50 protein-coding genes, 1 tRNA gene and 1 pseudogene (2 of these 52 only partly in view) are annotated in these 57,386 nt (G+C 69.3%); 13 read left to right on the forward strand and 39 right to left on the reverse strand.

Annotated features, from left to right (window positions below; all coding sequences use genetic code 11):
* A protein-coding gene (locus OHT76_RS17125) for an immune inhibitor A domain-containing protein (RefSeq protein ID WP_328871705.1) crosses the window boundary here: on the reverse strand, positions 1–1,550 show its 5' portion. 808 nt of this gene lie to the left of the window's left edge; 1,550 of the gene's 2,358 nt are visible here — the first part of the coding sequence; its start codon is at positions 1,548–1,550; its stop codon lies beyond the left edge, outside the window.
* A 401-nt stretch (positions 1,551–1,951) separates the two neighbouring features.
* Here OHT76_RS17125 and OHT76_RS17130 point away from each other — a divergent pair, with 401 nt between their 5' ends.
* Positions 1,952–2,212 (forward strand): hypothetical protein, encoded by a 261-nt coding sequence (locus tag OHT76_RS17130; protein ID WP_328871706.1) that lies wholly within the window; start codon positions 1,952–1,954, stop codon positions 2,210–2,212.
* 2 nt (positions 2,213–2,214) lie between these two features.
* Here the strand turns inward: OHT76_RS17130 and OHT76_RS17135 are convergent, their stop codons facing one another.
* Together OHT76_RS17135 and OHT76_RS17140 are read right to left on the reverse strand one after the other, a co-directional pair.
* A complete protein-coding gene (locus tag OHT76_RS17135) occupies positions 2,215–2,856 on the reverse strand; it encodes an RDD family protein (protein ID WP_328871707.1) in 642 nt (213 codons plus the stop codon).
* Between the two features lie 89 nt (positions 2,857–2,945).
* On the reverse strand, positions 2,946–4,643 hold the full coding sequence (locus OHT76_RS17140; protein WP_328871708.1) for an RDD family protein: 1,698 nt from the start codon (positions 4,641–4,643) through the stop codon (positions 2,946–2,948).
* 210 nt (positions 4,644–4,853) lie between these two features.
* Here OHT76_RS17140 and OHT76_RS17145 point away from each other — a divergent pair, with 210 nt between their 5' ends.
* Complete coding sequence (locus OHT76_RS17145; protein ID WP_328871709.1) at positions 4,854–5,330, forward strand: SsgA family sporulation/cell division regulator; 477 nt, start codon at positions 4,854–4,856, stop codon at positions 5,328–5,330.
* Between the two features lie 13 nt (positions 5,331–5,343).
* Here the strand turns inward: OHT76_RS17145 and OHT76_RS17150 are convergent, their stop codons facing one another.
* A complete protein-coding gene (locus OHT76_RS17150; protein ID WP_328871710.1) occupies positions 5,344–6,714 on the reverse strand; it encodes an FAD-binding oxidoreductase in 1,371 nt (456 codons plus the stop codon).
* 98 nt (positions 6,715–6,812) lie between these two features.
* On the opposite strand from OHT76_RS17150, the gene OHT76_RS17155 reads away from it, so the two are divergent.
* On the forward strand, positions 6,813–8,216 hold the full coding sequence (locus OHT76_RS17155) for a tetratricopeptide repeat protein (RefSeq protein ID WP_328871711.1): 1,404 nt from the start codon (positions 6,813–6,815) through the stop codon (positions 8,214–8,216).
* On the opposite strand, the gene hppD is transcribed toward OHT76_RS17155, so the two are convergent.
* Complete coding sequence (hppD, locus tag OHT76_RS17160) at positions 8,213–9,358, reverse strand: 4-hydroxyphenylpyruvate dioxygenase (RefSeq protein ID WP_328871712.1); 1,146 nt, start codon at positions 9,356–9,358, stop codon at positions 8,213–8,215. The two genes, OHT76_RS17155 and hppD, sit on opposite strands and share 4 nt — an antisense overlap.
* A 124-nt stretch (positions 9,359–9,482) precedes the next feature.
* On the opposite strand from hppD, the gene OHT76_RS17165 reads away from it, so the two are divergent.
* The 5 genes from OHT76_RS17165 to OHT76_RS17185 are packed head-to-tail and all read left to right on the forward strand — an operon-like array spanning position 9,483 to position 13,670.
* On the forward strand, positions 9,483–9,965 hold the full coding sequence (locus OHT76_RS17165; protein ID WP_328871713.1) for an Lrp/AsnC family transcriptional regulator: 483 nt from the start codon (positions 9,483–9,485) through the stop codon (positions 9,963–9,965).
* A gap of 19 nt (positions 9,966–9,984) precedes the next feature.
* On the forward strand, positions 9,985–10,632 hold the full coding sequence (locus OHT76_RS17170) for an ABC transporter permease (RefSeq protein ID WP_328876549.1): 648 nt from the start codon (positions 9,985–9,987) through the stop codon (positions 10,630–10,632).
* Complete coding sequence (locus tag OHT76_RS17175; RefSeq protein ID WP_328871714.1) at positions 10,625–11,863, forward strand: betaine/proline/choline family ABC transporter ATP-binding protein; 1,239 nt, start codon at positions 10,625–10,627, stop codon at positions 11,861–11,863. The genes OHT76_RS17170 and OHT76_RS17175 overlap by 8 nt, the downstream gene beginning before the upstream one ends.
* On the forward strand, positions 11,860–12,714 hold the full coding sequence (locus OHT76_RS17180; RefSeq protein ID WP_328871715.1) for an ABC transporter permease: 855 nt from the start codon (positions 11,860–11,862) through the stop codon (positions 12,712–12,714). The genes OHT76_RS17175 and OHT76_RS17180 overlap by 4 nt, the downstream gene beginning before the upstream one ends.
* Positions 12,711–13,670, forward strand: coding sequence for a glycine betaine ABC transporter substrate-binding protein (locus OHT76_RS17185; protein ID WP_328871716.1), 960 nt, complete (start codon positions 12,711–12,713; stop codon positions 13,668–13,670). Before OHT76_RS17180 ends, OHT76_RS17185 begins: the two co-directional genes overlap by 4 nt.
* A gap of 3 nt (positions 13,671–13,673) precedes the next feature.
* Here OHT76_RS17185 and OHT76_RS17190 read toward each other — a convergent pair whose 3' ends face one another.
* The 4 genes from OHT76_RS17190 to OHT76_RS17205 form a co-directional block, all read right to left on the reverse strand.
* A complete protein-coding gene (locus OHT76_RS17190; protein WP_328871717.1) occupies positions 13,674–14,465 on the reverse strand; it encodes a YlbL family protein in 792 nt (263 codons plus the stop codon).
* A 47-nt stretch (positions 14,466–14,512) separates the two neighbouring features.
* Entirely contained in the window at positions 14,513–15,154 is a 642-nt protein-coding gene (locus OHT76_RS17195) for an IclR family transcriptional regulator (RefSeq protein ID WP_093721413.1), read from the reverse strand.
* Between the two features lie 293 nt (positions 15,155–15,447).
* On the reverse strand, positions 15,448–17,244 hold the full coding sequence (locus tag OHT76_RS17200) for a DEAD/DEAH box helicase (protein ID WP_328871718.1): 1,797 nt from the start codon (positions 17,242–17,244) through the stop codon (positions 15,448–15,450).
* Positions 17,245–17,350: 106 nt separating this feature from the next.
* The gene (locus OHT76_RS17205) at positions 17,351–18,784 is read right to left on the reverse strand and encodes an MFS transporter (RefSeq protein WP_328871719.1); all 1,434 of its coding nucleotides are present in this window, start codon (positions 18,782–18,784) and stop codon (positions 17,351–17,353) included.
* A 202-nt stretch (positions 18,785–18,986) separates the two neighbouring features.
* Between OHT76_RS17205 and OHT76_RS17210 the strand changes: the two genes are divergently transcribed.
* Positions 18,987–19,061: transfer RNA gene (locus tag OHT76_RS17210), tRNA-Cys, on the forward strand.
* A 33-nt stretch (positions 19,062–19,094) separates the two neighbouring features.
* Here OHT76_RS17210 and OHT76_RS17215 read toward each other — a convergent pair.
* The 11 genes from OHT76_RS17215 to OHT76_RS17265 form a co-directional block, all read right to left on the reverse strand.
* Positions 19,095–19,565 (reverse strand): GNAT family N-acetyltransferase, encoded by a 471-nt coding sequence (locus OHT76_RS17215; RefSeq protein ID WP_328871720.1) that lies wholly within the window; start codon positions 19,563–19,565, stop codon positions 19,095–19,097.
* A complete protein-coding gene (locus OHT76_RS17220; protein ID WP_328871721.1) occupies positions 19,562–20,062 on the reverse strand; it encodes an SUKH-4 family immunity protein in 501 nt (166 codons plus the stop codon). The genes OHT76_RS17215 and OHT76_RS17220 overlap by 4 nt, the downstream gene beginning before the upstream one ends.
* A 71-nt stretch (positions 20,063–20,133) precedes the next feature.
* Positions 20,134–22,446, reverse strand: coding sequence for a xanthine dehydrogenase family protein molybdopterin-binding subunit (locus OHT76_RS17225; protein WP_328871722.1), 2,313 nt, complete (start codon positions 22,444–22,446; stop codon positions 20,134–20,136).
* A complete protein-coding gene (locus OHT76_RS17230) occupies positions 22,443–23,876 on the reverse strand; it encodes a 2Fe-2S iron-sulfur cluster-binding protein (RefSeq protein ID WP_328871723.1) in 1,434 nt (477 codons plus the stop codon). Before OHT76_RS17230 ends, OHT76_RS17225 begins: the two co-directional genes overlap by 4 nt.
* The gene (locus OHT76_RS17235; RefSeq protein ID WP_328871724.1) at positions 23,873–24,766 is read right to left on the reverse strand and encodes an FAD binding domain-containing protein; all 894 of its coding nucleotides are present in this window, start codon (positions 24,764–24,766) and stop codon (positions 23,873–23,875) included. The genes OHT76_RS17230 and OHT76_RS17235 overlap by 4 nt, the downstream gene beginning before the upstream one ends.
* Before the next feature lie 225 nt (positions 24,767–24,991).
* A complete protein-coding gene (locus tag OHT76_RS17240; RefSeq protein ID WP_443049796.1) occupies positions 24,992–26,647 on the reverse strand; it encodes a beta-N-acetylhexosaminidase in 1,656 nt (551 codons plus the stop codon).
* A 1-nt stretch (position 26,648) separates the two neighbouring features.
* Positions 26,649–27,494, reverse strand: coding sequence for a carbohydrate ABC transporter permease (locus OHT76_RS17245; protein WP_328871725.1), 846 nt, complete (start codon positions 27,492–27,494; stop codon positions 26,649–26,651).
* Positions 27,491–28,381 carry a carbohydrate ABC transporter permease gene (locus OHT76_RS17250; protein ID WP_328871726.1) on the reverse strand — a complete coding sequence of 297 codons (891 nt, stop codon included), beginning with the start codon at positions 28,379–28,381 and terminating at the stop codon, positions 27,491–27,493. Before OHT76_RS17250 ends, OHT76_RS17245 begins: the two co-directional genes overlap by 4 nt.
* Positions 28,378–29,670, reverse strand: a complete 1,293-nt coding sequence (locus OHT76_RS17255) for an extracellular solute-binding protein (RefSeq protein ID WP_328871727.1) — start codon at positions 29,668–29,670, stop codon at positions 28,378–28,380. The genes OHT76_RS17250 and OHT76_RS17255 overlap by 4 nt, the downstream gene beginning before the upstream one ends.
* Positions 29,671–29,857: 187 nt before the next feature.
* Complete coding sequence (locus OHT76_RS17260; RefSeq protein WP_315885607.1) at positions 29,858–30,160, reverse strand: DUF3039 domain-containing protein; 303 nt, start codon at positions 30,158–30,160, stop codon at positions 29,858–29,860.
* 29 nt (positions 30,161–30,189) lie between these two features.
* On the reverse strand, positions 30,190–30,762 hold the full coding sequence (locus OHT76_RS17265) for a YqgE/AlgH family protein (RefSeq protein ID WP_328871728.1): 573 nt from the start codon (positions 30,760–30,762) through the stop codon (positions 30,190–30,192).
* A gap of 251 nt (positions 30,763–31,013) precedes the next feature.
* Between OHT76_RS17265 and murA the strand changes: the two genes are divergently transcribed.
* Entirely contained in the window at positions 31,014–32,354 is a 1,341-nt protein-coding gene (gene murA, locus OHT76_RS17270) for a UDP-N-acetylglucosamine 1-carboxyvinyltransferase (protein WP_328871729.1), read from the forward strand.
* A gap of 137 nt (positions 32,355–32,491) precedes the next feature.
* Here murA and OHT76_RS17275 read toward each other — a convergent pair whose 3' ends face one another.
* From OHT76_RS17275 to OHT76_RS17300, 6 genes are all read right to left on the reverse strand, one after another.
* The gene (locus tag OHT76_RS17275) at positions 32,492–32,773 is read right to left on the reverse strand and encodes an HU family DNA-binding protein (RefSeq protein WP_328871730.1); all 282 of its coding nucleotides are present in this window, start codon (positions 32,771–32,773) and stop codon (positions 32,492–32,494) included.
* 320 nt (positions 32,774–33,093) lie between these two features.
* On the reverse strand, positions 33,094–34,527 hold the full coding sequence (locus OHT76_RS17280) for an NAD-dependent malic enzyme (protein ID WP_328871731.1): 1,434 nt from the start codon (positions 34,525–34,527) through the stop codon (positions 33,094–33,096).
* Positions 34,528–34,893: 366 nt separating this feature from the next.
* Entirely contained in the window at positions 34,894–37,191 is a 2,298-nt protein-coding gene (locus OHT76_RS17285; RefSeq protein WP_328871732.1) for a HelD family protein, read from the reverse strand.
* Between the two features lie 83 nt (positions 37,192–37,274).
* Positions 37,275–38,099, reverse strand: coding sequence for an anti-sigma factor family protein (locus OHT76_RS17290; protein ID WP_443049797.1), 825 nt, complete (start codon positions 38,097–38,099; stop codon positions 37,275–37,277).
* Entirely contained in the window at positions 38,099–38,683 is a 585-nt protein-coding gene (locus OHT76_RS17295; RefSeq protein WP_078598885.1) for a sigma-70 family RNA polymerase sigma factor, read from the reverse strand. Before OHT76_RS17295 ends, OHT76_RS17290 begins: the two co-directional genes overlap by 1 nt.
* A 267-nt stretch (positions 38,684–38,950) precedes the next feature.
* Entirely contained in the window at positions 38,951–39,553 is a 603-nt protein-coding gene (locus tag OHT76_RS17300) for a CGNR zinc finger domain-containing protein (protein WP_328871734.1), read from the reverse strand.
* A 164-nt stretch (positions 39,554–39,717) separates the two neighbouring features.
* Between OHT76_RS17300 and OHT76_RS17305 the strand changes: the two genes are divergently transcribed.
* Complete coding sequence (locus OHT76_RS17305) at positions 39,718–40,215, forward strand: anthrone oxygenase family protein (protein WP_328871735.1); 498 nt, start codon at positions 39,718–39,720, stop codon at positions 40,213–40,215.
* Positions 40,216–40,238: 23 nt separating this feature from the next.
* Here the strand turns inward: OHT76_RS17305 and OHT76_RS17310 are convergent, their stop codons facing one another.
* The 3 genes from OHT76_RS17310 to OHT76_RS17320 all read right to left on the reverse strand — a co-directional run bounded on the left by OHT76_RS17310 (position 40,239) and on the right by OHT76_RS17320 (position 43,916).
* Complete coding sequence (locus OHT76_RS17310; protein WP_328871736.1) at positions 40,239–41,399, reverse strand: uroporphyrinogen-III synthase; 1,161 nt, start codon at positions 41,397–41,399, stop codon at positions 40,239–40,241.
* 122 nt (positions 41,400–41,521) lie between these two features.
* On the reverse strand, positions 41,522–42,904 hold the full coding sequence (locus OHT76_RS17315) for a nitrate/nitrite transporter (protein WP_328871737.1): 1,383 nt from the start codon (positions 42,902–42,904) through the stop codon (positions 41,522–41,524).
* Between the two features lie 166 nt (positions 42,905–43,070).
* Positions 43,071–43,916, reverse strand: coding sequence for a hypothetical protein (locus OHT76_RS17320; RefSeq protein WP_328871738.1), 846 nt, complete (start codon positions 43,914–43,916; stop codon positions 43,071–43,073).
* Positions 43,917–44,035: 119 nt separating this feature from the next.
* Here OHT76_RS17320 and OHT76_RS17325 point away from each other — a divergent pair, with 119 nt between their 5' ends.
* On the forward strand, positions 44,036–44,647 hold the full coding sequence (locus OHT76_RS17325) for a hypothetical protein (RefSeq protein WP_328871739.1): 612 nt from the start codon (positions 44,036–44,038) through the stop codon (positions 44,645–44,647).
* A 196-nt stretch (positions 44,648–44,843) separates the two neighbouring features.
* Entirely contained in the window at positions 44,844–45,275 is a 432-nt protein-coding gene (locus tag OHT76_RS17330) for a hypothetical protein (RefSeq protein WP_328871740.1), read from the forward strand.
* Here OHT76_RS17330 and OHT76_RS17335 read toward each other — a convergent pair.
* From OHT76_RS17335 to OHT76_RS17380, 10 genes and pseudogenes are all read right to left on the reverse strand, one after another.
* Positions 45,258–45,848 (reverse strand): hypothetical protein, encoded by a 591-nt coding sequence (locus OHT76_RS17335; protein WP_328871741.1) that lies wholly within the window; start codon positions 45,846–45,848, stop codon positions 45,258–45,260. The genes OHT76_RS17330 and OHT76_RS17335 overlap by 18 nt on opposite strands.
* Positions 45,849–45,856: 8 nt before the next feature.
* A complete protein-coding gene (locus OHT76_RS17340) occupies positions 45,857–47,248 on the reverse strand; it encodes a WXG100 family type VII secretion target (protein ID WP_328871742.1) in 1,392 nt (463 codons plus the stop codon).
* Positions 47,245–47,547 carry a hypothetical protein gene (locus tag OHT76_RS17345; protein ID WP_328871743.1) on the reverse strand — a complete coding sequence of 101 codons (303 nt, stop codon included), beginning with the start codon at positions 47,545–47,547 and terminating at the stop codon, positions 47,245–47,247. Before OHT76_RS17345 ends, OHT76_RS17340 begins: the two co-directional genes overlap by 4 nt.
* Positions 47,544–48,134 carry a hypothetical protein gene (locus OHT76_RS17350; protein WP_328871744.1) on the reverse strand — a complete coding sequence of 197 codons (591 nt, stop codon included), beginning with the start codon at positions 48,132–48,134 and terminating at the stop codon, positions 47,544–47,546. The genes OHT76_RS17345 and OHT76_RS17350 overlap by 4 nt, the downstream gene beginning before the upstream one ends.
* An 87-nt stretch (positions 48,135–48,221) precedes the next feature.
* Entirely contained in the window at positions 48,222–48,950 is a 729-nt protein-coding gene (locus tag OHT76_RS17355) for a class I SAM-dependent methyltransferase (RefSeq protein WP_328871745.1), read from the reverse strand.
* Between the two features lie 79 nt (positions 48,951–49,029).
* Entirely contained in the window at positions 49,030–49,434 is a 405-nt protein-coding gene (locus tag OHT76_RS17360) for a type II toxin-antitoxin system VapC family toxin (RefSeq protein WP_328871746.1), read from the reverse strand.
* 6 nt (positions 49,435–49,440) lie between these two features.
* Positions 49,441–49,638, reverse strand: coding sequence for a hypothetical protein (locus OHT76_RS17365; protein WP_328871747.1), 198 nt, complete (start codon positions 49,636–49,638; stop codon positions 49,441–49,443).
* Between the two features lie 993 nt (positions 49,639–50,631).
* Positions 50,632–51,833, reverse strand: a pseudogene (locus OHT76_RS17370) (ISAzo13 family transposase); the annotation flags it as partial.
* 76 nt (positions 51,834–51,909) lie between these two features.
* On the reverse strand, positions 51,910–52,767 hold the full coding sequence (locus OHT76_RS17375) for a hypothetical protein (RefSeq protein WP_328871748.1): 858 nt from the start codon (positions 52,765–52,767) through the stop codon (positions 51,910–51,912).
* On the reverse strand, positions 52,764–57,386 hold the 3' portion of the coding sequence (locus tag OHT76_RS17380; protein WP_443049798.1) for a polymorphic toxin-type HINT domain-containing protein. It continues 2,526 nt past the right edge of the window; only the last 4,623 of its 7,149 coding nucleotides appear in the window; its start codon lies off the right edge, out of view — the gene reads right to left on this strand; it ends in the stop codon at positions 52,764–52,766. The genes OHT76_RS17375 and OHT76_RS17380 overlap by 4 nt, the downstream gene beginning before the upstream one ends.

The following is a 57,386-nucleotide window of genomic DNA, read 5'->3' on the forward strand; positions in this document are numbered from 1 at the left end:
GTGCCGTCGAGGGCGGTCCAGTTGGCGCCGCCGTCGGTGGAGACCTCGGTGTAGAGGTAGTCGTAGCCCGACTCGATGGCGTACCAGCCGTCGAAGCCCAGCGTCGCCGAGGACTTGCCGGTGAGGTCGACGGAACGGGTCAGCGTGTTCTTGAGGTTGTCGCCGCTGCCGCTCCACCACTGGCTCGCGCCCTCGGCCGGGGCGACGATCTCGGTGGTGACCGCCTTCTTGGGCAGCTCGACGATGAGCGCCTGCTTGTTCTTGGTGTTGTACTCGGCGACGCCCAGCTTGTGCTTCGACTTGGTCGCGGCCTTCGCCGTCGCGTAGTCGAGCCAGCCCAGCTGGAGCTTGTCCCAGGCGGTCATGTCACCGGGCAGATCGCCGATGGCCTCCTTGCCGGTGCCGAGCCAGGAGCCGGAGGACATCAGGGTCCAGAAGCCGGTGGAGTTCTCGCCGCCGCCGGAGGTGTCGTAGTGGTCCGGCAGACCGAGGTCGTGGCCGTACTCGTGGGCGAAGACGCCGAGTCCGCCGTTCTCCGGCTGGACCGTGTAGTCGCCGACCCAGATGCCGGTGTCACCGATCTGCGCGCCGCCGAGCCGGTTGTTGTCGGGGCCGGTGGCGCCGGCGTCGGTGCCGAAGGCGTACCAGCGGTGGGCCCAGATAGCGTCCTCGCCCTGTGCGCCGCCGCCCGCGGACTCGTCCTCACCGGCGTGCACGACCTGGAAGTGGTCGATGTAGCCGTCGGACTCGTTGAAGTCGCCGTCGCCGTCGAAGTCGTAGCGGTCCCACTGGTCGAACTGCTTGACGTCCGCCTGGATCTCGGCGTCGGTCCGCCCCGCTGCCTTCTGCTGGGCGACCCAGGCCGTCACACCGTCGCTGACGATGTTCCAGACGCTCGGGCAGTTGGTCTCACCGCACTTGTTGTTGCCGTAACGGGCCTCGTTGTAGGGGACCTTGACCCAGTCGGAGACCTCGCCCTCGATGGAGTAGCGGCCCGAGGACTGCTTCTCGTAGTACTTCTTCATCGACTCGACACCCTTGCCGGTGCCGAAGTAGAGGTCCTCGAAGTGCTTCTGGTTGTAGTCCGCCTGCCAGGCCGTGCTGTTGTCCTGGGCGCGGTCCGGCTCGGCTATCTGGTTGTGGGCCGGGCCGGGGGTGCCGCCGAAGTCGGGCATGGTCTGGTCGCCGAACTCGACCAGGATCGTGAAGATCTTGTCGGTCTTCTCGCGACCGAGCTCGACGTACTTGCTGTCGCCCTTCTTGCTCTTGAGCTCGACGACCTGGGAGCCCTCGCGCTCCTTCACGTTGGCCTTGCCGGATATGACCTGGTTCAGGGCCTCTTCGCGCTGGGCTTCCTGGGTCTGGCTCAGCGGGCCGTCGAGGTTGTGCTCGTGCTCTTCGTGCACCGGCGCCGGGTCGTGCCGGTCGATGGCGGGGCTCTTGGCCGTGTCGTCGGCCTGGGCCATGGTGAACGTCGAGAACGTGGCGGTGGCCGCCGCGAACGCGACAGCCGTCGCGGCCGCTCTGAACGTCCAGGGTCTGCTGGTCACTTGAGATCCTCCCCCGCGTTCGAGCGCGCACGACGGGAGGGTTCCTGGTCATGGAAAATTCGCGCGCGCGTGATCAACGCGTGTAGTCAAGTGACGACATTTGACTAGAGGTTCACCAGAAAAGACAGACCTTGACTTGAGCAGGTCAACTGCACTATGCGGAGTGGAGGTCCGCTTTACGGACGCCTGGAGCTCGCTCGACAGGCGCGCGACGCCGTCCACTTGGTGGACGCCATGACTCCGTGCGCCCCCCATGCACCGGTACTGTTGGTTAGGTCACGCTTACGCTTCGTTCCGCTCGGGCATGCAGGCGATTAGAGTCGATTGGCGGAACGCCCGGAAGCTGGCGGAATGCCAGGCCGACACCCCCGTGCACCCCCGATTCCGAGGACACGATCACCATGCCTCGTCCGACCGCCGCCCAGCTCGCCTACGGTTCGTGCACCGTGATCTTCTCGACCCTCGCCATGCTGCTGCTGTCACAGACGAGTTCGGGTGCGGGGATCGCGCTCATCGCCCTCGCGGCACTCGTCCTCGGACTGCTGGTCGCGCTGATCGTGCCGACGCCGAAGGCGCGCGTGATCGCGATCCGCAAGCCAGCCCCCGCCGTCACGGAAGACGCGCCCGTCCCGGCCCCGGTTCCCGAGCGCGCCGCGTCCTGACGCTAGCGGGTGCTGACCACCACCGTCTTGGCCGCCTTGTCGTGCAGGCCCTGCTTGTAGGGCTTGTCGAAGAAGCTCCAGCCCCCACAGATGGCGGTCCAGACACAGGCGCAGCAGAAGGCGAACGGGATCCACAGCACCAAGGACCGCACCAGCGCGGTCTGTACGGAGGGCGTGGAGCCGTTGTCCAGGTTGGCCACCCGCATGCCCAGCCACTTCTTGCCGAGCGTCTGGCCGGACCTGGAGATCATGAAGGTGTCGTAGCCGATGTAGAGCAGGGCGGCGATGAGCGACTGCCCGAGGGACTTGCCGTAGTCGACGTCGTCGGCGTTCACGTCCAGCTCGTTGACCCGGAACGCCCAGGTGAGCAGCCACACGACGACGGCCACCATCACCATGTCGATGATCCGCGCCAGCGTGCGCTTGCCGCTGTCGGCGAGCGGGGGCATGCCCGCGAGCGGGTCGGAGGGGTAACCGCCGCCGCCGTAGGGGTCACCGCCGTAGGGGCCGCCGCCCTGATGCGGAGGCGGCTGGCCGTAGGGCGAGCCGTCGCCCGCACCGGTGTCCCCGGACGGGGGCTGCTTCCTGAACGGGTCGTCTTCCGGCGGCTGCTGACCGGAGCCGGGGGGCGGTTCACTGCTCATGGCCCGAGTCGACCGCGAACCCTCCGCGCGCGCATCCGGCGAGCGGCCGTCCGGGGTACGGAATCAACCGGGCAATTCGCCGTATCCGGTCATCCCGCTACGAACGTACCCGCGGCCTTGTCGTGCCAGCACTGGCGCCACGGCTTGTCGAACAGACACCACAGGACGCCGACGACACCGATGACGAGCAGACCCGGGACGCTGTAGACGAGCCAGCGGCGCAGGGCTCCGCCGAAGGACGGCGGCTCGTGCGCCTCGATGTCCCGTACTTCGATGCCGAGCAGCTTCTTGCCCAGGGTGCGGCCCCACTTGGCGGTGGGCAGCGCCTCGTAGAGCGCGCCGAAGAGCAGCAGGACGGCCAGCACGATGCCGAGATACGCCGAGGTCGTGCCGTCCAGCAGCCAGACGGTGACGGTCTCTCCGGAGAGCTTGGCCGCGTCGATCTTCTCGTCGACGTGGTCCATCGCCTTGATGCCGAGCGGTACGGCGGCCACGGCGGTGACGCCCGAGAGGACGACGGTGTCCACCAGCCGCGCGGCCAGCCGCCTGCCGAGGGAGGCGGGCCGTGCGGAGGCCTGGCGCCGGGCGGCGGCCTGGAAGACGTCCTCCACCGGCGGCTTCCAGGGCGCGACGGGCTGGTCCTCGCCGGGCGCTCCGGCGAGCCGGTGCACCTGCTGGGCCCAGGACGGCTGACCGCCACCGGGGCCGGTGGTCACGGGGGCGGCGGCGCCCTGCGGCTGCGCGCCGGGCTGAGCCGCCGACTGAGGCCCGGACTGCTGAGGGACCGTCGGGGACGCCTGCGGGCCGGAGAGGGCCGTGGGGGCGGCGACTTGGGCCTGCTGCCCCTGCGCGGCGGCGGCCCGCTCGGCAGCGGCCTTGCCCGCGCCGAAGCCGCGGCCCTGCGGGGCGGGCGACGCGGTACCGCCGGCGGCGGGGAAGGCGGCGCCGAAACCACCGGCGTCCGCGCCACCCGCACCGGTCGGCGGACCGAAACCCGCCGCGCCCGTACCGCCGGCCCCGGCAGCCCCCTGGCCGCTCGCCGCATCGGCCGTGCGCCCCTGCTGTGCCCCGGGCGCTCCGTCCTGGCGACCCGTGCGCGGGGACAGCGCGCGGAAGGTCATGGTGCCCTCGTCGGCGGCGGGGGCCCCGGAGTCGCGGGTGCGCCCTGCGGCGGACGCCCCGGAGTCAGGGGTGCCCTGTGCGGCGGGGCCGGGAGTCGGGCGGCGGAAGACGAAGGTGTTGCCGGACGCCGCGCCCTCGGCCGGGCCGTACGCCGCCCCCTCCGCCCTGCCGGACGCCGCGCTCGCCGCCGTACCGGACGCCGCAGCCCCCGCCCTGCCGGACGCCGCGCCCTCCGCCGGAGGGATCGTCGTCGTGCCGTCCGTGCTCGGGGTCGTGCCGTCGGCCGGGGCCGGGGTGCGGGGGTCGGGGACGCCGCCCCAGGAGACGCGGCGGTCCTGGTCGCCGCCGAAGCCGGACTGGTGGGAGCGGTCGGCGCCCCATGCCGTGGCGGGCTCGGGGCGGCTGCCGTGCTGGGACTGGCCCTGGGCCGGGGCGGGTTCGTCGGCCGGGTCCTCGTCGAAGAAGTGCGGACCCGTCTCCTCGACCGGAGCCGGGGTCGTGCCGGGCGGCGGGGCGAGCGGTTCGCCGTCCGTGGGCGCCGGACGGCTGGTGCCCGGTACCCACGCGGCACCGTTCCAGTACCGGACATATCCAGGAATGGACGGGTCCGGGTAATACCCTTCGCGGGGCCTGTCGTCACCGGGGGCCGGGGTTGGGGCGCTCATGTCCGTCGTCCGGTATCTGCTCGAGGGTCATCTGGGGGCCTCCACATCTATCAGACGCGGGCAACCCCCACCGCCAGTCCCGCGGTACCCACCCCTTTCCGGGCAACAGAAAAAACTTCTCCGAACCCGCGTAATGCTCCTGGCCCGCCCCTCTCTCCACTCGTACGGGCCCACCCGAGGACCCGACCGAGAGAGAGGACACCGGACGTCATGCACCCCACCGTGGTGGAGCGGGAGCTGGAGCTCAAGCTCGTCCTGTCGCCCGAGCGCAGCATCCCCGTCCCGGCCCTGCTGAGCTACCGCAGCGACGACCCCTACGCCGTCCACATCACCTTCCACATCAACTCCGAGCACCCCGTCAACTGGACCTTCGCCCGCGAACTCCTCGTGGAGGGGGTGTTCCGCCCGTGCGGCCACGGGGACGTACGGGTGTGGCCGACGAAGGTCGAGGGCCGCAGCGTCGTGCTGATGGCGCTGAGTTCACCCGACGGGGACGCCCTGCTGGAGGCCCCGGCCGCGCAGGTGTCGGCCTGGCTGGAGCGGACGCTTCGGGTGGTCCCCCCGGGCTCTGAGGCCGAGCAGCTCGGCATCGACGACGGCCTGGCCGAGCTGCTCGCCCCGACGCCGGCCGACGATCTGTGGCTGCGCGACCCCTGGCCGTCGGACGAGTCCATGGACGGGGAGTGAGCCCTGAGGAGTGTCAGAAGAGCTTCCCCGGGTTCAGGATGCCCAGCGGGTCGAAGACCTGCTTGATCCCGCGCTGCATCTCCACGCCCACCGGGCCGATCTCGCGCGCCAGCCACTCCTTCTTCAGTACGCCGACGCCGTGCTCGCCGGTGATGGTGCCGCCGAGTTCCAGGCCGAGGGCCATGATCTCGTCGAAGGACTCGCGGGCGCGCCGGGACTCGTCGGGGTCCTGCGCGTCGAAGCAGACGGTGGGGTGGGTGTTGCCGTCACCCGCGTGGGCGACGACGCCGATGGTCAGCTGGTACTTCTCGGCGATCCGGTCGACGCCTTCGAGCATGTCGCCGAGCCGGGAGCGCGGCACGCACACATCGTCGATCATCGTCACGCCCCGGACCGCCTCCAGCGCGGTCAGGGACAACCGCCTTGCCTGGAGCAGCAGTTCGGACTCGGCCGCGTCCTCGGCGGGGACGACCTGGCTGGCACCGGCGGCCTCGCACAGCGCGCCGACCGCGGCGAGGTCGGGGGCGGGGTCCGGGGTGTCGAAGGCGGCGAGCAGCAACGCCTCCGTGGTCTCCGGGAGTCCCATGTGCGCCATGTCGTTCACGGCCTTGACGGTCGTACGGTCCATCAGTTCGAGGAGGGACGGAACGTGCCCGCCTGCCATGATCCGGCACACCGCGTCGCAGGCGGCGCCCGCGGAGGCGAACTCGGCGGCCAGCACCAGCTGCTGCGGCGGCTGCGGCTTCAGCGCCAGGATCGCCCGTACGACGATGCCGAGCGAGCCCTCGGAGCCGACGAACAGGCGGGTCATGTCGTACCCGGCGACGCCCTTCGCCGTACGGCGTCCGGTGGTCATGAGCCGGCCGTCGGCCAGGACGACGTCGAGGCCGAGGACGTACTCGGCCGTCACCCCGTACTTCACACAGCACAGGCCGCCCGAGGCCGTGCCGATGTTGCCGCCGATCGTGCACTGCTCCCAGCTGGAGGGGTCCGGCGGGTAGTAGAGGCCGTGTTCGCCGACCGCGCGGGACAGGGCGGCGTTGACGACGCCGGGTTCCACGACGGCGATGCGGTCGACCGGGTTGATCTCCAGGATCCGGTCCATCTTGGTCAGGGAGAGCACGATGCAGCCGTCGGAGGCGTTGGCCGCGCCGGACAGGCCGGTGCGGGCGCCCTGTGGGACGACCGGTACGCGCAGCTCGGTGGCGGTGCGCATGACGTGCTGGACCTGCTCGACCGTGCGCGGCAGGACGACCACCGCCGGGGCGCCCGCCGGGCAGAAGCTGGCCATGTCGTTGGCGTAGGAGGCCGTGATGTCGGGGTCGGTGAGGACCGCCTCGGCGGGCAGACCGGTGAGCAGACGGTTGACGAGGTCGTGGCTCATGATCACAGCCTGACACCGGGGGCCATCGGTGTGAACCCCGCCAGCGGGGGGCTTTCGGTACGGGAATGTGGTCGTCGTACTGGCGCACAGTGAGCGCCATGGAGAACGAGCAGGAGGAGCGGCGTCCCTGGGTCCGCCGCCGGGTGCTGGTCGGTTCGGTCGTGGGGTGTGCCGTACTCGGCGGGGTTCTGGTGCTGCTGCCGTGGGGTCCTGCCGACGGTGAGCCGCCCGCGCCGACGCCGGGTGCGCAGGCGCTGACCGCGGTCACCACGGGCGTACCGGCCGCGCTGCCCGACCTGGCGGTGCTGATCGGTGAGCGCGAGAGCCATCTGCGGAAGCACCCGAAGGACGCCGAGTCCTGGGCGGTGCTCGGGGCGGCCTATGTGGAGCAGGGGCGGCGGACCGCGGACGCGGGGTACTACCCGAAGGCCGAGCGGGTGCTGCGGACCTCGCTGAAGGTGCGGGCGAAAGGCAATGTCGAGGCGCTCAGCGGGATGGCCGCGCTGGCGGGCGCCCGCCGGGACTTCCGTGCCGCGCGGAAGTGGGGCGAGGCCGCGCTGAGGCTGGAACCGAAGCGGTGGACGACGTATCCGCTGCTGATCGACGCGTACACGGGCCTCGGCGATCACAAGGCGGCGAAGAAGTCCCTGGACCGGCTGCTGGAGCTGCGCTCCGGGCCCGCCGTGATGGCCAGGGCCGCGGCCGTCTACCGGGACCACGGCTGGCGCGAGGACGCGGCGGCTTCCCTCTCCGACGCGGCGGCGGCCGCCGAGGCGCCTGCCGAGCGGGCGGCGTATCTGGAGCGGGGCGGGCAGCTGGCCTGGGAGCGTGGCGACCGGGAGGCGGCCCTGCGCCACTTCCAGGAGGCGGTACGTCTCGACCCCGACCAGCGGGCCGCGTTCGCCGGGCAGGGCCGGGCGCTGGCGGCCCTGGGCCGCACGACGGAGGCGCTGAACGCCTACCGGGTGGCCCTCGCCAAGCAGCCGCTGCCCCAATACGCCCTGGAGCTCGGTGAGTTGTACCAGTCGCTGGGCCTCGGGCAGGCAGCCCGGGTGCAGTACGACGTCCTGCACGACCGGGTGCGCGCCGCCCGCGCGGGCGGCGCCGACGAGGAGCTGCTGCTCGGCCGGTTCGAGGCGGACCACGGGGACCCGGAGTCGGCGGTACGGCGGTTGCGGGCCGAGTGGAAGCGGCAGCCCGGGATCGCGGTGGCGGACGCACTGGGGTGGGCGTTGCACCGGGCCGGGGAGGACGAGGAGGCGCTGCGGTTCGCGAAGATCGCGACCGACAAGGCCAAGGGCGGCGGGGTGCGCAGCGCGCTGTACGCGTACCACCGGGGCATGATCGAGCGGGACCTGGAGCTGGCCGGTCCCGCCCGTCGGCATCTTCAGGAGGCGCTGCGGATCAATCCGTACTTCTCCACGCTGCATGTCTCACGGGCTCGCCAGGCCCTGGAGGAGCTGGGCGAGCCCGCGGACGAGCCGCTGCCGGAGGGTGACTAGAGGTTGCCGCGCTTCTCCTGCTCGCGCTCGATCGCCTCGAAGAGGGCCTTGAAGTTGCCCTTGCCGAAGCCCATCGAGCCGTGGCGTTCGATGATCTCGAAGAAGACCGTCGGGCGGTCCTGGACCGGCTTGGTGAAGATCTGCAGCAGATAGCCGTCCTCGTCGCGGTCGGCGAGGATCTTCAGCTCGCGCAGGGTCTCCACGGGCACGCGGGTGTCGCCGACCCACTCGCCGAGGGTGTCGTAGTACGAGTCCGGGGTGTCGAGGAACTGGACGCCGGCCGCGCGCATGGTGCGGACGGTCGCGACGATGTCGTTGGTGTTCAGCGCGATGTGCTGGACGCCGGCGCCGCCGTAGAACTCCAGGTATTCGTCGATCTGGGACTTCTTCTTGGCGATGGCGGGCTCGTTGATCGGGAACTTGACCTTGAGCGTGCCGTCGGCCACCACCTTCGACATCAGCGCGCTGTACTCGGTGGCGATGTCGTCGCCCACGAACTCCTTCATGTTCGTGAAGCCCATGACCTTGTTGTAGAAGCCGACCCACTCGTTCATGCGGCCGAGCTCGACGTTGCCGACGCAGTGGTCGATCGCCTGGAAGGTGCGCTGGGCGGGCGGCTCGACGAGCGGGGCGACGGCGACATAGCCGGGCAGGTAGGGGCCGTCGTAGCCGGTGCGCTCGACGAGGGTGTGGCGGGTCTCGCCGTAGGTGGCGATGGCGGCGAGGACGACGGTGCCGTGCTCGTCCTTCAGCTCGTAGGGCTCGGTGACGGAGCGGGCGCCGTGCTCGATCGCGTAGGCGTAGGCGGCGCGGGCGTCCGGGACCTCGATGGACAGGTCGATGACGCCGTCGCCGTGCTCGGCCACGTGCTGGGCGAGGAAGCGGCCCCAGTCGGTGGCGGGCTTGATCACCGAGGTGAGGACGAAGCGGGCGGAGCCGTTGGTGAGGACGTAGCTCGCGGTCTCGCGGGTGCCGTTCTCCGGTCCGGAGTAGGCGACCAGCTTCATGCCGAAGGCGGTGGAGTAGTAGTGCGCCGCCTGCTTGGCGTTGCCCACGGCGAAGACGACCGCGTCCATTCCCTTGACCGGGAAGGGGTCGGCCTGCCGGGCGGTGTCGGGAGTGTGGTCTGTGGTCTGCGTCATAGCGGCAGCCTGGCCGCGCCTCGCAAGGTGCGCAATAGTTTGCGTATTCGCTGGGCAATGTGCGCAGTGATACGCCCGTACCGGCGGGCTTTCTGTACAGGATGACCAGTGCCGGGAGGGCCCCATGGGGATCGATCATCTGGACGGGCGCATCATCGTGCTGCTCGCGCGGGAGCCGCGGCTCGGGGTGCTGGAGATGTCCCGGCGGCTGGGAGTGGCCCGCGGGACCGTGCAGGCGCGGCTCGACCGGCTTCAGTCGAACGGAGTCATCCGCGGCTTCGGTCCGCAGGTCGACCCGGCGGCGCTCGGCTATCCGGTCACCGCTTTCGCCACCCTCCAGATCCGGCAGGGCCAAGGGCCCGATGTGCGGGCGCACTTGGCGACCGTGCCGGAGGTGCTGGAGCTGCACACGACCACGGGTAGCGGGGACATGCTGTGCCGGCTCGTGGCCCGCTCGAACGCCGATCTGCAGCGGGTCATCGACCGGGTTGTCGGTTTTGATGGGATCGTCCGGGCCTCTACCGCCATCGTGATGGAGAACCCCGTTCCGCTGCGGATCATCCCGTTGGTGGAGCAGGCGGCGGAGGACCACCGGGCGGGACCGTAGCCGACCTGGGGTGAGCGATGTGAACTTCTGGGAGTACCTGGGCACCCGCCACCAGCAGTTGCTCACGGACGCCTACCAGCACGCGAGCGCCGTCTTCCAGTGCATGGTCGTCGCGACCGTGCTGGGCGTGTTGATCGGTGTCGTCACCTACCGGAGCGACTGGGCCGGGAACCTCGCCACGACGACCACCTCGGCCATCCTGACCATTCCGTCGCTCGCCATGATCGGTCTGCTCATCCCGATCGTGGGCCTGGGTGTCCCGCCCACGGTGATCGCGCTGACGCTGTACGGGCTGCTGCCGATCGTGCGCAACGCGATCGTCGGTCTGCGCGGGGTCGACCCGACGCTGGTGGACGCGGCCAAGGGCATCGGGATGTCCCGGGTGATGCGGCTGGTCCGGATCGAACTGCCGCTGGCCTGGCCGCCGATCCTGACCGGCATCCGGGTCTCGACGCAGATGCTGATGGGCATCGCGGCGATCGCGGCCTACGCCTCCGGGCCCGGCCTGGGCAATGTGATCTTCCGCGGCCTCGCCTCGCTGGGCAGCAAGAACGCGATCAACCAGGTGCTCGCGGGCACGCTCGGGATCATCATCCTGGCGCTGCTGTTCGACGCCGCGTACGTCCTGATCGGGCGGCTGACCATTCCCAGGGGGATCCGTGCCTGAGTCCAGTACGTCCGGCGCCTCCATCGAGCTGGAGAACCTCACCAAGCGGTATCCGGGGAGTCCCAGCCCCGCCGTCGACAACGTCAACATGGAGATCCAGGCGGGCGAGATCGTCATCTTCGTCGGCCCGTCGGGGTGCGGAAAGTCCACGACGCTCAAGATGATCAACAGGCTGATCGAACCGACCGGTGGCCGGATCCGCATCGGCGGCGAGGACGTCACCACCATCGACCCGGTGAAGCTGCGCCGCAAGGTCGGTTACGCGATCCAGTCGGCCGGGCTCTTCCCGCACATGACGGTCGCGCAGAACATCTCGCTCGTACCGAAGATGGTCGGCTGGCCGAAGGGGCGGATCAAGAGCCGGGTGGAGGAGCTGCTCGACCTGGTCGGGCTCGACCCCGGCGAGTTCCACGGCCGCTATCCGCGCCAGTTGTCCGGCGGTCAGCAGCAGCGGGTGGGCGTGGCGCGGGCGCTGGCCGCCGATCCGCCGGTGTTGCTGATGGACGAACCGTTCGGCGCGGTCGACCCGATCACCCGGGACCATCTCCAGGACGAGTTGATCAGGTTGCAGCACGAGCTGCACAAGACGATCGTCTTCGTCACCCATGACTTCGACGAGGCGATCAAGCTCGGTGACCGGATCGCCGTGCTGCGCGAACGCTCGCACATCGCTCAGTTCGACACCCCGGAGGCGATCCTCACCAACCCGGCCGACGACTTCGTCTCGGGGTTCGTCGGCGCCGGGGCGGCGCTGAAGCGACTGAACCTGACCCGCGTACGGGATGTGGAGATCAGGGACTATCCGACGGTCAACGTCGACGACCCGCTCCAGGAGTTCTTCAACAAGCTCCGCTCCAGCGGCACCAACGAGATCCTGCTGCTCGACAAGCGCCGCCGCCCCTACAAGTGGCTGCGCCGCGGCGACCTGATGCGCGCCAAGGGCTCCCTCGCCCGCGCGGGCACGCTGGTGCACGACACGGTCACCCGGGACGCCACCCTGCGCGACGCCCTGGAGGCGGTGCTCACCGACAACGCGGGGCGGGTCGCGGTCACCGGACGGCGCGGTGAGTACGACGGGGTCGTCGACATGGAGACGCTCATGAACTCCGTGCACGAACTGCTGGAGGCGGACCGTCTTGAGGCGATCGAGCACCAGCACGAGCTGGAGGAGGCACGGGCCACCCAGACGCACGCCGAGCAGGAGGGCGACGGAGGGGAGGCGAAGGCGTGACGACTTCCCCCGATCAGGAACGCCCTGAGGGCGAGCACGAGGTCAAGGGGCTCGCCTTCCGTGACGAGGGCGAGGCCGAGCAGGAGGCGCCCCCGCCGCCGGCGGTCACCCGGCGCCGGGTGAGCTGGCAGAAGCTGACCTTCCTGCCGGCCCTGCTGGTGGCGCTGCTGCTGGCGACCTGGCTGTGGTTCCAGCAGGCCGACCTGGACTCGATCTCCGAGAACGCGCTGTCGAACGGGCAGGTGTCGAAGGCGCTGTGGCAGCACATCGAACTGACGGTGATCTCGACCTTCTTCGTGCTGATCATCGCGATCCCGCTGGGCATCCTGCTGACCCGCAAGGCCTTCCGCAAGGCGACCCCGGTGGCGATGGCCGTCGCCAACATGGGCCAGGCGACCCCCGCGATCGGCCTGCTCGCCCTGCTGGTGATCTGGCTCGGCACCGGGACGAAGGCGGCCCTGATCGGCATCATCATCTACGCCGTCCTGCCGGTGCTGTCGAACACGATCGCGGGCCTGAAGGCGAACGACCCCACGCTGCTGGAGGCGGCGCGGGGCATCGGCATGTCGCCGCTGGGGGTGCTCTCCCGCGTGGAGCTGCCGTTGGCGGTGCCCCTGATTCTGGCGGGTGTGCGGACGGCCCTCGTCCTGAACGTCGGTACGGCGACCCTTGCGACCTTCGGTGGCGGCGGCGGCCTGGGCGTACTGATCACGACCGGGATCACCACCCAGCGCATGCCGGTACTGATGCTCGGCTCGATCCTCACGGTGGCGCTGGCGTTGCTGGTGGACTGGCTGGCCTCACTGGCGGAACTGCTGCTGCGGCCGCGGGGGTTGGAGGTGGGGACATGAGAAGGGTCGCCTGTCTGCTGCTGACCGGGGCGCTGGTGTCCGCCTGCGGTCTGACCAGCGGTTCGCCGATGGTGGACGACGTCGTGCCCGGCACCATCGGCCAGGGCGAGCCGCTGGAAGGTGCCGAGCTGACGGTGACGTCGAAGGAGTTCACCGAGCAGCTCATCCTCGGCGCGATCATGGGCATCGCCTTCGAGGCGGCCGGCGCGGAGGTGCTCGACCGCACGGGGATCCAGGGGTCGATCGGGGCGCGGGAGGCGGTCAGCTCCGGGGACGCGGACGGGATGTACGAGTACACGGGCACCGCCTGGATCACGTACCAGGGCAACAGCGAGCCCATCGACAACCCCCGTAAGCAGTGGGAGGCGGTGCGCGACGCCGACCTCGAGAACGGACTGACATGGCTTGAACCCTCAGCCCTGAACAACACCTACGCGCTGGCGATGAACCAGTCCAACTTCAAGAAGTACGGCACCAAGACGCTGTCCGACGTGGCCGAACTGGCGGAGCGGGACCCCGGAGCGGTGACCCTGTGCGTGGAGAGCGAGTTCGCCAACCGCGCGGACGGGCTGCCGGGCATGGAGAAGGAGTACGGGATGAGCATCCCGGCCGGGAACATCACCCAGATGGACACCGGGATCATCTACACCCAGGCGGCGAAGGGCAGTTGCACCTATGGGGAGGTCTTCACGACCGACGGTCGCATCAGGTCCATGAACCTCGAGGTCATGGCGGACGACAAGAAGTTCTTCCCCAACTACAACGCGGCACCCGTGATCAACTCCGGGACGCTGAAGGAGTATCCGGCGATCGCGGAGATCCTGGCCCCGGTGACGGCCAAGCTGAACAACACGGTGGCGCAGGAACTGAACGCCAAAGTGGATGTGGACGGGGAGGACCCGCACGAGGTGGCGCTGGACTGGATGAAAGAGGAGGGGTTCGTCAAGGAGGGGTGAGCACTAGCAGCTCGCTACCTTGCCCGTCCCCTTCTCCAGGGCGACCAGGGAGTCGACCGCGCCCTGGAGGGTGGTGACCGGGATGAGGCGGAGGCCCTTGGGGAGGTCCGACTTGGCGTCCGAGCACTCGGCCTTGGGGACGAGGAACACGGTCGCGCCGTCCCGACGGGCGGCCTGGGTCTTCAGGGCGACCCCGCCTACGGCGCCGACCTTGCCGTCGGCGTCGATGGTTCCCGTACCGGCGATATTGCGGCCGCCCGTGAGCTCGCCGCCGCTGCCGTCGCCGTCCAGCTTTTCTACGATGCCGAGGGAGAAGAGCAGGCCGGCGCTGGGGCCGCCGACGTCGGCGAGTTCCAGATCGACCTTGACCTTTCTGGCGTCGAGGTCGAGGTAGTTCAGGGCGGCCTCGGTGGCGTCGTCCTGGGACTCCCGCATCTGCTCGGTGTTGTACTCCTCGATCTCGTCGGTGCTCTTGTCGCTGGGGTAGACCGAGTCACGGGGCATGACCGCACTGTCGGTGCGGAACCAGGAGTCGAGGACATCCGCGAGCGACACGCTGACGTCGGGGCCGGTGGCCTCGATGGTCGTCATCCGCAGCTGCCCACTGGTCTTACGGGTGGCCGCCCCGGAGATCGTGATCACCGGCTCCCCCTTGTTCTCCCCGAGCACATTCGCCGTCAGTCCGGGCTGCGTGAGCGAGAACGGCAGCGGCGCGAAAACGGCCGTGGCCAGCAGCCCGACGACGGGCAGAGCACAGACGGCGAGGGCCTGGGGGCGAGAGAGACGAGAGAGCACGGGGTCAATCTAACGTGACGGATGACGCGGTCCGGCTCCGGCCGACGTCAGCGCAGCGCCTCCGCCACCTCCCGGGCCGCGTCCACCACCCGCGGTCCCACCCGTTCCGGCACCGCGTCCGCCAGCATCACGACTCCGACGCTGCCCTCGACCCCGGTCACCCCCAGCAGCGGCGCCGCGGCTCCGCTCGCCCCCGCCTCCAGCTCACCGTGGGTCAGCGTGTACCCGGGCTCCTCCAACGGCTGGCGCCGGGCCGCGAGGATCGCCTTGCCCGCCGCCCCGCGCTCCAGCGGATGCCGGAAGCCCGCCCGGTACGCCACGTGATAGTCCGTCCACGTCGGCTCCACCACCGCCACGGCCAGCGCCTCCGCGCCGTCCACCAGCGTGAGATGCGCCGTCGCCCCTATGTCCTCGGCCAGCGATCGCAGTGCCGGCAGCGCGGCCTCCCGTACCAGCGGATGCACCTGGCGGCCGAGCCGCAGCACACCGAGCCCCACCCGGGCCCTGCCGCCGAGGTCACGACGTACCAGCGCATGCTGCTCCAGCGTGGCGAGCAACCGGTACACAACGGTCCGGTTCACACCCAGTTTGTTGGAAAGCTCGGTGACGGTCAGCCCATGGTCCGTGTCGGCCAGCAGCTTGAGGACGCGCAGTCCCCGGTCGAGCGTCTGAGAGGTCTCCGCGGTCACGACGCCCACTCCTTAGTGGTGAGGTCGGCAGCCCCCTCGCGGCGGATGCGTCACCGAGTCCCGTCAGTGACGCGCTTCAGAGGCCGCCGATCGGCCGGCGGCCCGGCAATCTCCGGACCGCGTCGCTTCACGGCTGCGCTCCGCGGCGGCGCTGCCACGGGGCGTGTGCGTAGCGGGACAGTAGCGAAGCAGGTTCGCTGAGCGGAAGGCTCCGTCCAGAATCCGGTCACCGACCGGTACGGCCTGCTTCCGTTTGTCCTGTTACGTACGTCACGCGGCCCCGAGTGGGCAGGTCAACGCATACGCGTCGCCCACTCCTGCACCTTCGCAATGCGCTGCCGCAGCTGCCCGGCCGTCGCTTCCGCGCTCGGCGGTCCTCCGCACACGCGGCGCAGCTCGGTGTGGATCACCCCGTGCGGCTTGCCGCTCTGGTGGACGTATGCGCTGACCATCGTGTTGAGCTGCTTGCGCAGCTCCATCATCTCCTTGTGCGAGACGACGGGCCGCCGCTCGGCGGGCAGTTCGAGCAGGTCGGCCTCGGAGTCCGGCTTCTTGCGGCTGTGCGCGATCTGCCGGGCCTGCCGCTTCTGGAGCAGCAACTGCACCTGGTCGGGCTCGAGCAGTCCCGGAATCCCGAGGTAGTCCTGCTCCTCCTCGCTCCCGGGGTGCGCCTGCATACCGAACTCGGCGCCGTCGTACAGCACCCGGTCGAAGACGGCCTCGGACTCCAGCGCCTCGAAGGAGAACTGCTCGCCGGTGTCTGCGTCTTCTTCGTCCCGCTCCTTGTTCGCCTCCTCCATCTCCTTCTCGGACTCGGCGTAGGGGTCCTCCTCGCCCTCCTTCTTGGGCTTGTCGAGGGCGTGGTCGCGTTCCACCTCCATCTCGTTGGCGAAGGTGAGGAGGTCGGGGACGGTCGGGAGGAAGACGGAGGCGGTCTCGCCGCGCCGACGCGACCGTACGAAACGGCCGACGGCCTGCGCGAAGAAGAGCGGCGTGGAGATGGTCGTGGCGTACACCCCGACCGCGAGTCTGGGGACGTCGACGCCTTCCGACACCATGCGCACCGCGACCATCCACCGGTCGTTGCTGCCGCTGAAGTCGTCGATCCGCTTGGACGCACCGGCGTCGTCGGACAGTACGAGGGTCGCCTTCGTACCCGTGATCTCGCGGATGAGCTTGGCGTAGGCGCGGGCGGAGTCCTGGTCGGAGGCGATGACGAGGGCGCCCGCGTCCGGGATGCCCTTGCGGACCTCGGTGAGCCGCTGGTCGGCGGCGCGCAGCACGCTCGGCATCCACTCGCCACGCGGATCGAGCGCGGTACGCCAGGCCTGCGAGACGGCGTCCTTGGTCATCGGCTCCCCGAGGCGGGCCGCGATCTCGTCACCGGCCTTCGTCCGCCAGCGCATATTGCCGCTGTAGGAAAGGAAGATGACGGGCCGCACGACCCCGTCCGACAGGGCAGACCCGTAGCCGTACGTGTAGTCGGCGGCCGAGCGCCGGATGCCCGCGTTGTCCTCCTCGTACGTCACGAAGGGGATCGGGTTGGTGTCGGACCTGAAGGGCGTACCGGTGAGCGCGAGCCGGCGGGTGGCGGGCTCGAAGGCCTCGAGGCAGGCCTCGCCCCAGGACTTGGAGTCACCGGCGTGGTGGATCTCGTCGAGGATGACGAGGGTCTTGCGCTGCTCGACGCGGTTGCGGTGCAGCATGGGCCGCACGCCGACACCCGCGTAGGTCACGGCGACGCCGTGGTAGTCCTTGCCGAGCGGGCCCGCGCTGTACTCGGGGTCGAGTTTGATCCCTATCCGCGCGGCCGCCTCCGCCCACTGCTTCTTCAGATGCTCGGTCGGCGCGACCACGGTCACCTGCTGCACGACATGGTGGTGCAGCAGCCAGGAGGCGAGGGTGAGGGCGAAGGTCGTCTTGCCCGCGCCCGGGGTCGCGACCGCGAGAAAGTCACGCGGCTGCTCCTGGATGTACTTCTCCATCGCCCCCTGCTGCCAGGCACGCAGCTTGCTGGCGGTACCCCACGGGGCACGCCCGGGGAAGGCCGGGGAAAGGTGGTGGGAGGAGGAAGCGGCGGTGGTAGTCACGGTCTCCGTGGGGGTCGGGCTACGTATGACAACCGGGCCACCCTACCGGCGCCGGGGTCGGGTCAACGCGCGGACGAGGCCCGGTAACCCTTGGGTGGGATCCACATCACAGCTGCCGCAGCCGTGTCGTCACCCACACCCCCGCCAGCGCCACCGCCGCCATCGGCAGGAACACCGCCGTGAAGGCCGCCGGATGCGAACCGGAGGCCTCGGCGACCGTGTGCCCCGCCGTGCCGCCGCCGAGGGCCGCGAAGGCGGCGCCGCCCACGGAGAGCAGCACGACGTTGGACAGGGCGTCGGAGATCTGCAGGGAGGCGGAGTTGGTGCCGGCCTCCTCGGGGGCGGACAGCTTCAGCAGGAGCACGCTGGCGGAGGAGATCACCAGGCCCATCCCGAAGCAGCCGAACGACCAGGCGACGGCAAGGGTCCACACCGGCACGGAGTCGATCAGCACGCTCGGCGCGGCGGCGATGGCGGCGGCCACCAGCACCATCCCGAACGTGGTCAGCCGCTCCCGGTACGGCTCCAGGCGCGGCCGGGACTGCAGCCAGGAGCCCGCCGCCCAGGTCCCGCCGCCGGCCGCGAGGGAGAACCCGGCCAGCGTCGGCGAGAGCCCCCGCTGGGTGACCAGCATCAGCGGTACGAAGGACTCGGCGGCGATGAAGGAGCCCGCGGCGATTCCGCGCAACAGCACGACGGACGGCAGGCCTCGGGCGGCGCGGTAGGTGCCGCGCGGGAGGAGGCCGAGGACCGCCGGGACGAGCAGGGCGGCGCCGATCACGCCGGGCAGCAGCGAGAGCGGGCGCAGGTCCTGGGCGGCGTACTGGAGGAGGCCCGCGCCGAGGGAGATGCCGAGGGCGAGCCGGATGCGGCGACGGTCGAAGGAGGGGTCCGTGCCGGGCACCGGGCCCGAGGCCCGCCGCTTTATCTGCGGCAGCGCGAGCGCGAGCGGGAACACGACGAGCACCGGGATGCCGAGGAACACCCAGCGCCAGCCGAGCTGCTCGGTCACCACTCCGGAGGCCAGCGGCCCGACTATCGACGGCACGACCCAGCTGGCGGCGAACGCGGCCACGATGGCGGGGCGCAGCCGATCGGGATAAGCCCGCCCGATCACCACGTACAACCCCACGATCACCAGCCCGCCACCGAGCCCTTGCACGGCCCGCCCGAGCACGAACGCCCACATCGCGGTGGCCGTCCCCGCCAGCAACAACCCGGCGGCGAACGCCCCGATCCCGGCGGTCACCGGCCCGACCGGCCCCCGCCGGTCCGCCCACTGCCCGGCGAGCACCATCCCGAACAGGGAGGTGGTGAAGAACCCGGAGAAGGCGAAGGCATACACCGCCACCCCGTCCAGCTCCCGGGCCGCGACCGGCATCGCCGTCCCCACGGCCGTCGCCTCAAAGGCGATCAGCAGCACGACGGACACGATCCCGATACTGAGCGCCCGGTAGGAACGGCTCAGCACGGTCTCGACGGACTCGGGGGCTTCAGCGGTCTTCGCGACATCGGTGTCACGCGGATCAAGGGCGGCCATGCCCGCCAGCGTAAGGTCCAAGCGCCTCTCTGACTCCTGTCAGGAGTCCCTCCGGCCGTGAGACCTTGGTCGTACGACCCCCTTCATGAACGCGGCATGGCAGTCCCATTGCAGCGACCCGTTTCCCCTTGAGCCCTTCCCCCACGGCCGCCTACGGTCGGACCACCGAACACGGCAGCAAGCAAAGACCGAGTTCGAACACGGCCGTGTGCCCGAGCGGTTCAGGGGCTCGCCTGCAAAGCGAGTTACGCGGGTTCGAATCCCGCCACGGCCTCCATCAGCCCGCGTCCTCGGGCATCTCCTGATGGCATCAGCGCGCCAGGCGTGCATGCAGCAGTCGCGGGGAGTTCTCGAAGCCTTGGCGGGCGTATGCCGGGATGGCGCGAGGTGAGGAGTGGACCGTGACTCGCTCCAGGCCGAGGGATTCTGCCGCTGCCAGGGTCTCGGTTATCAGGCGGCCGCCCAGGCCTGTGTCTCGGGCGCCCGGGCTGACGTAGACGCATTGCAGGTCGCCGGAGGCTCGGTGCAGCAACTGCGGGGTCGGTACGCGGGGGACGACCGCCAGCCAGGCCATGCCGATGACCTCCGAGTCGCGGATCAGGACCATGCAGCGGTGGGAGGCGGAGTTCTCGGCCGCCCAGGCCACGAAGTGACGGATGAAGTCCGGGCGTTCGAGCGTCGTCGATGTGTCGCCGTTCTCCACCATCCACTGCCAGCGAAGGCCCGCGACCGCCTCCAGGTCGGACGGTTCGGCCCGGCGGATCGTGATGTTCTCGGTCATGCGCGCAGTGTGTCCCGGTGCAGCAGCCAGAGGGTGAAGGCGAGCGTGGCGACGTCGGCATCGAGGGAGTACGGCCGGCCCCCGGGAGCCGTCCATGTCAGGAGCTCGCCCGTTTCGCCGTTCAGGAGAAGGGTGTTGCCGTCGTCCAAGTGGCCCAGGAGTATCAGGCGGTCCGCCTCCGGGGGCAGGTCCAAGGCGGCTGCCTCGTCCGCGTACGCCTCCGTCAGCGTCGGCAGCACGGCGTCCAAGTCCAGGCGGAACAGGGCGTGTTCCTCCGGCAGCCCCGTCTCGCGCAGGAAGCGGCGGGTCGGTTCGTGGGTGAGCGTCGCCGGGAAGTCGACGTCCTCGAAGCGCATCACCTTGCTGCGGCCGAACTCCTCGGCCAGCAGCCGAGGCAGCATCCGCCGGTCCGGCTCAGGTCCCGCGACCAGTGCCAACGTGCTGATCAGACGCCCGCCTCGGAGCAGCGGATCCGGCCTGGTGATCGTCGCGTTCATGGTGTCCCCCCGTACCTGTCCCAACACCTCGGAACACTACGCCGCACCACTGACAACGCCCGCTCAGCGCCTCACGTGCCGCCCGTCACAACCGCCGCCTGCGGACGGATCGGCAGGCGGTTCACCGGACGGCCCGTCGCGGCGCGTACGGCCGAGGCGATGGCCGCGGGCGACGCGACCACCGGCGCCGCGCTGACCGCCTTCGCGCCGAACGGCGCGACCACGTCCCGCTCCTCGACCAGCTTCACGATCTTGATGTCCGGGGCGTCCAGAGCCGTCGGCAGGGCGTACCCCGTCAGATCGGGGTGGCGGATCGAGCCGCGTGCCGTGCGCAGGTTCTCCGTGAGCGCTATGCCAACGCCTTGCGTGACGCCCGCCTCGATACGGGCCGCCAGCTGGGCCGGGTTGAGGATCCGGCCGACGTCCTGGGCGAGCGCCAGCTCCACCACGCGTACCGAACCGAGCTCGATGTCGACATCCACGACCGCGCGGATCGCACAGAACGCCATGCCCACGAAGGCATCGCCCTGACCGGCCTCGTCCAGCGGCTCGGTGGGGTGCGGACGGCACTGTGCGGTCGCCCACAGCTCCTTGCCGTCCATCGCCTCGGTGACGGTGGTCGACAGGACGCCGTCGTACGACGTGATCTTGCCGTCGGTGATCTGGAGGAGCTCGGTGGACATGCCGAACTTGTGCGCCAGGGGCTGGAGGAGCTGGGTGCGGACCATCTTCGCCGCGCGCTCCACCGCGCCGCCCGACACCCAGGTGTGCCGTCCGCGGCAGCCCGCGCCCGCAGGAGGCTGGTCGGTGTCGACCGGGGCCACATGAACCTCGTCGATACCGAGGGTCTCCTGGACGATCTGGCGGGCCAGCGTGGTGAAGCCCTGGCCGGTCTCCACCGCCGCGCACAGGACCGTGGCGACCCCGTCCTGGACCTTGACCGTCGCCGTGGAGACCTCGTCCGCGCCCTCCGCGCCCAGCATGTGCACCATGCCGAGCCCGTAGCCCACGCCCCGGCGCACCGCGCCCGGTTCGCCCGCGCCCTCGGGTCCGCCGGGCAGCAGCCACTCGTCCTCGGGGGTGTCCTTCGGCAGCGCGGGCAGCGGAAAGTCCCGTACCGCCTGGAGGAGTTCGGCGACCGGCGCCGGACAGGTCACCGTCTGGCCGGTGGGCAGGACGTCGCCCGTGGCGAGCGCATTCTGCAGGCGCAGCTCCGCCGGGTCGACGCCGAGCTTCTTGGCGAGCTTGTCCATCTGCGCCTCGTAGGCGGCGGCCACCTGCATGGCGCCCTCGCCGCGTACATGGCCGGAGGGCGGGTTGTTGGTGCGCACCGCCCAGCCCTCGATGAAGGCATTGGGGACGACGTACGGCCCGCAGGCGAAGGCCACGGCGGCCGCCAGCGCCTCCGAGGAGGTGTCCGCGTACGCGCCCGCGTCCAGCAGGATCTGCGCCTCGACCTTCACCAACCTGCCGTCGGTGTCCGCGTGATGGCGGTACCTGAGCAGCGTGGGATGCCGGTGCGCGTGGCCGAGGAATGACTCCTCGCGCGTGGCGGTCAGTTTCACCGGGCAGCCGGTCTTGAGCGCCAGCAGGCCGAGCGGGAGTTGGAAGCCCTGGTCCTCGCGGTCGGCCGTGGCGCCGGGGACACCGGTGACGACGACCTTCACGCGGTCCGGGGCGAGGCCGAAGCAGGCGGCGGCGGTGTCGCGGTCGGTGTGCGGGTCGGTGGAGGCCAGGTACAGCTCCACCCCGCCGTCCGGGCGCGGCACCGCGAGACCGGCCTCGGCGCCGATGGGTGCCGGGTCCTGGCGGCCGATGCGGTACAGGCCCTCCACGACGATCTCGCCGGCCGCGTCCGGGTCGCCGTGGCGCAGCGGGATGTGCCGGATCAGATTGCCGTCGGGGTGCAGCGGCTCGGCCTCGAAGGCGTGCTCGGGGTCGGTGACCGGGTCGAGTACTTCGTACTCGACGATGACGGCCGCCGCGGCCATGCGGGCGGTGTCGGGGTGGTCGGCGGCGACGGCGGCGATGGGCTCGCCGTGGTGGCGTACGACCTCGGAGGCGAAGACCGGCCGGTCGGCCTTGCCGCGGCCGTGCACCGGGGTGCCGGGGACGTCCTCGTGGGTGACGACGGCGTGCACGCCGGGCATCTCGCGCGCGTGGGTGGTGTCGATCGACACGATGCGCGCGTGCGCGTGCGGGGAGCGCAGCACGGCCGCCCACAGCAGGCCCTCGGCCCACAGGTCGGCCGCGTAGGGGAAGGTGCCCTCGGTCTTGGCCTGGGCGTCGGCGGCCGGGAGGGAGGCGCCGAGGCCGTGCGGGATCGGTTCGGGGGCGGGGGCTGCCTCCGCGGGAGTGGGCGCGGTGGCGGCTTCGTTGCTCACGCCTGGCCTCCGTCCTGTCCGTACGCCTGGTCGTGCGGGTCGAGTGCCGACGGATGTACGCCGCCTGCGCCCGGGCCCGCCTGGTGCGGGATACGTGCCTCGTCCTGGTCCGTCTCAGCGTCGGCGGCGTTGTGCGCCTCGCGTTCGGCGACGACCTCCTGGACCGCGTCGACGACGCCTCGGTAGCCGGAGCAGCGGCACAGGTTGCCGCACAGTGCCTGGCGGGTCTCCAGCTCGGTCGGGGCGGGGTTGCCCTCCAGCAGGTCGTGCACGGTCATCGCCATGCCGGGCACGCAGAAGCCGCACTGCACGGCGCCGCACCGGGCGAGCGCGCGCTGGACGTCGGAGGGCTGTCCGTCGACGGCGAGCCCCTCGACGGTACGGACCTCGCTGCCGGCGGCGGTCACGGCGGGCACCAGGCAGGAGGCGACGAGCCGCCCGTCGACCTGGACGTTGCAGGCCCCGCACTCACCCTGCGAGCAGCCGTCCTTGGCACCGGCGAGCCCGAGCCGTTCCCGCAGCACGTAGAGCAGCGACTCGCCGATCCAGGCGTCGGTGACGGGCCGGTCGGCGCCGTTGACCCTCAGCACGAAGGAGGCGAGGGGGTGTTCCTCACCGGGCAGCGAGGACTTGGCCGGTTCTACGGCGCTCTCGGCCCCGTTCTCGCCGTCCTCGGCCTCCTGGGCCCCCTCGTCGGCCCCGTCCGCCTCACGGGCCTCCGGGGCGTCCTGTGAGGCCTCCGGAGCGTCCTGCGGGACCTCGGGCTCCGGCGGTTCGGGTACGGCCGTATCGGCGTCGCGTGTGTCGAGGGGCACGTGCGCGTGCGGCGCGCCTTGCTCGGCGGTGTGCTCAGCCTGTTCGGCGGCCTGTCGTGCCCACGGCTCGCCGATCGCCTGGGTCGCCCAGGGCGCGGGCGCGCCGCCGGGCAGGGTGGCCGGCGGGGTGCCGCCCCACTGCTCGACCAGCGACGAAGTAGTGAACTCGCCCGATTCGTCCGGAAGGTCCCCGCCCGCGACGGGGATCGACCACTGACCGGTGACGTCATGGCCGGGCGCGCTCTCGGCGGCCGAGGCGTCTTCGAAGGCCCACTGGCCGGTGGCGGCGGGGTTGTACCTGAACCGGTCGTTCCCGGCCTCCTCGGTCCCGGCGTTCGCGTCGGGCCACTGGACACCGCCCGCAGGGATCGACCAGGTGCCGGTGGCCGCCGGGTCGGTGCCCGCGGTGGTGGCGGGCGTGACCGTTATGGGCGGCGGCACATAGCCGTGGCCGGGCGCGGCCAGCGGGCTGTCGGCGGAGGCCAGCAGGGCGTCGACGCCGCCCTCGGGAAGCTTCACGAAGGCGGTGGCACCGTCGTCGTAGTCGCCCTGGGGCAGCGGATCCCAGCGGCTCGCGCCCTGCGGGGCGCCCTCTGAGTGCTGGTCGTCGGTCACGACAGCGCCCTCCCCAGTGCTCGTCGGGCCAGCGCGGCGACGGTGCGCCGCAGATGCAGTACGGCGGGCGGAAGCGGGTCCACGGAGCCGTCCTCGGCCGGCACCGGGTCGGGGATGCAGGCCGCGGCGACGTATTCCCCGAAGGCGGTCAGCGCCTCCGGGACGATGGCGCGGTCGTTGTCCCAGTCGATGAGCTGCGCCACCCACTGCTCGGCCTCCAGGGGCCTGAGCGGCATCGGCGCTATGGCGCCCACGGCGCACCGCACCCCCCGCCGCGCGGGGTCGAGGACCAGGGCGACGGACGCCATGGAGCGCCCGGGGCCGGTCCGCCCGGTCGCCTTGAGGAAGACCTGGGGGGCGTGCAGCAGCGGCACGCGCACGAAGCCGATGAGTTCGCCGGCCCGCAGCATTTCCATGCCGGCCAGCAGATGCGACACCGGGATCTCCCGGCGGGCTCCGCCCGGGCCCGCGATGATCAGCGTCGCCTCCAGGGCGGCCAGCACCGGCAGCGCGTCGCCGGTGGGGGCGGCGGTGGCGATGTTGCCGCCCAGGGTGCCGGCGTTGCGGATCTGCGGCGGGCCCGCGGCGCGCGCGGACGCGGCGAGCGCCGGGATCAGGGCCGCGAAGTCGGGGCGGCCCATGCGCGCGTGGGTGAGGCCGGCGCCGAGCAGGGCGTGGCCGTCCTGGTACTGCCAGCCGCGGATCTCGCTGATCTTGCCGAGGCCGACCAGCGCGGCGGGCCTGAGCTGTCCGGAGTTGACGGAGGCCATCAGATCGGTGCCGCCGGCCACGGGAACGGTGGCCGGCACGGCGGCGAGCGCCGCCACGGCCTCGTCCAGTGTCGTGGGCAGCGTGACGGCCTGCCCCGCCTGCGGTGCGTGCGTGGTCAAACCGGCTGCCCCTTCCCGCTGCCCCACCTGGTCCCACCTGTTGCTGCCGTACGGTACGTGCTGACAGGGCGGACGTGGCAACTCTGGCACATCTTCGCAGGACCCGAACGCGGGGGTCCGCTAGGAGGCATTCGCCCGTTTCACCAGGGAGATGGTCAGTTTTCGTACGGCATCACCGGTGCGCGCGAATTGCCTCTCTTCGGTGACCCTGCCGGGATTTTTCCATTACCTGTTCGGGGGCGGTCCTTCGAGGGGGCGGCCGAGCACTCCGGGACGCCGCTGCCAGGGACGCGGTCCGGTGGGCGGGCGGTAGGCGACGCCGAGGGCATCGAGGCGGGCGTAGTGGGCCGTCATCCGCCGCTCGAAGTCGGCGAAGTCCCGCTCCCCCGGCGCCGGGAGGGCGCTCCAGGCGACCTCCGCGAAGGCCGTGAGCCGGGGGAACGCCTGGTAGTCCACGCGCGCGTGGTCCTCCATCACCTCGGTCCACACATTGGCCTGCGTACCGAGCACATGCCGGGCCTCCTGCGAGGTCAGCGCGGCGGGAACGGGCTCGAACCGGTAGACGTCCTCCAGGGTGCGGACGTAGCCGATGGGGACCGGCTCGTCGGCGCCCGCGTCCTGGCGGTGGTCCAAGTACACGTACTGCTCGGGGCACATGACGACATCGTGTCCCGCGCGCGCGGCGGCGATTCCGCCCTCGTATCCGCGCCACGACGACACCGCCGCACCCTTCGCCAGCCCGCCCTCCAGGATCTCGTCCCAGCCGATGAGCCTGCGCCCGCGCGCGGAGAGCCAGTTGTCGAAGTGCCCGATGAACCAGGCCTGGAGTTCGTCCTCGTCGGCCAGTCCGAGTTCCTTGATACGGGCCTGGGCGGTGGGTGACTGCCGCCACTGGTCCTTGAGGCATTCGTCACCGCCGACGTGAACGAACTCCGAGGGGAACAGGTCGAGGAGTTCCTCGAACACCCCCTCGTAGAAGCGCAGGGTGTTGTCAGTGGGGGCGAGTACGTTGGGAGAGATTCCCCAGGTGTCCCAGACGGTCAGGGAAGTGCCCCCTTCAATGGATGCAGCGATGACGTCGGTGTTGCCGAGTTCCGGGTACGCGGCGATGGCGGCCTGCGAGTGGCCGGGTACGTCGATTTCCGGGACGACGGTGATATGCCGCTCGGCGGCGTAGGCGACGATCTCGCGGATGTCGTCCTGGGTGTAGTAGCCCCCGTGCGGCTTCTCCTCCCACAGTGGCGAGGCCCGGTGGCCGAATTTCGTACGCGCCCGCCAGGATCCGACCTCGGTCAGCCGGGGGTACTTCTTGATCTCGACGCGCCAGCCCTGGTCGTCGGTCAAGTGGAAGTGGAGGACGTTGAGTTTGTGCGCCGCCATCAGGTCGAGGTAGCGCAGGACCACGTCCTTGGGCATGAAGTGCCGGGCTACGTCGAGCATGAGGCCGCGCCAGGGGAAACGGGGCGCGTCCGCGATCTCGACTTCGGGCAGCTCCCACTCGGTGCGCCCGAGATGCGCCCGCCGGAAGGCGTCGGGGCCGAGCAGCTGCCGCAGCGTCTGCGCGCCATGGAAGGCACCGGCCGGGTCACCGCTCTTGATCAGCGCGCGGTCGTCGAGGACGGTGATGCGATACGACCCGGGCGGGAGCGTGTGGTCGTGGCGCAGCTCTATCGAGTTCAGCGCGGCCCGTCCGGGCGGCCCGGGTTCGCCCTGGCCAAGCGGCAGTCCGGTGGCCGCCTGCAAGGTCGTACGCAGCCAGCGTTCCGCGCTGCCCACCCCCGGTCCCGCAGTGAGCGTCGTGTCCTCGTCGAGCGTGAAGACGCGCTCTCTGTACGCGTTGACGCTCAGGGGCGCCGGAATCAGATCCGTCAGTGAAGTCACGTCAGTCCTTTACCGCTCCGCCCAGCCCCGAGACCAGCCGTCGCTGTACGAGTACGAAGAAGATCAGCACCGGAATCGTCATCACCGTCGACGCGGCCATCACGCCGCCCCAGTCCGGCTCGTCCGGCTTGTAGAAGACCAGCAGTGCCATCGGCAGCGTCGACTGCGAAGTGTCGCTGATGATGAACGACTTGGCGAACAGGAAGTCGTTCCAGGCCGAGATGAAGGAAAACACGCTCGTGGCCACCAACCCCGGCAGTACGAGCGGGAAAAGGATCTGCCACAGGAATCGCGCCCGGCTCGCCCCGTCGAGGTACGCGGCCTCCTCCAAAGCCTCCGGGACGGCCTTCACAAACCCCCGCAGCATCCAGATCGCGAAGGGCAGCGAGAAGGCGATGTGCGGCAGGATCAGCGAGCCCAGCGTGTTCAGCTGCCCGGCGTCCCGCATGAGGAAGAACAAGGGGATCGTGAGGGCCTCGACGGGCACCATCTGGGCCACCAGAAACATGATCAGCAAGGTGGTCCGGAAGCGGAACCGGAATCGGGTCACCGCGGTCGCCGCGAGAAACGCGATCAGCGCCGAGGCGATCACGACGGTGCCCGCCACGACAAGGCTGTTGAGGAAGTAGCGGCCGAATTCCTGCTGCTCGAACACGCGCCGGAAGGAATCCAGTGAGGGCGCCGTCGTCCAGGGCCGCGCCTCGGTCGACTCGATCTCGCCGGCCGGTTTGAAGGCGCTGAGCACCATCCAGTAGAGCGGGAAGGCGACGACGGCCGCGATCAGCAGCGCGGTCGCTTCCGCGGCGAATCGCCACGGCCGGGCCACAAGGCCCCGAAGAAGATTCACAGCTCCTCCCCCTGCCGGCGCAGCAGCCGCAGGTACCCCAGCGTCACGACGAGCAGGATCAGCAGCATCACGATCCCGATCGCCGAGCCGAGGCTGTACTGCGAGGACGCGAACGCCTGCTGGTAGGCGTACACATTGAGCACCAGGTTCTGGCCCGCGATGCCGCCGCCGTTGGTCATGACGTAGATCTGCGTGAAGACCTTGAAGTCCCAGATGACCGACTGGATGGTCACGACGACCAGGATCGGCCGCAGGATCGGCGCGAGCACCGACCGCCAGATCCGCCACTGCGAGGCCCCGTCCAGCGAGGCGGCCTCCAGTACCTCGCTCGGCACGGCGCGTATCCCGGCGTACACGGTGACCATCACGAACGGGAAGGAGCACCACACCACTTCGAGCAGTACGAGGAAGAAGGCGCTGAGACGGCCGTACGTCCAGGAGTGGTCGCCGAGCCCCAACACCTGGTTCACGGGCCCGAAGTCGGCATCGAAGAGAAACAGCCACACGGTGGACCCGGTGACGGCGGGAGTGGCCCAGGCCCCGAGCGCCGCCAGCATCAACGCCAGCCGCGGAACGGCACGCACGCGCGTGAGGAGCACGGCGAGCGCGCATCCGACGGCGAGGGTCGACACGACACAGGCGGCGGCGAAGAGGACGGTCGCCAGCAGCACCTCCCAGAACTGGGAGTCCCCGAAGAGTTCGGCGTAGTTCCCGAACCCTTCGAAGGTGGTCGGCTCCCCTCCACTGACCTGGGCCTGGGTGTAGTGGAAGAGGGAGATGAGGCCGAGCTGGTAGATGGGGTAGGCGAGCAGCCCGCCGAGGACGAGAAGGGCCGGGGCGAGATAGAGCCAAGGGGTCCAGGTCTTGCGGTCGGTCACTGAGGTCACCCGACGGAGCCGAACGCGTCGTTCATCTTCGCCGCCGCATCCTTCGAGGCAGCTCCTACCGACTTCTTACCGCTCACGATCTCCTGGAACATCGTCGGCAGCACCAGCGACGAGTCGATCTGCGACCACGCGGGCGACGCCGGGACGAACTTCGTGCCCGAACTCAGCGTCTCGACAAAGGGCTTCACGTACGGCTCCTTCGCGGCGACCTCCTGCCGTACGTCCGAGAAGGTCGGCAGGAACCCCATCGCGTCGAACATCGAGGCCTGCGTCTTCTTCGACGCGAGCTGCTTCATCAGATCGACCGCGAGCGTGCGGTGCGAGGTGCTCTTCAGTACGCCGATGTTGTTGCCGCCCGCGAAGGCGGGAGCGACGGAACCCGCCTCCACCCCGGGCAGCGGAACGACCGCGTACTTCCCGCGCACCTTCCCGGCCTCCACCGCCGCATGGCTGAAGTCCCCGCCGATCGCCATCCCCGCCTTGCCGGAGGCGAACGCGGTCACCGTGTCGTTGCCGCCCATGCCCGCGCAGGTCGCGGCGGGGCAGTTGTCGTCGCCGAAGAGGGACGTGTACGCCTTGATGCCCTTCTGCGCGGCCGCACTGTCGATGGCGGAGGCGTACGAGCCGCCCTTGCCGGTCGCGAGTTCACCGCCGTTGGCCCAGACGAACGGCATCGCGCCGTACGTATAGGCACCGCCGACCGCGAGGCCGTACAGCTCCGGCTTCGCGGCCCGTATCTCCTTCGCCGTGGAGATCAGCTCGGCCTGCGTCCTGGGGACTTCGAGGCCGAGTTCGTCGAAGACGTCTGTTCGGTAGTACAGCGCGCGCACACCGACGAAGTACGGCGCGCCGTAGACCTTGCCGTCCACCGTGACCGACTGCTTCGCGGTCGGGTCGGTGTCCTTGGCCTCCTCCCACGCACCGAACTCCTCGGTGACGTCAAGGAGTCCGCCGTCCTTCACATAACCCGCGGTGTCGGTGTTGCCGTACTCGATGACGTCGGGCGCGCTCTTGGGGTCGTTGAAGGCGGCCTTGATGCGCTGGGCGCGGGTCTCGACGGGGATGTATTCGACAGTGACCTTCGTGTCCTCGTGGGCCTTCTCGAAGGCGGCGAGGACTGAGTCGACGACCTTCTCCTTGGGCTTGTTGCTGACCTCCTGGAAGAGCCAGACCCGGAGCGTGCCGGTCTTCTCGTCCTTGTCGGAGGAGGAGTTGTCGGACGTCTGGGGGGCGCAGGCGGTGGCGGCCATGACAGCGAGGAGCACGGCCAGACGGGCGGGGAGCTTCATGGAGCAATCCTCCGGGGCGTTGCAACATATGCAATGACTGTTTTGCTCTGCACAACAACAACCGGAGGCTATGGACTACATGAACATGTCCACAAGAGGTCTCAACCACTTCGTGACAACGCGAAGGCCCCCGTGACGCGCATCGGCGCGCCCCGGGGGCCTTCGGAACTTCGGTCGACAGGCCGGACTACTTCTTCTTGTCGCCGCCCTTGCCCTTGTCGTCGCCGCCGGCGCCCATGGACTCGTAAATCTCCTTGCACATGGGACACACGGGGTACTTCTTGGGATCGCGGCCGGGCACCCAGACCTTGCCACACAGCGCCACGACGGGGGTCCCGTCGAGGGCGCTCGCCATGATCTTGTCCTTCTGGACGTAGTGGGCGAAGCGCTCGTGATCGCCGTCGCCGTGGGACACCTGTGGCGTCGGCTCTACGAGGGTCCCCGTACCAGTCCCGCGCTGCGGCTGGGTCTCAGGCTCAAGAGTGCTCATAACAACCAGAGTACTGAAGCTCACATGCGTCAGTTGAGCGAAGGGTCGTCCGGATACGTGGCCACCATCGCGAGCTCGTTGCGCTGGCGGCGCAGGACCTCGCGCCAGAGTCTTTCCGGGGCCGGGGACGACACATCACCGGGCTCCGACTCCACGACGTACCAGGCGCCCTCCACCAGCTCGTCCTCCAGCTGACCGGGCCCCCAGCCGGCGTATCCGGCGAAGATCCGCAGCGAGCCGAGGGCCGAGGCGAGCAGCTCGGGCGGGGCCTCCAGGTCCACCAGCCCGATCGCGCCGTGCACCCGGCGCCAGCCCAGCGGTGCGACCTCGCCGCTCGCCCCGCCGGGGATGACGGCGACACCGAGGGCCGAGTCGAGGGAGACCGGGCCGCCCTGGAAGACGACACCGGGTTCACCGGCCAGCTCGCCCCAGCCCTCCAGGATGTCGCCCACGTCCACCGGGGTCGGACGGTTGAGGACGACACCGAGCGAGCCCTCCTCGTCGTGGTCGAGGAGCAGCACCACCGCGCGGTCGAAGTTCGGGTCCGCCAGGGCGGGCGTTGCCACGAGCAACCGCCCTGTGAGCGAGGACACCTCGGTCATGCCAGACATGATCCCGCATCTTCCCTTCGTGTGGGGAGGCAATCCCGGTAAGGGAGTGAACGCAGCTCAGGGCGGAATCGAGCGCCCCCGGCGCACACCGCTCCCGGTGACCCCTCGTGCCCGGCGGCGAACCGTTCGTGTTGTGACACAGCTATGACGTATCTGGGCGGTACTTGGGCTTACTGAAGGGGGGCCCGCGGCGATTACCCTGTTTCCTCGGCCCCTGCCCCACTCACCGGAACGCGAGATACATGACCGTCAACGACGATGTCCTCCTTGTCCACGGCGGAACCCCGCTGGAGGGCGAGATCCGTGTCCGCGGTGCGAAGAACCTCGTGCCGAAGGCTATGGTCGCCGCTCTGCTGGGCAGTGGGCCGAGTCGGCTGCGCAACGTTCCGGACATCCGTGACGTGCGGGTCGTACGCGGGCTGCTGCAACTGCACGGAGTGACCGTCCGTCCGGGCGAGGAGCCCGGCGAACTGGTGATGGACCCGTCGCACGTGGAGAGCGCGAACGTCGCTGACATCGATGCCCACGCGGGTTCTTCGCGCATCCCGATCCTCCTGTGCGGTCCGCTGCTGCACCGCCTCGGTCACGCCTTCATCCCGGGCCTCGGCGGCTGCGACATCGGCGGCCGACCCATCGACTTCCACTTCGAGGTGCTGCGGCAGTTCGGCGCGACGATCGAGAAGCGGGCGGACGGCCAGTACCTGGAGGCGCCGACGCGACTGCGCGGCACGAAGATCCGGCTGCCGTACCCGTCCGTCGGCGCGACCGAGCAGGTGCTGCTGACGGCCGTCCTCGCGGAGGGCGTGACCGAGCTCTCGAACGCGGCCGTCGAGCCGGAGATCGAGGACCTGATCTGCGTCCTGCAGAAGATGGGCGCCATCATCGCGATGGACACCGACCGCACGATCCGTGTCACCGGTGTCGACAAGCTCGGCGGCTACACCCACCGCGCCCTGCCGGACCGTCTGGAGGCCGCCTCCTGGGCGTCCGCGGCGCTCGCCACCGAGGGCAACATCTACGTCCGTGGCGCCCAGCAGCGCTCGATGATGACGTTCCTGAACACCTACCGGAAGGTGGGCGGCGCCTTCGAGATCGACGACGAGGGCATCCGCTTCTGGCACCCCGGCGGCCAGTTGAAGTCCATCGCACTGGAGACGGACGTACACCCCGGCTTCCAGACGGACTGGCAGCAGCCGCTGGTAGTGGCCCTCACCCAGGCCACAGGGCTGTCCATCATCCACGAGACGGTCTACGAGTCCCGCCTCGGCTTCACCTCCGCGCTGAACCAGATGGGCGCCCACATCCAGCTCTACCGCGAGTGCCTCGGCGGCTCGAACTGCCGCTTCGGCCAGCGCAACTTCCTGCACTCGGCGGTCGTCAGCGGCCCCACCCGGCTCCAGGGCGCCGACCTGGTCATCCCCGACCTCCGCGGCGGCTTCTCGTACCTCATCGCCGCACTGGCGGCCCAGGGCACGTCCCGAGTCCACGGCATCGACCTCATCAACCGGGGCTACGAGAACTTCATGGAGAAGCTTGTGGAACTGGGAGCGAAGGTGGAGCTGCCGGGCAAGGCGCTGGGGTAACGCCGGCCACCTCCAGCCCGGCCGGCGTTTGAGGCCATTGGTGAGCGAAACCACGATGGGGCGGCTCCCGGATTCCGGGAGCCGCCCCATCGGCGTTTCCTACCTGTCCCACACCGTCCCGTGGTGTAGCGGCAAGGTCACTTGCCCTTCGCCGCTTCCTTCAGCTTCGAGCCCGCGGAGACCTTCACGCTGTAGCCGGCCGCGATCTGGATCGGCTCGCCGGTCTGCGGGTTGCGCGCGGTGCGAGCGGCACGGTGGGTGCGCTCGAAAGTCAGGAAGCCGGGGATGGTGACCTTCTCGTCGCCCTTGGCGACGACCTCGCCGACGGTCTCGGCGAACGCGGCCAGCACGGCGTCGGCGTCCTTGCGAGTCACCTCGGCGCGGTCGGCCAGCGCGGCCACCAGCTCACTGCGGTTCATGTTGTTACTCCCGTGTTCTTCTTGCTGTTGAGGCGTGCCACGCGGCGGAGCCGCATATTGGGCACAGCGAAGCCGATGCTGCCAGGGTCCTCGGACAGTCCCCGGACCCGGGTCCGTCCTTGGACCCTCGCGCCCAGAGACGCATCCTGCCCCTACCTGCGGCGGGAAAGCCAATCCGGCACCCGTCCGAGTCGTGAGAACACCCTTGGGAGTCACACGAAAAGAGGGCCTGAGCCTGGCCGTCACCATAAACGGCACTCACAGGCCCTCGGTTCCACGACGCGCCGCTACAAGGGCTTGCCGTGGCGATCGTCACGTCCTCAGACGCCGGAGTTGTTGTTCGGGGCGGCTCCGGCAGCCTTGGCCGCCTCGCGCACCGCACCGGCCACCGCGCCCGCGACCTTGTCGTTGAAGACGCTCGGGACGATGTAGTTCGGGTTGAGCTCGTCCTCGGTCACCACGTCCGCGAGCGCCTTCGCGGCCGCGAGCATCATCTCGGTGTTGACCGTGCGGGACTGGGCGTCCAGCAGACCGCGGAAGACACCCGGGAAGACCAGCACGTTGTTGATCTGGTTCGGGAAGTCGGAGCGGCCGGTGGCCACAACCGCCGCCGTCTGGCGGGCGATTGCCGGGTCCACCTCGGGGTCGGGGTTCGCGAGCGCGAACACGATCGCGCCGTCCGCCATGGCGGCCACGTCGTTGCCGTCGAGGACGTTCGGGGCGGAGACGCCGATGAAGACGTCCGCGCCGCGCACGGCCTCCTTCAGCGTGCCGGTCAGCCCCTCGGGGTTGGTGTTGTCGGCGATCCAGCGCAGCGCCGAGTCGGGGGCGGCGTCCACCAGGTCCTCGCGGCCCGCGTGCACCACGCCGTGGATGTCGGCGACGACGGCGTTCTTCACACCGGCCGCGATCAGCAGCTTCAGGATGGCCGTACCGGCCGCGCCCGCGCCGGACATGACGACCCGGATGCCCTCGATCGACTTGCCGGCCACCCGCAGCGCGTTGGTCAGCGCCGCGAGCACGACGATCGCCGTGCCGTGCTGGTCGTCGTGGAAGACGGGGATGTCGAGGGCCTCGCGCAGCCGGGCCTCGATCTCGAAGCAGCGGGGCGCCGAGATGTCCTCGAGGTTGATGCCGGCGAAGCCGGGGGCGATGGCCTTCACGATCTCGACGATCGCGTCGGTGTCCTGGGTGTCCAGGCACAGCGGCCAGGCGTCGATCCCGGCGAACCGCTTGAACAGGGCCGCCTTGCCCTCCATGACCGGCAGCGCGGCCTTGGGGCCGATGTTGCCGAGGCCGAGCACCGCGGAGCCGTCCGTCACGACCGCGACGGAGTTGCGCTTGATGGTGAGCCGGCGGGCGTCCTCGGGGTTCTCGGCGATCGCCATGCAGACCCGGGCCACACCCGGCGTGTAGACCATGGAGAGGTCGTCACGGTTGCGGATGGGATGCTTGGACTGCATCTCGATCTTGCCGCCGAGGTGCATGAGGAACGTACGGTCCGAGACCTTGCCGAGGGTGACGCCCTCGATGCCGCGGAGCTGCTCGACGATCTCGTCGGCGTGCGCGGTGGACGTCGCCGCGATGGTGACGTCGATGCGGAGCTTCTCGTGGCCGGAGGCGGTGACGTCGAGGCCGGTGACCGAGCCTCCGTGGGATTCGACGGCCGTGGTGAGCTGGGAGACCGCCGTTCCGCTTGCGGGCACCTCCAGCCGGATGGTCATCGAGTAGGAGACGCTGGGCGCCGTTGCCATGGCCGACTTCCTCTGCTTTTACCGTGTCGTGAAGTTGTGCCGTCCGATCGTCGCACCTACCGCTGAGTACGTGGTAGCCGCCCTGGATTGCGGACTTTTTGTTCACCGCTATACGACGACTGTACGACAACTTTGGAAAACATATTCCGCGATACGAGAATCGATCAGCCAGACATACGGCAACAAAGAGGCCCACGTCACATTGGACGTGGGCCTCTCAAACGCTGAGTGACACCGACCCGCCATGCTCGCCTCGCGGCAAGTGGTCGCTCGTAGCGACGAAGGTTGGGCCCGGGGGCTTGGATCGGGCCGGTGCCACACCCAGGCTAACAAACCGATCCCGTAAGGCCATTCCCGTACCGGCAGTCAGTCTCTGAGAAGATCCGGCACCCCCGCCGCATCCGGTTCGTCCCGCTCCCCCGACACGACCGTGAGCTGCTGGGTGGCGCGGGTGAGGGCGACGTAGAGGACCCGCAGGCCGGCCGGGGACTCGTCGGCGATCTCCGCCGGGGAGACGACGACGGTCGCGTCGTACTCGAGGCCCTTGGCCTCCAGGCTGCCGAGGGCCACCACCCGGTCGCCGAGTCCGGCGAGCCAGCGGGCGGCCTCCTCGCGGCGCTGCATGGCGACGACGACGCCGACCGTGCCGTCGACACGGTCGAGCAGCCGCGCGGCCTCCTCGCGGACGGTCTGCCCCAGCGACTTTTCCACGACGCTGAAGCGCGGCTCCACGCCGGTGGACCGGACGGCCGAGGGGGACGTCGAGCCGGGCATGGCCAGCGCCAGCACCTTGGCGGCCAGGTCGGCGATCTCGGCGGGGTTGCGGTAGTTCACGGTGAGCTGGAAGCGGCGGCGCGGGCGGGTGCCGAGGGCCTCGTCGCGGGCCTCGGCGGCCTCGTCGGGGTCGGACCAGGAGGACTGGGCCGGGTCGCCGACGACCGTCCAGGTGGCGTGCCGGCCACGGCGGCCGACCATGCGCCACTGCATCGGGGTGAGGTCCTGGGCCTCGTCGACGATGACATGGGCGTACTCGACGCGCTCCTGCGCGAGGCGCTCGGCGCGTTCGCGCTGGGTCTCCTCGCGCACCGGCATCAGCTCCTCCAGCCCGGTGAGCTGGTCGAGCGGGTCCAGTTCGCGCTTCTTCCGCGGGCGGGCCGGGGCGCCGAGGATCGCCTGGAGCTCGTCGAGCAGGGCGATGTCGTGCACGGAGTGGCCGTCCCGGCGCAGGGAGCGGGCGACCCGGCGGATCTCGCCCGAGTTGAGGATGCGCCGGGCCCAGCGGCCGAGGCGCCTCTCGTCCGCCAGCGCGGCCAGTACGGCCTTCGGGGTCAGCTCCGGCCACCAGGCGTCGAGGAACTCGATGAAGGAGTCCTCGCTGGTCACGTCCTCGTCGAAGGAGGAGCGCAGCTCGGCCGCGAGCTCGGGGTCGGTGTGCCGGGAGGCGCCGCCGGAGCGGGACCACAGGGCGTCCAGGAGGAGCTTGCGGGCGCGCGGGCGCAGCAGGTTCACGGGGGCGGTGCCACTGAGGGCGTTGCGGCGGATCGCGGCCAGGTCCTGGGCCTCCAGCTCCAGCCGGCGGCCGAAGGCGACCACCCGCAGGCGGGTCGGAGAATCGTTCAGCTCCAGAGCTCCGCGCGCGGCCTTCCGCACCACCTTGAGCATGCGGTACGAGCCCTTGGCGCGCGCCGTGGACGGGGAGTCGTACAGCGTCGCCTCGGCGCCGTCGACCAGCGAGCCGATGGCCCGGATCGCGACCTGGCCCTCCTCGCCCAGCGACGGCAGCACACCCTCGGTGTACGCCACCAGCAGCGGGGTCGGGGAGACGATCAGGATGCCGCCCGAGTACCGGCGCCGGTCCTGGTAGAGCAGATAGGCGGCGCGGTGCAGCGCCACCGCGGTCTTCCCCGTACCCGGGCCGCCCTCGACGTAGGTCACGGAGGCGGCGGGGGCGCGGATGACCAGGTCCTGCTCGGCCTGGATGGAGGCGACGATGTCCCGCATGGTGTGGGTGCGGGCCTGGCCGAGGGCGGCCATCAGGGCGCCGTCGCCGATGACGGGCAGCTCCTGGCCGTCCCGGAACGCCTTGAGCTCGGGGCGCATCAGGTCGTCCTCGACCCCGAGGACCCGGCGGCCCTTGGAGCGGATGACCCTTCTGCGGACCACCCGCCCCGGGTCGACCGGGGTGGAGCGGTAGAAGGGGGCGGCCGCGGGGGCCCGCCAGTCGATGACCAGCGGGGCGTAGTCGTTGTCCAGGACTCCGATCCGCCCGATGTGCAGGGTCTCGGCGATATCGGCGGTGTTGTCGGAGCGCACGGCACCCTCGGCAGGCTCTACGGCGGTGTAGGCGCCGTCCGGGCCCTTCTTGCCGTCCTTGCCGAGCAGCAGGTCGATCCGGCCGAAGAGGAAGTCCTCGTACTCGTTGTTCAGCCGGTTCAGGTGGACGCCCGCCCGGAAGACCTGCGCGTCCCGCTCGGCGAGCGCGCCGGGGGTGCCGACCTGGCCGCGCTTGGCCGCGTCGTGCATGAGGAACTCCGCCTCGTGGATCTTCTCCTCAAGACGCTGGTACACCCGGTCCAGGTGTTCCTGTTCGATGCTGATCTCACGGTCCCGGACCGAATCCGGGACCGCGCCGACCGCGGTTTCCTGCTGAGCCTGTGCGGCCACCGGGCCCCCTTCTGACGTGCTGGGCAGCCGTCAACCGTACGCGAAGGGGGGCCCTGGAAGCTATGCGTCCGCGGTGCGTGGCCTCACACGGCCACCTCGACCAGCCGTTTGCCCTCGAAGGTCATGACCTCGAAGCGCTCGATCTCGCCGGGCGCGAAGGCCGCCCCGCCGTGCACATACAGCGGCTGCTTGGCCTGCTCGGTCGTGGCGTTCGGGATGCCGTAGCCCCACTTCGGGACGGACCAGGAGGTGATCGTCTCGCGCTCGCCGTTCTTTCCTACGGCGATCAGGGAGCACTTCTCGGGGCCTGTGACGTTCTTCAGCTCCAGCACGGCATGGGTGCCCCAGGCCTTCGGCTCCATGGCGACGGTCGCGGAGACCTTGGTGGAGGCGTCCCGGCCGGAGACCCGGTCGGTCATGATGTCGAAGGCGGCCTTGGCGGGGCTGGTGGCGTGTGCCTCGGTGGACGTACCGCCGTCGTCGCCGCCGGTGGTGGCGATCGCGGCGACCGGACCGCCGATGATCAGGGCGGCCGCGGCGGCCACCATGTAGAAGCTGCGGCGGCGGGTCATCGCTCTGCGCTCGGCGACCTCGTCGACCAGGTTCTGCACCAGCCTCGGGCTCGGCTTCGCCGAGAGCGACTCGCCGATGGCGGGCGTGCCGGAGCCCGGCAGGTCCGCGAGCGCGGCCAGCATCGGCTCCATCCCGGCGAGCTCGTCGAGCTGCTGGGCGCACCACTCGCAGGTCGCGAGGTGCATCTCGAAAGCGGTTGCTTCGGCGTCGTCGAGAATCCCGAGGGCGTAGGCGCCGACGGTCTCGTGCTCGTTCGCGCCCGAAGAGCCCTGCGTTCCCTGCATGGGGCCAGACATACCCGGACCCCCTGCTCCGTATCCCCCGTATGTGTTCATCACGCCGTCACCCCCCGCTCCTCCAGCGCCAGCTTCATCGACCGCAGGGCGTAGAACACCCGCGAGCGGACGGTGCCGCTGGGTATGCCGAGCGTCTCAGCCGCCTCATTGACCGTACGCCCCTTGAAGTACGTCTCGACGAGCACCTCCCGGTGGGCGGGGGTCAGGTCGTCGAGCGCGTCCGACAGCGTCATCAACCACAGCGCCTTGTCGATCTCGTCCTCCGCGGGGATGACCTCCAGCGGCGACGGATCGACCTCCTGCGGCCGGGCCTGCCGGCTGCGGTGGCCGTCGATGACGATGCGGCGCGCGACCGTCACCAGCCAGGGGCGTACCGATCCGGTCGCTCGATTGAGCTGACCGGCGTTCTTCCAGGCACGGATGAGCGTCTCCTGCACGACGTCCTCGGCACGCTGCCGGTCACCGGCGACCAGTCGGAGGACATACGCGAGCAGGGGTCCGGCGTGCTCTCTGTACAGAGCACGCATCAGCTCCTCGTCAGGTTCCACCGAGGGCTGGGACATGCGATGTCGGGCCCTCGATCCACGTTCATTGGCCACGGCCGCATCCTTGCGCACGCCCACCTCCGGTGTCCCCAATTCGTCTGGGCTCCCCCAGCCGGTCGCTCCACCACCCGTACGCACCGCGCGCGTTGAGTGTTCAAAGTGGGGTGACAGTTTTCTCCGGGGTGACATGACGGAGGGGACACCGGGGCACATTCCCCCCTCAATGTCTTTACATTTCCGCCACGTAGGCAAGATCGGGCCGTTGTTCGAGGGGCCGACGAAGGTAAACGATGTGTAATCGAAATCACTTCGACAGCCGTTTCACAGAAGGGGCATAACGGGCCGTCAGGCGCGGGCGAGCGCGGCCCGTCGCCGATGCCGGGCGACCCGCTCCCGGTTCCCGCACACCTCGCTGCTGCACCAGCGCCTACGGCGTCCGCGCGAGGTGTCGAGGTAAACGATCGGGCAGTTGTCGCCCTCGCACTGCCGCAGCCCCGCCCTCACAGTCGGATCGGTCAACAGCTCCACGGCGTCCCGGGCGACGGCGGCGAGCAGCGCGTCCCGCTCCGGCGGCCCCTCCAACTCCCGCACGAGCGTGCCGTCCTGGGCACGGGCCGCGCGCGGGGCGGGAGGCGCGGTGCGGGCGGCGTCGTTCACGCGGGCGAGAGCATGGCCGTACGACGACCAGGACCTGACCTCGGCGGACAGCGCGCCCCGCACCAACTGGTCGATACGGCCACGCAGTTCCCGGAAGTCGACGAGCCAGGAGGCGTCGGCGTGCGTGAGGGGGGTGCCCGGCGGGACGAGTCCGGAGCGGACGATCCAGGCGGAGAGCACCTCGACGGAGTCGAGCCGTTCCACGGGGTGGGTCGTCGCCAGGAGATCGAGACAGATCCGTCCGGCGTCGAAGCGCAGCTCGTACGAGACCGTGGCCGTACCCAGTGCCATGTGCCTGTCACCGCCTAGGGGTCACCCCGGGTCCGGCCCGGATGAACCGTTCCCTCTAACAGTGCCTTCCCGCTTCGGCGCCCGAAACCCCTTGTGGACGCGCGCGTATGCGGCCGCGCGTCAGGGCCATGTTCCGTGGGGCGGGCGGTCGATTGACTGATCGCATGACGGATCGCATGACGACAACACGGTTTCGGACAGCCACCTCGACCGCGGCCACGCTCACCACGGGCCTGCTCGCCGGGTCCTTCTACGTCTTCGCCTGCGGGGTGATGCCGGGCCTGGGACGGAGTTCGGACGAGGTGTATGTGGAGGTGATGCGGAACATCAACGAGGTGATCCAGAACCCGGTGTTCCTGCTGAGCTTCCTGGGGGCGCCGGTGCTGACGGGGGTGGCGGCGTGGCAGCTGCGGGGCGCGCCGGGACGGCGTTGGGTGTGGGCGGCACTTGCGGCGAACGTGCTGGCGTTCCTGGTGACGGTGGTGATCAACATCCCGCTCAACGACGCCTTGATGGAGGCGGGGGATCCGGCCGTGCTGCGGGAGGAGTTCGAGGGCGCCTGGGTGGGCTGGAACGTGGCGCGGGGAGTGTTGTCGACGGTAGGGCTCGGGTGCCTGGCGTGGGGGTTGGTACGTCAGCCCGCGGGCGATCGCACCGCCTAGCCGCACCCACCCCCCACCGGTGCCTACACGTCCGCGTACTTCGAATCCGCAGCCGGATCCAACGCCAGCCGGTACCCCCGCTTCACCACCGTCTGGATCAACTTCGGCGTCCCAAGAGCCGACCGCAGTCGAGCCATCGCCGTCTCCACGGCGTGCTCGTCCCGCCCCGCACCCGGCAGCGCCCGCAAGAGTTCCGCCCGAGCCACCACCCACCCCGGCCGCCGGGACAGCGCCCGCAGCAGGGACATCCCGGCCGGCGGAACCGGTCGTAGCGCCCCGTCCACCAGCACCGCATGCCCCCGTATCTCCACCCGATGCCCGGCCACCGGGAACGACCGCGCCCGACCGGGCAGTTCCTGGCAGAGCACCTGGACCAGCGGCCCGAGCCGGAAGCGTTCGGGCTGGACGGTGTCCACACCGACCGCCTGCAACGGCAGCGCGGTCACCGGGCCGACGCAGGCCGGGAGGACGTCATGGTTCAGAGCCGCCAGCACCTCCGGCAGCAACCCCCGCTCCTCCGCCCGAGAGAGCAGCGACGCGGCCGCCGGCGCACTCGTGAAGGTCAGCGCGTCCAGCCCGCGTGAAACCATCGCGTCCAGCAAGCGGTCCACGGGAGTGATGTCCTCCGGCGGCATCCACCGGTACACCGGCACGCCCACGACCTCCGCGCCCGCGGCCCGAAGCGACTCGACGAACCCGGGCAGCGGCTCCCCGTGCAGTTGTACGGCGATACGTCGGCCGTCGACGCCCTCCTCCAGCAGCCGGTCCAGCACCTCCGCCATGGATTCGGACGACGGCGACCAGTGCTCCGTAAGACCTGCGGCCCGTATCGACCCCTTCACCTTCGGCCCGCGCGCGAGCAGCTCCACACCGCGCAGCCGGTCCAGCAGGTCTTCGCCGAGGCCCCAGCCGTCGGCCGCCTCGATCCACCCGCGGAAGCCGATCGCGGTCGTGGCGACGACGACATCGGGCGCCTGGTCCACGATCTCCTTGGTCGCGGCGAGCAGTTCACCGTCGTCGGACAGCGGCACGATGCGCAGGGCGGGGGCATGCAGGACAGCGGCGCCGCGCCGCTGAAGCAGCGCCCCCAGCTCGTCGGCCCGGCGCGCGGCGGTCACACCGACGGTGAAACCCGCCAGCGGCCCTTGTTGCCCGTGACCGGGCTTGTGCTGTTCGTCGTACATAACTCTCGTCCCGCTCGCGAGTCGTCACATATCGGGTTCCACCCGCATGCCGATCGAGCCTGTCAACGGTGCGTGACAGGCTCGGTTCGGCTTGATGTCGACGGTGTTACGTCACACCCGTCTCACACCTCGGCATAGCTGAGCTGCGGCTTCGCCTCCGAAGTGGCCGACTCCGCGTGCGGCTGGGTGGCCGGGCGGCGAAGGTATACGGCCCAGGTGACCAGGAAGCACACACCGTAGAAGGCGAGGAAGGCGACGAAGGCGCCGGTGCCGGAGCCCACGGAGAGGAAGGACTGGCGGAAGGCGAGGTTGATGCCGAGTCCGCCGAGCGCGCCCACTGCGCCGATCAGGCCCATGGAGGCGCCGGAGAGCCGGCGGCCGTAGGCGGCGGCCTCGTCACCGGTGAGTCCCTTGGCGAGGGCCTTCGTGTGGAAGATGCCCGGGATCATCTTGTAAGTGGAGCCGTTGCCGAGGCCGGTCAGCACGAACAGGCAGATGAACGCGGTGGTGAACAGCGGCAGCGACTCCTGCATCGAGGCCACGATGATGATCGAGGTCGCGGCGGCCATGCCGACGAAGTTCCACAGCGTGATCTTCGCGCCGCCGTACTTGTCGGCGAGCGCGCCGCCGACGGGCCGGATCAGCGAGCCGAGCAGCGGGCCGATGAAGGTGACATACGCGGCCTGCAGCGGCGTACGGCCGAACTGGGTCTGCAGGACCAGGCCGAAGGCGAAGCTGTAGCCGATGAAGGAGCCGAAGGTGCCGATGTAGAGGAAGGACATGATCCAGGTGTGCCCCTCCTTCACCGCGTCCTTGGCGGCGCCGGTGTCGTTCTTCACGGACGAGATGTTGTCCATGTACAGCGCGGCGAGGATCGCGGCTACGACGATCAGCGGGATGTAGATGCCGAGCAGCACCCGCGGGCCGGCGCTGGCACCGATGACGGCGAGGCCGACGAGCTGCACGACGGGTACGCCGATGTTGCCGCCGCCGGCGTTGAGCCCGAGCGCCCACCCCTTCTTCTTCAGCGGGAAGAAGGCGTTGATATTGGTCATGCTGGAGGCGAAGTTGCCACCGCCGACACCGGCGAGCATCGCGCACAGCAGGAACGTGGTGAAGGACGTCCCCGGCTCCATCACGATGAACGCGGCGATCGTCGGCAGGAGCAGCATGGCCGCCGAGATGATCGTCCAGTTCCGGCCGCCGAAGATCGCGACGGCGAAGGTGTACGGCACCCGGACGACGGCGCCGACCAGCGTCGCCATGGAGACGATGGTGAACTTGTCCGCCGGGGTGAGGCCGTACTCGGGGCCCATGAAGAGCACCATGACGGACCACAGCGTCCAGATCGAGAACCCTATGTGCTCGGAGAGGACCGAGAAGTAGAGGTTCCGACGGGCGATCTTCTCGCCCTTCTCGTTCCAGAAGGTCTCGTCCTCCGGATCCCAGTGATCGATCCAGCGGCCTCCCCTGCTCGCGGCGGGGGCTGTGCTTGGGGCTGTCATGACGCCTCCACGGTGCTCCGGGCTCAGGTCGTAATCCAGGGAGTGGCTGATCCCGAAGGTATGGAGGGCTCGTTTCCTGCCTGTGCCACTGGGTGACCGGAAAGGAACTTTGCTCTCACCTCGTGAGGAGGCGGGATGAGAGGTTCCCGTGACGCGGGCGGGCGGGTCAGTGGGTCGGGGGCTGCCAGTGGGGGTTCTGCTGGGGGTAGGGCTGCTGCGGCGGATACGGCTGCTGCTGTTGCGGGTACGCCTGCGGCTGCGGTTGCTGCGGGTACGGCTGCTGGGCGTACGGGCCCGGCGCCGGGGCCGTCGGAGCGGCGCCGTACGGCCCACCCTGCGGTCCACCGCCGTACGGCATACCGCCCTGCGGACCACCGCCGTACGGCCCGCTCGCGAAGGGGTTCGCCTGCCCCGGCACCTGGACGCCCGCCGGCAGGTACCGCAGTCGGCCCGTCGCGTCGTTCACCGGCTGGAAGCCGGCGGCCTGGAGGCGGGCGGCGAACTTGGCGTTGCGCTTGCGATTGACGGCGAAGCCGACGCCAAGGGCGCCGAGCAGCAGGATCCACAGCACGCCCGCGATGACCCAGGTGACACTGCCCTGGCTGGACCGCATGGCGACGGCGAGACAGCCGAGGCTGCCGCCGAGCGCGCCGAGAACCATCCGCTTCTCGGCGCTCTTGCCGGTGAGGTCGAAGTTGATCCGGGCCTTGAGCAGCTCGAAGGCGTCGGGGACGAGAGGCGGCACCGAGACCCCGTCACCGGCATTCGGATACTGCGCCCAGTTCTGCGCGGCGCGGGCGCGGGCCTGGGGGCTGTGGTCGGGCACCAGCAACATGACGAGCGAACTGTTGTGTCCGCCCCCTTGCCGCACGTCCGCGTACTCATACCCGAACTGCTGGGCGATGAAGGCGAGCCGGGCGAGCTTCTTCACGGATGCCATGGCGCTGGTGAGCTCGACGGGCTCCCCACTCGCCATCAACCGCAGCATCTTCTGTACCTGCCGCTTGCTCATCGACACCCTCTCCCCACCGGGCCACCCCGTTCACTTGCGCAACTCGGCCAGTGTTCCATGGGGGTCTGACAGCGGGAACCTCGATCGTGGGGTTCACAGGATCTTGGTGTGGGGGACCCGTGGAGGAACACGTACTGGCCCGTTCCGTCATCGCCCCGCTCGGCGGTCTGCTGGAGATAGGGGCGGTGACGGCCACCGGCACCTGGCGGCTCGCCGACGTGTCGGTGGGTGCGTTTCTGGACGACCGCGGGCCCGAAGTGGAGCGCGTGCTGGACGGCATCCACAGGGTGTGCGCGTTCGGGCCGGTGTTCACGGCGGTCGCGGACGAACTGGGCTGCTTCCGTGACCACGAGGTCACCGCCGCCGCCCTGCTCCTCTGGTCCGGCGGAGTGGAAGGCGTACGGCCCGACCTGGAGAGCCCGCAGGCGGTACGCCGGATGTGCCGCGCGGGAGCGGATCTCCAGCTGACGGAGTTCCTGCACGCGCTGATCACGGCGGCGCTCGTCGCGGAGACGGACGCGGACTGCGGCGCGAGGGCGCTCACCGAGCTCCTCGCCCTGACCACGGCCCTGGCGGACGGCACCGGCCGCTGCACCCCGGCCAGCGCCTTCCGCACTTGGCGCACCGGCCGCCTCACCCAGGTCCTCCGCCCCGGCTCGGGGGCACCGGAGTGGGGAAGGGCCGGGTTCCGGGCGTATGAGCGGGCGCTGGACGGTCTGCTGGATCGGTGACGGCGGTCCATTGGAATCCGTGACGGCGGCCCATTGGATCCGTGACGGCGGCTCTTCCCTTGCGGACGGTCGCCGTTATCCTCTAGCGGACCCCATAGGAACGGGAGAGTCCATGTCCGCCGATTCGAGGGCCGAGCGGCCGGAGGCGCAGCGCGCTCAGAGGTCGTTTGCCGGAAATGTTCTCTTCGCTGTGGCCGTGATCGTCGTGTTCGCGACGATGGTGCTCGGGGCGTTCGCGGCCGGGGCGCTGTTGCTGTCGCCGTTGTCCGCCGTGGTGCCGGAGGACGGGGAGCATGCCCTGGGGGTCGGGTGCATCGGGCTCGGTGGTATCACCGGGCTGGTGGTGCCGCTGGTTCTGTTCGGCATGGTGCGGGGCAGCGAGGACACGCCACGGGTGGGGCCCGGTGACGCCGCGCGCAAGATCCTTGCCGTCCTGGTGTTCGCCGTATACCTGCTGCTCGTGGCCGTCGTCGTCGCCCAGCTCGGCTATGTCCTCCCCCGGGACATCACCACGACCATCGCCGTCTTCGCCGTCGGCTTCAGCTGGATGCCGCTCGCGATGGTGCCTTGGGAGAAGCTCGGCCTGGGTGGCATCGTGCCGAAGCCCAAGTCACGCAAGTCGGACTGAGTCCGCCAACTCGTCGGCCACCTTGGAGAGTTCCTCGCCGAGGCCGAGCGACGTCCACAGCAGCCGGCACTCCAGGGCCGTGGCGTGCCGGGTGGGCAGTACGTAGTGGGCGACGCCCTCGACGATCACGCCTCGGTCGGATTCCGGTGCCGTCGGCTCCTGCCGGTGGATCCGGAGCGCCGGGCCCAGCGGGACTTCGACCTCCGAGACGCCCCGAACCCCGCCGAAGTACGGCCCTTCCGCCCGCGCCGCCTCCGCGCGAAATGCCGCCAGGGTCAGCGACTCCGGCGGGACCCTCAGCTCGCGAACCGTGTAGCTGGCAATGATCGCGTCGTTGCGCGGGGCCAACACCGCCGCGCACAGCGCTCCCTGTCGTACGGCGGCGCCCCAGTACCAGAGCAGGTCCTCGGCGAAGGCCGTACGCAACCCTTCGTCGGCCTCGTCGCCCAGGTGCTGTTCGGCAAGGGCGAGCGCCCAGGGCTCGGGATCGTCGACCCGTAGGTCCAGCACCAGCCAGTTGTGCGCGGCGGGGAGGTCGACCCGGCACTCCCGCCAGTCCGTCGGGGACGTCATGTCGGTGCTCACACTCCAGCCAGCGACGCGTCGGAGCCGGTGACATCGATCTCGGGGTCGCCGCCGAACAGCCCGATGAAGCTCTTGGTGTCGGAGCCGGCGCCCGTGCCGGTGCCGGCGAGGCCCAGGGAGTTGTAGGCGATGGCCTGCTTGAAGGCGTCCGGCGTACCGATGAAGCTCAGGTCGGCGGGGTCGATGTTCTTGATGCGGGTGAGCTCGTCGACCATGCCCGGACCCGCGTACATGCTGGCGAGGCCGCGCGCGCCGGCGGCGTTGTAGGCGTCGCGGGCGGCGGAGAAGTTGTCGCCGACCTTGAAGAGGTCGCGCCAGTTGGTGCGGATGGTGCCGAGGTCGTCGACGAAGGACGTGGGCAGGCCCCGGAAGGCCGCCGCGAGCGATACGTCGGGCAGTGCGGCGCCGGGGCGGGCGCCGGCCCGGGCGCCGACCATGGACTCGACGAGTGCGCGGCGCGCGGCCGAGGTCATGTTCGGGTTCCAGCCACGGACGTACTGCGTGGCCGCCGTCCAGACCCTGCTGCGGCCGACGGTGGCGGCCATCTTGGCGCCCGCGGAGAAGACGCGGCCGATACCGAAGGTGGCGAGGCCGAGGACGTCCATCGCGACATCGCCCCAGGAGCCGTCGCCGTTGATGGCGAGCAGCACATGGCAGACGAGGGAGATCGCCGTGGCGATGAGGGCGATGGTGCCCAGCACACCGGCGAGGGCCTGCCCGATGATGGGAATCCACCCGACGCACAGGGCGAGCAGCCCGCACACGGCCGCGATCGCCCCCGCGATATCGCTGACGATCTTCAACGTGTCCCGTAGATCGTCCAGCCAGGAGTCGTTGAGCCCGTCGCCCTCGGTCGTGTCGTGGATCTTCTTGGCGGCCTTGTCGCCCGCCTCCTTGTGACGGGTCTTCAGCCCGGAGAGCTGTTCGCGCAGGCCGTCGAGGTCGTCCTGGAGGTCGGAGGCCTTCTTGTCGAGCTTGTCCTGCGCGGCGTCGTCGGTGCCCTTGGGCGGGTTCGCCGCACTGGACTTGGCCGTGGACAGGTCGCCGGCCTTGGTCTCCGCCTGGGTGAGGAGCTTGTCGGCCTCGCCCTGCACGGTCTCGAGCTCGGTGCAGTACTCCTTGAGCGCGGACCCGGCGTCGGCGTACCGGTCGTGGGCCTTGCTGACGGTCTTCGCGGTCTCGTTCGCCTTCTCGGCGAAGGCGCGGCCCGCCTCGGAGTCCCAGCTCTCCAGATTCCCGATCCGGCGCAGCGCGGCGGCGGTGTCGGTGATGGTCTTCGCCGTCGCCGCGAACCGCCGCGAGAGCGCCTTCATGTCGTGGACGTCACCGGGTACCGGGTCACCGCTCTCCCCCAGCACCTCCCACCGGTGGTCTGCGGGCCGGGTCACTTCTTCTTCCCCTTGCCGACGAGGGCGTCGTAGAGCGCCGTATCGAGCTCGGTGTACGCCTTGCCCGCCTCGTGGGCGAGCGTGCCGAGGCCCTTGATCTCCTCGATCATCTTCTTGCGGTTGTCGTCCCAGCCGTCGGAGAACTCCTGCAGCCGCTCGTGCAGCAACTGGTGTCCGACGGTACGGCGGTCGTAGGCGTCCATGAGCTTGTCGAGCCCCTCGAGCTCGGTCGCCACGGTCCGCAGGCCGGTACCGGCGGTGCGCAGGTCGTCGGTGGAGACCTTGAGCTTCTTGCTCACGCCTGTATCTCCTCTGGTTGATGCCAACGCAGGGTTCCGGCCACGGCGTCGAACAGCCCCACCAAGGCGTCGGCGATGGGTTCCAGTGGCGTGCTGAACGTAAGGAGCAGCACCTCGTCCCGATCCGGAACCGGCACGAAGTACTCCACGATCGTGTCCTCGAACTCGGTTCCCAGCTTCCGCGACTGCTTGGGCCGCGCGCGCCGGAGCAGCCGCGCGGCGGGCCCGGCGGCGGGAAGCTTGACGGGCTCGACCTCACCGGACCCGGCGAGCGCGACAACGGCGTCGAGACTGTCGAACTTCTCGAAGATCCGACAGACGAGCAGAGAGGCGGAGAGCGGAATCCCCCCGGCTTCGAGGAAGGACAGGTACAGCACCACCCCACCCTGCTCAACCCCCGCCTCGGCGGCCCCTAGAAGCTGCTCCTCCGCCTTCCGCCGCAACACGGGCTGATCATCCACACCGGCGAACTGCCGCTTGATGAGCGCAGCAACGGACGCCTCCCGCCGCTCCTGCGGCTGCAGCGGAATCCGATACCAGTCCTCGGGCGTGACCAACCCGAAAACGGGCGCCCGCGTGTCGGTCATGGAGGGCTCCTGGTGGCGCGAATGTGACGGTGGGAGGCGGGGCTACGGTAGCGGGTGCCGGGGTGGCCTGGAAGCGGACCCCGCACCTCAGCCTTGGATGACAGAGCTCATGTACCGGGCGAGCGGGTACGCGGTTGGGCCGATGGGCCCGGCCCCTCTGCCGTCGGTCATGTCGAGGATCTCGAAGCCGGCATCGTTCGCACAGCGCTCCAGCTCACGAGGGAACAGAACCCGCCTGCGGATCTCGTCCCGAGCCTCGTCGCCCGAGGGCAACACCCAGTGCCGGTGCATGGTGTTGATCTGGGTCCGCAGGTCCCACTCGTGCCGGATGGTGACCGTCGCCGGACCCCGAGGGGTGTCAACGGTGGCGGTGTTCGGCTCGCTCCGGGTGATAGGGGCGACGGGGGAGCACAACACGAGCGGCGCGTCCGGCCGGGCGTGGGCCGCGAAGGTGGCGAAGACCTGACTGATCTCGTTGTTGTCGTGCACGTAGGCGAGGCTGTTGCCGATACAGGTCACCACGTCCATGCGCTTGCCGAGTCGTACGGTGCGCATGTCCCCGATGCGTACATCCAGCCCCGGCCGGGCCTGGTGAGCGTAATCGACCATGCCGGGTTGGAGATCCACGCCGATGCACTCGAAGCACTTGGCCAGGATCTCCAAGTCCCGACCGGTACCGCATCCGAAGTCGACCAGAGTCCGGGCGTCCGGCCGGTGCGACTCGATCAGGGCCTGGCACATCTCGGCGCCCGTGCTGTCGGACTGGAGCAGGTCGTACAGTGCCGGGTCTCGATAGAGGAGGTTTGTGGCTTCCACCTGCTCGGCTTCCGTCGGTTCGGGGACGTGCGGCGGTGTCGAGTCCAGTTGCCGTCTGCGTTGCCGTAAGACGCGACTGCTACTCGGCGCCGAGGATGCGGAGGCCGTGGTGGAGGCGGAAGTCCTCGTAGTCCTTGACGTTGAGGGTGGCGAGCGGCAGGTCGTAGGTGAGAGCGCAGGCGGCAATCCACATGTCGTTGACCGGGCGGGGTCGGCCACGCTGAATCCCGGCGGCCGAGAGCCGCCCCCAGGTGGCGGCGACGGACTCGTCGCCGGGCAGCACGGGGATGTCGGCGAGCCAGTCGGCGAGTTCCTGGCGACTGCGAGCGCCCCAGTGGCGGATCTCCATCCACTTGGTCAGTTCGCCGTGGGTCACGAAGGTGATCAGCGGCTTGCGGCCGATGAGACGAGTCGCGAGCGGCCCGGCGAGCTTGCGCTTGTGGGAAAGGGAGGCGACGTCGGTGTCGAGGATGACGGGTTGCATGCGGCCTCAGGCCACGTCTCGATGGCGCTCGGCGTACGTGAAGGCGAGGAACTCTTCCAGTTCCTCGTCCGATTCGAACGTCTCGGCCACGAGGTCGTCCAGGGAGCGGATCGGCTGGGTGTTCTTCGCCGCCAGCAGCTCCTCGACCGACAGGCGTGGCCGGGGCGGCGAGTGGCTGAAGTCTTCAGGTGTGGGCGTGCTCATGAGGACCTCCACCAGGAACGGGAAACCGGCTCCGTGGCCCAGCATACGGGTGCCTCCACCTGCTCACACCAAGGATTCGCCCCACAAGCGAGTCTCCGAACACGCGTGCAGTGAAGCCGTCGGCCGGGGCAAGCGCCAGCCATTGGCTCGCGTACGGCTGGCCTGGTCGGCGAGGTAATGGCGTATGCGGCTTGCTAGCGGCTGCGGTCGTTCCGGTGTGCTGTTCTGGGCGGCCAGGGGCCGGGGTTGTGTGACAGAGCGGCGCCGCCCCGTCCGGGCATCGAGCCTGTGCGTGTCTCCCCGGCCGCCCTTCCCATCAAGGGCGTCGCTGCCGCCGCTTCCTCGACTCGGCCAATGCGGCATCCAGCCGACGAGCATGGCGTCGAAGTGGTCGTGATCAAAGAACTTCTGGGCCGCCCCTCAGCTCCATCGACCATGACCCCGACGATCCACCGCCGCAGCCGTCGTCCGCTGACGTTGCCGTCAAACGGCACGACGCCCTCCCGAGGAGTTCGGGAGGGCCTCGTGCCGAAAGCTACGAGATTTCTGCCAGCCAATCCCAGTCACCAGGGCATTTACGGAGCTCGCCGAGTCCGTAACCAATGGCATGCTCAAAGGTGGGCGAGTCGGTTCGAATAAGCCCACGCTCACCGAGTCCAGGCCCTGACATGACAAGGGTCCAGGGCTTACCGCCCTCTGCCATTCTTTCGTGATCAACCTTGATAATCATCGTAACCCCGGAGCCACCCAAGCGCTCCATCAGCTCCTCGAGATTACTCGCCGATGCATCCATCAGTACCCCCGCAGCATCGACGCGATCTGACCAATGTCCATTGTATGCCCCTTCTTTTCAGGGTCACTGACTCTGGCGATTACGCTCCACAGCTCGTCCGACGTTGGACCGCTGGTCACTCCATTGCGAGACATGAGCTCTGAGACGACTGCGTGGGCAGTGCGTTTGTTCCCGTTGTTGTACATGTGGCCGCCCGTGTCTGCGGGGTGGAGGGTGTAGCTCCAGTCTCCGTGGAAGCGATGCCGGATGATCGGTAAAGCGGCGATGGCCTCGTCGTTGATCTGGATGCCGGTGGGGTACTGACCGCTGTCGAGTTCGGCGTGCACCGTCAGGCCGGTGCGGCTGGTTGTCGCGGCGATGGTGCGGAGCATGACTTCATGGCTGGTCAGGGGCCTGCCGCGCCAGTTCATGGTGATGTGAGAGAACAGCCGGTGCTCGATCTTGTTCCACTTCGATGTACCGGGCGGCAGGTGACACACGGTGATATCCAGGCCGGTCTCGTCGGCGAGGTCGGCCAGATGGGCCTTCCAGCCGCGGGTGCGGTAGCCGTTTGAGCCCCCGGCATCAGCGGTGATCAGTAGCCTGCAGGCGCGGGGGTAGTCGTGCCGGCCGCGGGACTGCCACCAGCGGCGGATCGAGGCGACGGCGAACGCCGCGGTGTCGTGATCGGTGCCGATGCAGACCCAACCGGTGTTCGTTGTCGTGTCGTAGATTCCGTATGGGATTGCCTTCTCGGCCTGGCTGGGGAAGTCGTGTGTCTTGACCTCCACGGGCTGCTCGGCGGGCCGCCACTCCTGACCGGCGTTCTTGTAGTTGCCGATCAGTTCCTTCTTCTTGGTGTCCACGCTGATCACCGCATCTCCGGCGTCCCGGTGATCTCGTGCCTGCTCGTTGAGGTAGCGGAACTGGGCGTCCCGGTCCGGGTGTTGGGCGCCTTCGACGGTCTTGGCGTTGGCCTGCAGGCTGAAGCCTTCCTCCCGCAGCAGACCGGCGACCGTGTCGGCGGAGACGGGATGGCCCTGGCGGGTCAGCTCTGCTGCCAGGTTCCGGGTCGACTTCGTCGTCCAGCGCAGCGGCGACATCGGATCGCCCCGCTCGTCGGGCTCGACCAACGCAAGCAGCGCGGGCCGCAGTCCCGCATCCAGCTCACTCGCCTTCTTCCGGCCTCCGCCTGTACGGCGGACTCGACCCAACGGGCCCTGGAGGACTCCAGTTCAGCCGCCCCGCGCGAGACCGTGCCCGCCCGCACTCCGGCCGCACGGGCGACGAGCCTGATTCCACCGTGTCCCAGCGACCGCGCCTCCGCCCCTATGGCCAGCCGGCGCTGACGCTCGTCCAGATGCGGCAACAACGTCTCGAACTTCGCCGCCAGGACGGCCTCGATCTCCTCCGGTCTCCCCATACCACTACAACGATCCCCGGAGCTGGAAGCCACGACTTATTTCCCGGCAAGCCCTAAGGCTCTGCTAAAGCTCAGGTTAACGCTGCTGTCTTACCAGGCCCTCCAGGCACTGCTGCAGAAATTCGCCCGTAAATGCCTGCCTGTAGGTTCCGGTCAAAATCCCAACTGCCCTCGCTTCATCGCCATCGATCAGCCTAATAGCCCCAGCGGGACTCTCGGCGGCACCAAACTCGCCAAAATCAAATCCCGGAAATACCGGATTCGGCGAGTGGTAGATTTCCGGCTCGGCCGGGAACGCGGAAAGTAGGCCCTCATCGCGCCCGACCACCTGCCATGACCCATTCACGACCTGCGTATCATCACTGTAGACGGGGAATTTGCACGCGGTCGAGCGTTCGGGCTGTACGGTCTTCAGGGAACGGAACTTCTCCCCGAAGATTCCGAGCGCCACTCCAAATCTGTTTCGTGCGACCACGATCACTGCGTACCAGGCGCCGCCAGCGGGAACAGCCAGGATGCCCCCCACCTCGGGCGGGGCAACACTTCCCGTTCCTGTAATTGAGAGACCTGAAACATCTCCACTGGACACATCTACGAGGTTTGCTGCTTCACTATTAATGAATGCCAGCAGGACGTTCGCCAGATCATTCGGAGGCACAGGGTTCCCGCCTTCCTCGCCAGACAGGCCCGCGAGGAAGTCAGTCAGGTCGGTGAAGACCGAGTCATTCATTTCGGATACTCTGGACCCTGTTGGGCCAGAGTAGACGGTTCCGTCCGCCAGAGTAGCCTCGAATTTGAGAGGGGAAGAGTAAATGGCATCCGACGGCCACTTAAAGAGCTCCAAGAATTCCTTCAACGATGGACGGCCGCCCGCAGTTTCGGAGAACTCTAGCAGAATTTCCGTCAGCTTTGCGTACGCGCGTTCCCTAATCACGGACACCCTCCATTCTTGTACCTCTCGTACGAAAGATACTGAGGCACTTTCGCTGATTCCATCGGGTTATCGCGATTCCCCCTCCACGTTGGACCTCTTCCGACGTAGGTGTTGAAGTATTCCATCATTCGCTGTTCCAGGAGACGCGCTTGACCATATGTCCTCGTACCCGGATATACGACCATATCGTCACCGTTTGCACGGTTGAACCGGTCATGGTTGTCGCCATGCCGCCTTTGAACACTCGCCGGTGTTTCGTTAGGCCCAAACCTTCCGACATAATAGACCATTTTATTTTTGTCCATCAATATGTAGTTGCTGTGGCCTGGCTCATCCATTTCGGTGAGGTCAAAGTCCACCCCGCCCGAGTTGTGAACGAGTACTGGGGTCTCGCCCGCCAGTACATAGTACGTGTGTAGGTCATCGACTGTGAGGTTGTACGTACGCGCGTGCCTGCTGAAAGCCCGGTTTCCGGTGACGATGACTGTGTCGCCTTCGTCGGTGCGCAGGGTCATGCCCGGTTCGAGTTGGCGGGCCGGAACCCAGTTGTCCTCCGAAGGTGACCAGAACGGGTGCTCGTGCGTTGCTGTGAGCTTCTCGATGCCGTCCTCGGTTGCGATGGACAGTTCGTTGAAGTGCTTGTCGTCCTCGGTGACGATGAGGTGGGTGACCTTGCGGGGGCCCGCCTCGCCGGTCTCCGGGTCGGTGGCGAGGACTTCGTCGCCAACTTCTATGTCCTCGATATCCTTTGTCTCGCCGTCGGCCATCAGGACATCGGTGCCAGCCAGGAAGCACTTGCAGGGGCTGGCACCCTTCGCCTTGCCACCGGTGACCAGCGCGGCAACAAACCCTTCGATCAGTTTGCCTCGGTCATAGGCGCGCGCGTCCTCGGCACACTCGTTGTAGTGCTCGATGCAGTAAGTCGCGGCTATGCGCTTTGCTTTCTCCGTATCATCACTACGCAGCAGGAATCTGTATGCCTTGGCGCAAGCTAGTCGACCGAAGCACGCGTTGCTCTGGCCACTGTTCTCGTAGATGGGTGTGACCCAGTAATTGCTGTCCGGGTTGTGACCGTTCGGGCTGCTCTCCGAGAAGTGGGTGATGAGGCTTTGAGTATCATTCGTGACCGGCGTCTGGCTTTCCACCCACTCCTGGTCGCCCGGTGATGAACTCCCGCCACCGCTTCCGTCAAAAACGGTCAGGAGGCCAGTCGGGTCACTCTTGCTGACCGGACTGTTATTGGCGTAGGAATACCCGTTCATCTGGAGCGGATCAGCAACGTCGATAATTGGGTCCGTCGACAGGAAACGCCCCGAACTCTGGTCGTACTCGCGAGCTCCAATGTGCGTGAGGCCCGTGGCCGCGTCGTCGATTCCGACACCCAAGTAGCTCCGCTTGTTCGGCCAGCTTGTCGGCTTCGCACCCCGGAGTTCGCCGAACGGTTTGAATGCACGGCGGGTGACGGGTTGGCCGGAGGCCAGCTCCACCGTCGTGTTCGCCGTGCCCAGGTGGTCGGCCAGAAGAACGCTGAGCTTGTGGCCCGTAGTCGAGCCGTTCGTCGTTGTGCGGGTCACCGCTGGCGCGCCGGGCTGGGCGTATGTGCGGGACGCCTTCGTGATGGTGCCCGTCGTGTTTGTCGTCAGCTCTGTTTCGCCCAGGTAGAGGGTCGAGCCGGTCGCGGACTTTTCCAGGATTCGGTTGCCGTTGGCGTCGTAGACGTATGTCGTCTTCGTGCCGGCTGCGGTGATCGAGTCCAGCTTGTTCTCGGGGCTCCACACCAAGTCCTGCGTCGTGTTGTGCAGGTCCCGGTCGGTCGTGTTGCCCGTCGCGTCGTACGTGTAGGAACTGTCCTTGCCCGACGGCGTGGACTTGATCGACGTCATTGTGTGCGGCTGGGTCACGTTCCCGGCGACCGTCTTGCCGTGCCCGTACGTGAACGTGACGTTCTTCGTCGCGTCCGCCGTGTCGGGCTCGGTCATCGTGGCGCGGTTGCCGATCCAGTCGTAGGTGAACGACTGGCGGTAGGCGGTGGCCCCCGTGGAGACGGTCGTGGAGTCCGGGGCCGCTGCCGACAGCGTTGACGTCAGCGAGGCATCGGGGGCCGTGCCGTCCGTCGACTCGTCAGGCGCGTCCGCTACCGGGCCGGAGGAGAACGCGTAATCCGAGCGGTAGCCCCACGTCGTGCCGTTCGCCGCCTTGCAGCCGGCGCCCTCCATGTTCGACGTCCACGCGTGGGTCAGCTCGCCCATGACGTCGTAGGTGAAGCACTGGGTGTCCCACTCGGCGTCCGCCAACTGGCGGGCGTTCGACGTGATCGTGCCGGACGCGTCGTAGGAGTAGTAGCTGTCCGTGATGCGGTGCGGGCCCGCCGTCTCGCGGTCTGTGACCGTGCGCTGGAGGCTGCCGGTGTTCGGGTTGACGAAGTTCGTGGTCCACACGCGGTACGGCTGTGCGCCCGACACCGTGCGCAGGGCCTCGCCGTACGGCGAGTACGTCGCGTCCGCCGTGTACCAGGTCTGGCCCGAGGTGGATTCCGGCAGGCCGTCGCTGTTGTAGCGGGTGATGACCTTCTCGCTCGCCAGGCCGCCCTTCGCGGGCAGCATGACCGACTGCGGTTGACCGGTGGGTGTGTAGGTGTAGGCGTAGGTGTATGTGCCTGACAGGCCCGTCGTCATCGAGTTCGCCGGGATGACTGTCTCGCTGCCGGTGACGTGGTACTCCGCGTCATAGCCGGTGACGCGGTTGACGTAGTCGCCGTCTGCGGTGTGCCGGGTCGAGGCGGTCGGCTTGCCGAGGCCTCCGGGCAGGTCGTCGTAGGTGTACGACTTCACCGGGCTCGCGGTCGCGGAGCCCTGGCGTACGGCCTTCACCCGGCCGAGCAGGTCGTACTCCGTGTATGTCTCCTGCTCGCGGGCGTCCTTGGTGTAGTTGGGGCGGTCGGCCTCGTCGTACGACGTCACCGTCGTACCGGTGTCGGGGTCCGTGGAGGAGGTCACCCGGCCGCGGGTGTCGTAGACGTAGGACCAGGCGTTGGCCGCGGGATCGGTGACCTTGGTGCGGTAGCCACGGGCGTCGTACTCGTACGCCGTCGTGCGGCCGGTGTCCCCACTCGTCCTGCTGTAGTGCTTGACGGAGGTGACCCGGCCGAGGGCGTCGACGTAGGTCCGGGTCTTCGGGGCCGTGGAACCCGGAGGGTCCACATCCGTGTAGATCTCGCTGTGAGTGGCGAAGGAGCCGTACTTGTAGTTGCCGCCGTGGTAGACCATGGCGCGGTATTCGCGCTCCAGGCCGTCGTAGCGGAACTTGGTGGAACTCGGTATCAGGGACAGGGATCTGGGTGCGAAGAGGTCGGTGGCCGGTTCGCCCTTGGCCAGGTAGCCGGCGGTCTTCTCGCGGACCAGGCCATGGTCGTTGTACTTCGTGTCCACGATGATCCGGCCGGGGCCGTGGGCCTCGGTCTGGGTCTGGACCTCGCGTTGCAGGCCGTCGTAGAGGGTCACCGTCTGGGCGTAGGTGCCGTCGTCCTTGAGTGTCTGGAGTGTCACCGAGGCGGGGCGGTTGACCTTGGGGGTAGCCACTGCCGCCTGGTAGGAGATCTGCACGTTCGGCGACTGGCCGGCGGCTGAGCGGGACGGCGACCAGCCCTTCACCAGGCGGCCGAGGGCGTCGTATTCGTTGCGCGTGACCCGCCCGTTGGGGTCGGTCACGGTCAGCGGCAGGCTGCGGCCGGGGTCGAACGTCGTCTTGGTGATGTGGCCCTTGGCGTTGAGCGACTTCACCTCGGTGAGCGGACCGCCTGCGTCACCGGGGGTGTACTGCGTTTCGGTCGTGCCTTGCCCGGAGGCCGTGACGGTGCGCACCCGGCCCAACGGGTCGTAGCTGGTGCCGATGACGTGGGAGTGCGCCGTGCCGGTGCCGTTGATCTCGGCTCGCGACGTGACCAGTCCCTTGGTCGGGGTGGCGCCGTAGGTCAGGTTGTCGTAGGTGTTCCGCACCGACGACTTGAGCTGGGTGGCCGGGTCAGCGGCGGCCTGGGCGGCGCAGCTGGTGGCGGTGACGCGCTCTTCCTTGGGCAGACCGATCAGCCAGTCGGTGGTGTTGTGCAGGTACGACGTGGTGGTGCAGGTCCGGTCGGAGAAGGTCTCGGCGGTGCCGTTGATCCTGACCACGGCCGACTCCACCTGGAGGGGCAGGCCGTAGGTGTCGTCCACCGTTGTGGTGGTGCGAACGCCGCGCCAGTCGGCACCGAGCGCCTGCAAGTCGTCCGTCCGCTTGACGCCGACGCGATGGGCGAGCAGCGGCTCGCCAGCCGTTCCGTCCTCGTTCTCCCGGGCGCGGGAAGCAGTCTGCTTGGAGTAGGGGAAGGTCAGTTGCCGCTTGCGGATCTTGCCGTCGGAGTCGACATAGGTGGTGGTCTCCGCGGTCATGCCCGCGAACTGCGGCGCATCGTCGGCGACGAGTGTGTAGGCGCTCTTGGAGTCCTTGACTTCGCCGCCGACGCCCTGGAAGTAGCGCGTGACGGTGTAGGACTGGCCGTTCAGCACGCTCGTCGTGGAGGTGGTCTTGGCGCCCTTACGGACGGAGACCTGCCGGTAGCCCCGCCAGTCGCTGTAGGTGCG

Source organism: Streptomyces sp. NBC_00287 (assembly GCF_036173105.1).
GTDB lineage: Bacteria > Actinomycetota > Actinomycetes > Streptomycetales > Streptomycetaceae > Streptomyces.

Excerpts from the sequence above, each read along its gene's own strand:
- OHT76_RS17155 (WP_328871711.1), top strand. The coding sequence starts at position 6,813 with ATGGAGAACGAGCAGGAGGAGCGGCGTCCCTGGGTCCGCCGCCGGGTG.
- OHT76_RS17310 (WP_328871736.1), bottom strand. The coding sequence starts at position 41,399 with ATGTACGACGAACAGCACAAGCCCGGTCACGGGCAACAAGGGCCGCTG.
- OHT76_RS17130 (WP_328871706.1), top strand. The coding sequence starts at position 1,952 with ATGCCTCGTCCGACCGCCGCCCAGCTCGCCTACGGTTCGTGCACCGTG.
- OHT76_RS17360 (WP_328871746.1), bottom strand. The coding sequence starts at position 49,434 with ATGCAACCCGTCATCCTCGACACCGACGTCGCCTCCCTTTCCCACAAG.
- OHT76_RS17300 (WP_328871734.1), bottom strand. The coding sequence starts at position 39,553 with ATGGCACTGGGTACGGCCACGGTCTCGTACGAGCTGCGCTTCGACGCC.
- OHT76_RS17280 (WP_328871731.1), bottom strand. The coding sequence starts at position 34,527 with ATGGCAACGGCGCCCAGCGTCTCCTACTCGATGACCATCCGGCTGGAG.
- hppD (WP_328871712.1), bottom strand. The coding sequence starts at position 9,358 with ATGACGCAGACCACAGACCACACTCCCGACACCGCCCGGCAGGCCGAC.
- OHT76_RS17150 (WP_328871710.1), bottom strand. The coding sequence starts at position 6,714 with ATGAGCCACGACCTCGTCAACCGTCTGCTCACCGGTCTGCCCGCCGAG.
- murA (WP_328871729.1), top strand. The coding sequence starts at position 31,014 with ATGACCGTCAACGACGATGTCCTCCTTGTCCACGGCGGAACCCCGCTG.
- OHT76_RS17320 (WP_328871738.1), bottom strand. The coding sequence starts at position 43,916 with ATGAGCAAGCGGCAGGTACAGAAGATGCTGCGGTTGATGGCGAGTGGG.
- OHT76_RS17145 (WP_328871709.1), top strand. The coding sequence starts at position 4,854 with ATGCACCCCACCGTGGTGGAGCGGGAGCTGGAGCTCAAGCTCGTCCTG.
- OHT76_RS17305 (WP_328871735.1), top strand. The coding sequence starts at position 39,718 with ATGACGGATCGCATGACGACAACACGGTTTCGGACAGCCACCTCGACC.
- OHT76_RS17205 (WP_328871719.1), bottom strand. The coding sequence starts at position 18,784 with ATGGCCGCCCTTGATCCGCGTGACACCGATGTCGCGAAGACCGCTGAA.
- OHT76_RS17275 (WP_328871730.1), bottom strand. The coding sequence starts at position 32,773 with ATGAACCGCAGTGAGCTGGTGGCCGCGCTGGCCGACCGCGCCGAGGTG.
- OHT76_RS17350 (WP_328871744.1), bottom strand. The coding sequence starts at position 48,134 with ATGACCGACACGCGGGCGCCCGTTTTCGGGTTGGTCACGCCCGAGGAC.
- OHT76_RS17365 (WP_328871747.1), bottom strand. The coding sequence starts at position 49,638 with ATGAGCACGCCCACACCTGAAGACTTCAGCCACTCGCCGCCCCGGCCA.
- OHT76_RS17290 (WP_443049797.1), bottom strand. The coding sequence starts at position 38,099 with ATGAACACATACGGGGGATACGGAGCAGGGGGTCCGGGTATGTCTGGC.
- OHT76_RS17335 (WP_328871741.1), bottom strand. The coding sequence starts at position 45,848 with ATGACGTCCCCGACGGACTGGCGGGAGTGCCGGGTCGACCTCCCCGCC.
- OHT76_RS17315 (WP_328871737.1), bottom strand. The coding sequence starts at position 42,904 with ATGACAGCCCCAAGCACAGCCCCCGCCGCGAGCAGGGGAGGCCGCTGG.
- OHT76_RS17165 (WP_328871713.1), top strand. The coding sequence starts at position 9,483 with ATGGGGATCGATCATCTGGACGGGCGCATCATCGTGCTGCTCGCGCGG.
- OHT76_RS17135 (WP_328871707.1), bottom strand. The coding sequence starts at position 2,856 with ATGAGCAGTGAACCGCCCCCCGGCTCCGGTCAGCAGCCGCCGGAAGAC.
- OHT76_RS17220 (WP_328871721.1), bottom strand. The coding sequence starts at position 20,062 with ATGAACGCGACGATCACCAGGCCGGATCCGCTGCTCCGAGGCGGGCGT.
- OHT76_RS17140 (WP_328871708.1), bottom strand. The coding sequence starts at position 4,643 with ATGAGCGCCCCAACCCCGGCCCCCGGTGACGACAGGCCCCGCGAAGGG.
- OHT76_RS17255 (WP_328871727.1), bottom strand. The coding sequence starts at position 29,670 with ATGAAGCTCCCCGCCCGTCTGGCCGTGCTCCTCGCTGTCATGGCCGCC.
- OHT76_RS17260 (WP_315885607.1), bottom strand. The coding sequence starts at position 30,160 with ATGAGCACTCTTGAGCCTGAGACCCAGCCGCAGCGCGGGACTGGTACG.
- OHT76_RS17185 (WP_328871716.1), top strand. The coding sequence starts at position 12,711 with ATGAGAAGGGTCGCCTGTCTGCTGCTGACCGGGGCGCTGGTGTCCGCC.
- OHT76_RS17265 (WP_328871728.1), bottom strand. The coding sequence starts at position 30,762 with ATGACCGAGGTGTCCTCGCTCACAGGGCGGTTGCTCGTGGCAACGCCC.
- OHT76_RS17215 (WP_328871720.1), bottom strand. The coding sequence starts at position 19,565 with ATGACCGAGAACATCACGATCCGCCGGGCCGAACCGTCCGACCTGGAG.